This is a genomic window from Desulfotomaculum sp. 1211_IL3151, assembly GCF_036763075.1.
In the GTDB taxonomy this organism is placed as follows: domain Bacteria; phylum Bacillota; class Desulfotomaculia; order Desulfotomaculales; family Desulfotomaculaceae; genus Desulfotomaculum.
Genome location: NZ_JBAIYV010000044.1, coordinates 57,672 through 115,342, shown reverse-complemented (window position 1 = coordinate 115,342; position 57,671 = coordinate 57,672). Strand labels below are relative to the sequence as shown.

At 44.9% G+C, this 57,671-nt stretch carries 56 protein-coding genes, 2 riboswitches and 1 other annotated feature (2 of these 59 cut by a window edge); of the genes, 7 read left to right on the top strand and 49 right to left on the bottom strand.

The window, feature by feature from the left end:
* The 9 genes from V6C11_RS12725 to V6C11_RS12685 all read right to left on the bottom strand — a co-directional run.
* A protein-coding gene (locus tag V6C11_RS12725) for an aminotransferase class I/II-fold pyridoxal phosphate-dependent enzyme (protein WP_333531644.1) crosses the window boundary here: on the bottom strand, positions 1-948 show its 5' portion. 207 nt of this gene lie to the left of the window's left edge; only the first 948 of its 1,155 coding nucleotides appear in the window; its start codon is at positions 946-948; the stop codon falls past the left edge of the window.
* Between the two features lie 38 nt (positions 949-986).
* Complete coding sequence (locus V6C11_RS12720) at positions 987-1,466, bottom strand: Lrp/AsnC family transcriptional regulator (RefSeq protein ID WP_333531549.1); 480 nt, start codon at positions 1,464-1,466, stop codon at positions 987-989.
* A 40-nt stretch (positions 1,467-1,506) separates the two neighbouring features.
* Positions 1,507-1,728: a binding site (T-box leader), on the bottom strand.
* A gap of 44 nt (positions 1,729-1,772) precedes the next feature.
* Positions 1,773-3,128: a germination protein YpeB gene (ypeB, locus tag V6C11_RS12715; protein WP_333531548.1), complete on the bottom strand. Its 1,356-nt coding sequence runs from the start codon at positions 3,126-3,128 to the stop codon at positions 1,773-1,775.
* Positions 3,129-3,142: 14 nt separating this feature from the next.
* Positions 3,143-3,847 carry a spore cortex-lytic enzyme gene (gene sleB / locus V6C11_RS12710; protein WP_333531547.1) on the bottom strand — a complete coding sequence of 235 codons (705 nt, stop codon included), beginning with the start codon at positions 3,845-3,847 and terminating at the stop codon, positions 3,143-3,145.
* Positions 3,848-3,982: 135 nt separating this feature from the next.
* Complete coding sequence (locus V6C11_RS12705) at positions 3,983-5,401, bottom strand: cobyrinate a,c-diamide synthase (protein WP_333531545.1); 1,419 nt, start codon at positions 5,399-5,401, stop codon at positions 3,983-3,985.
* A gap of 347 nt (positions 5,402-5,748) precedes the next feature.
* Positions 5,749-6,066, bottom strand: a complete 318-nt coding sequence (locus V6C11_RS12700) for a TusE/DsrC/DsvC family sulfur relay protein (RefSeq protein WP_333531544.1) — start codon at positions 6,064-6,066, stop codon at positions 5,749-5,751.
* A gap of 153 nt (positions 6,067-6,219) precedes the next feature.
* Positions 6,220-7,611, bottom strand: a complete 1,392-nt coding sequence (locus tag V6C11_RS12695; protein WP_333531543.1) for a (Fe-S)-binding protein — start codon at positions 7,609-7,611, stop codon at positions 6,220-6,222.
* Positions 7,612-8,430, bottom strand: coding sequence for a respiratory nitrate reductase subunit gamma (locus V6C11_RS12690; RefSeq protein ID WP_333531542.1), 819 nt, complete (start codon positions 8,428-8,430; stop codon positions 7,612-7,614).
* Between the two features lie 141 nt (positions 8,431-8,571).
* Positions 8,572-8,760, bottom strand: coding sequence for a 4Fe-4S dicluster domain-containing protein (locus tag V6C11_RS12685; protein WP_333531541.1), 189 nt, complete (start codon positions 8,758-8,760; stop codon positions 8,572-8,574).
* Between the two features lie 428 nt (positions 8,761-9,188).
* Between V6C11_RS12685 and V6C11_RS12680 the strand changes: the two genes are divergently transcribed.
* Positions 9,189-9,599: a YlbF family regulator gene (locus V6C11_RS12680; RefSeq protein WP_333531540.1), complete on the top strand. Its 411-nt coding sequence runs from the start codon at positions 9,189-9,191 to the stop codon at positions 9,597-9,599.
* 52 nt (positions 9,600-9,651) lie between these two features.
* Here V6C11_RS12680 and V6C11_RS12675 read toward each other — a convergent pair whose 3' ends face one another.
* From V6C11_RS12675 to V6C11_RS12640, 8 genes are all read right to left on the bottom strand, one after another.
* Positions 9,652-10,293, bottom strand: a complete 642-nt coding sequence (locus V6C11_RS12675) for a thiamine diphosphokinase (RefSeq protein ID WP_333531539.1) — start codon at positions 10,291-10,293, stop codon at positions 9,652-9,654.
* A 65-nt stretch (positions 10,294-10,358) separates the two neighbouring features.
* Positions 10,359-11,120: an ABC transporter ATP-binding protein gene (locus V6C11_RS12670; RefSeq protein WP_333531538.1), complete on the bottom strand. Its 762-nt coding sequence runs from the start codon at positions 11,118-11,120 to the stop codon at positions 10,359-10,361.
* A gap of 32 nt (positions 11,121-11,152) precedes the next feature.
* A complete protein-coding gene (locus tag V6C11_RS12665; protein ID WP_333531537.1) occupies positions 11,153-12,163 on the bottom strand; it encodes an ABC transporter substrate-binding protein in 1,011 nt (336 codons plus the stop codon).
* Positions 12,164-12,248: 85 nt separating this feature from the next.
* Positions 12,249-13,037 (bottom strand): ABC transporter permease, encoded by a 789-nt coding sequence (locus tag V6C11_RS12660; RefSeq protein WP_333531643.1) that lies wholly within the window; start codon positions 13,035-13,037, stop codon positions 12,249-12,251.
* Positions 13,012-13,302 (bottom strand): thiamine-binding protein, encoded by a 291-nt coding sequence (locus tag V6C11_RS12655; RefSeq protein WP_333531536.1) that lies wholly within the window; start codon positions 13,300-13,302, stop codon positions 13,012-13,014. The genes V6C11_RS12660 and V6C11_RS12655 overlap by 26 nt, the downstream gene beginning before the upstream one ends.
* Positions 13,303-13,451: 149 nt before the next feature.
* Positions 13,452-13,560: riboswitch (TPP riboswitch) on the bottom strand.
* Between the two features lie 187 nt (positions 13,561-13,747).
* Positions 13,748-14,638, bottom strand: a complete 891-nt coding sequence (locus tag V6C11_RS12650) for a glycine betaine ABC transporter substrate-binding protein (RefSeq protein ID WP_333531535.1) — start codon at positions 14,636-14,638, stop codon at positions 13,748-13,750.
* 12 nt (positions 14,639-14,650) lie between these two features.
* Positions 14,651-15,487 carry an ABC transporter permease gene (locus V6C11_RS12645; protein WP_333531534.1) on the bottom strand — a complete coding sequence of 279 codons (837 nt, stop codon included), beginning with the start codon at positions 15,485-15,487 and terminating at the stop codon, positions 14,651-14,653.
* On the bottom strand, positions 15,468-16,709 hold the full coding sequence (locus tag V6C11_RS12640) for a quaternary amine ABC transporter ATP-binding protein (RefSeq protein ID WP_333531533.1): 1,242 nt from the start codon (positions 16,707-16,709) through the stop codon (positions 15,468-15,470). Before V6C11_RS12640 ends, V6C11_RS12645 begins: the two co-directional genes overlap by 20 nt.
* Before the next feature lie 240 nt (positions 16,710-16,949).
* Between V6C11_RS12640 and V6C11_RS12635 the strand changes: the two genes are divergently transcribed.
* The gene (locus tag V6C11_RS12635) at positions 16,950-17,522 is read left to right on the top strand and encodes a GbsR/MarR family transcriptional regulator (RefSeq protein ID WP_333531531.1); all 573 of its coding nucleotides are present in this window, start codon (positions 16,950-16,952) and stop codon (positions 17,520-17,522) included.
* A gap of 82 nt (positions 17,523-17,604) precedes the next feature.
* Here V6C11_RS12635 and V6C11_RS12630 read toward each other — a convergent pair whose 3' ends face one another.
* The 7 genes from V6C11_RS12630 to V6C11_RS12600 all read right to left on the bottom strand — a co-directional run bounded on the left by V6C11_RS12630 (position 17,605) and on the right by V6C11_RS12600 (position 25,743).
* Positions 17,605-19,554, bottom strand: coding sequence for a TRAP transporter permease (locus V6C11_RS12630; RefSeq protein ID WP_333531530.1), 1,950 nt, complete (start codon positions 19,552-19,554; stop codon positions 17,605-17,607).
* Positions 19,551-20,072 (bottom strand): DUF1850 domain-containing protein, encoded by a 522-nt coding sequence (locus tag V6C11_RS12625; RefSeq protein ID WP_333531529.1) that lies wholly within the window; start codon positions 20,070-20,072, stop codon positions 19,551-19,553. The genes V6C11_RS12630 and V6C11_RS12625 overlap by 4 nt, the downstream gene beginning before the upstream one ends.
* A gap of 18 nt (positions 20,073-20,090) precedes the next feature.
* The gene (locus V6C11_RS12620; RefSeq protein ID WP_333531528.1) at positions 20,091-21,062 is read right to left on the bottom strand and encodes a TAXI family TRAP transporter solute-binding subunit; all 972 of its coding nucleotides are present in this window, start codon (positions 21,060-21,062) and stop codon (positions 20,091-20,093) included.
* A 345-nt stretch (positions 21,063-21,407) separates the two neighbouring features.
* On the bottom strand, positions 21,408-22,523 hold the full coding sequence (locus V6C11_RS12615; RefSeq protein WP_333531527.1) for an aminopeptidase: 1,116 nt from the start codon (positions 22,521-22,523) through the stop codon (positions 21,408-21,410).
* Between the two features lie 60 nt (positions 22,524-22,583).
* Entirely contained in the window at positions 22,584-23,594 is a 1,011-nt protein-coding gene (locus V6C11_RS12610) for an aldo/keto reductase (RefSeq protein ID WP_333531526.1), read from the bottom strand.
* A gap of 120 nt (positions 23,595-23,714) precedes the next feature.
* A complete protein-coding gene (locus V6C11_RS12605) occupies positions 23,715-24,398 on the bottom strand; it encodes a hypothetical protein (protein ID WP_333531642.1) in 684 nt (227 codons plus the stop codon).
* Positions 24,399-24,510: 112 nt separating this feature from the next.
* On the bottom strand, positions 24,511-25,743 hold the full coding sequence (locus V6C11_RS12600) for a M48 family metallopeptidase (protein WP_333531524.1): 1,233 nt from the start codon (positions 25,741-25,743) through the stop codon (positions 24,511-24,513).
* Between the two features lie 174 nt (positions 25,744-25,917).
* Here V6C11_RS12600 and V6C11_RS12595 point away from each other — a divergent pair, with 174 nt between their 5' ends.
* Both V6C11_RS12595 and V6C11_RS12590 read left to right on the top strand, forming a co-directional pair.
* Positions 25,918-27,300, top strand: coding sequence for an RsmB/NOP family class I SAM-dependent RNA methyltransferase (locus V6C11_RS12595; RefSeq protein WP_333531523.1), 1,383 nt, complete (start codon positions 25,918-25,920; stop codon positions 27,298-27,300).
* Positions 27,301-27,334: 34 nt separating this feature from the next.
* A complete protein-coding gene (locus V6C11_RS12590; RefSeq protein ID WP_442886072.1) occupies positions 27,335-28,039 on the top strand; it encodes a pseudouridine synthase in 705 nt (234 codons plus the stop codon).
* A 122-nt stretch (positions 28,040-28,161) separates the two neighbouring features.
* On the opposite strand, the gene V6C11_RS12585 is transcribed toward V6C11_RS12590, so the two are convergent.
* The 17 genes from V6C11_RS12585 to V6C11_RS12505 all read right to left on the bottom strand — a co-directional run bounded on the left by V6C11_RS12585 (position 28,162) and on the right by V6C11_RS12505 (position 46,302).
* Positions 28,162-28,407 carry a hypothetical protein gene (locus V6C11_RS12585; protein WP_333531520.1) on the bottom strand — a complete coding sequence of 82 codons (246 nt, stop codon included), beginning with the start codon at positions 28,405-28,407 and terminating at the stop codon, positions 28,162-28,164.
* 122 nt (positions 28,408-28,529) lie between these two features.
* Positions 28,530-29,177 carry a deoxyribose-phosphate aldolase gene (gene deoC / locus V6C11_RS12580; RefSeq protein WP_333531640.1) on the bottom strand — a complete coding sequence of 216 codons (648 nt, stop codon included), beginning with the start codon at positions 29,175-29,177 and terminating at the stop codon, positions 28,530-28,532.
* 49 nt (positions 29,178-29,226) lie between these two features.
* Positions 29,227-29,715: a Cys-tRNA(Pro) deacylase gene (ybaK, locus tag V6C11_RS12575; protein ID WP_333531519.1), complete on the bottom strand. Its 489-nt coding sequence runs from the start codon at positions 29,713-29,715 to the stop codon at positions 29,227-29,229.
* A gap of 66 nt (positions 29,716-29,781) precedes the next feature.
* A complete protein-coding gene (locus V6C11_RS12570) occupies positions 29,782-31,968 on the bottom strand; it encodes a DNA topoisomerase III (protein WP_333531518.1) in 2,187 nt (728 codons plus the stop codon).
* A 14-nt stretch (positions 31,969-31,982) separates the two neighbouring features.
* On the bottom strand, positions 31,983-32,678 hold the full coding sequence (locus V6C11_RS12565) for a hypothetical protein (RefSeq protein WP_333531517.1): 696 nt from the start codon (positions 32,676-32,678) through the stop codon (positions 31,983-31,985).
* Between the two features lie 36 nt (positions 32,679-32,714).
* The gene (locus V6C11_RS12560; RefSeq protein WP_333531516.1) at positions 32,715-33,995 is read right to left on the bottom strand and encodes a 4Fe-4S dicluster domain-containing protein; all 1,281 of its coding nucleotides are present in this window, start codon (positions 33,993-33,995) and stop codon (positions 32,715-32,717) included.
* Between the two features lie 121 nt (positions 33,996-34,116).
* A complete protein-coding gene (locus V6C11_RS12555) occupies positions 34,117-35,109 on the bottom strand; it encodes a diaminopimelate dehydrogenase (RefSeq protein ID WP_333531515.1) in 993 nt (330 codons plus the stop codon).
* Positions 35,110-35,335: 226 nt separating this feature from the next.
* Positions 35,336-37,597, bottom strand: coding sequence for a sensor histidine kinase (locus V6C11_RS12550; RefSeq protein WP_333531514.1), 2,262 nt, complete (start codon positions 37,595-37,597; stop codon positions 35,336-35,338).
* A complete protein-coding gene (locus tag V6C11_RS12545) occupies positions 37,575-38,267 on the bottom strand; it encodes a response regulator transcription factor (RefSeq protein ID WP_333531513.1) in 693 nt (230 codons plus the stop codon). The genes V6C11_RS12550 and V6C11_RS12545 overlap by 23 nt, the downstream gene beginning before the upstream one ends.
* A 302-nt stretch (positions 38,268-38,569) precedes the next feature.
* On the bottom strand, positions 38,570-39,577 hold the full coding sequence (locus V6C11_RS12540; RefSeq protein WP_333531512.1) for a zinc-dependent alcohol dehydrogenase: 1,008 nt from the start codon (positions 39,575-39,577) through the stop codon (positions 38,570-38,572).
* A 21-nt stretch (positions 39,578-39,598) separates the two neighbouring features.
* Positions 39,599-40,891 carry a TRAP transporter large permease gene (locus tag V6C11_RS12535; RefSeq protein WP_333531511.1) on the bottom strand — a complete coding sequence of 431 codons (1,293 nt, stop codon included), beginning with the start codon at positions 40,889-40,891 and terminating at the stop codon, positions 39,599-39,601.
* Positions 40,892-40,901: 10 nt separating this feature from the next.
* Complete coding sequence (locus V6C11_RS12530; RefSeq protein WP_333531510.1) at positions 40,902-41,390, bottom strand: TRAP transporter small permease; 489 nt, start codon at positions 41,388-41,390, stop codon at positions 40,902-40,904.
* A gap of 73 nt (positions 41,391-41,463) precedes the next feature.
* Positions 41,464-42,522 (bottom strand): TRAP transporter substrate-binding protein, encoded by a 1,059-nt coding sequence (locus V6C11_RS12525; RefSeq protein WP_333531509.1) that lies wholly within the window; start codon positions 42,520-42,522, stop codon positions 41,464-41,466.
* A gap of 56 nt (positions 42,523-42,578) precedes the next feature.
* Positions 42,579-43,808, bottom strand: coding sequence for a diphosphate--fructose-6-phosphate 1-phosphotransferase (locus V6C11_RS12520; RefSeq protein WP_333531508.1), 1,230 nt, complete (start codon positions 43,806-43,808; stop codon positions 42,579-42,581).
* A 28-nt stretch (positions 43,809-43,836) separates the two neighbouring features.
* Positions 43,837-44,688 (bottom strand): class II fructose-bisphosphate aldolase, encoded by an 852-nt coding sequence (locus V6C11_RS12515; protein ID WP_333531507.1) that lies wholly within the window; start codon positions 44,686-44,688, stop codon positions 43,837-43,839.
* 7 nt (positions 44,689-44,695) lie between these two features.
* Positions 44,696-45,457: a GntR family transcriptional regulator gene (locus V6C11_RS12510; protein ID WP_333531505.1), complete on the bottom strand. Its 762-nt coding sequence runs from the start codon at positions 45,455-45,457 to the stop codon at positions 44,696-44,698.
* A gap of 194 nt (positions 45,458-45,651) precedes the next feature.
* The gene (locus V6C11_RS12505; protein ID WP_333531504.1) at positions 45,652-46,302 is read right to left on the bottom strand and encodes a nitroreductase family protein; all 651 of its coding nucleotides are present in this window, start codon (positions 46,300-46,302) and stop codon (positions 45,652-45,654) included.
* A gap of 276 nt (positions 46,303-46,578) precedes the next feature.
* Between V6C11_RS12505 and V6C11_RS12500 the strand changes: the two genes are divergently transcribed.
* Positions 46,579-47,472 carry an RluA family pseudouridine synthase gene (locus V6C11_RS12500; RefSeq protein ID WP_333531503.1) on the top strand — a complete coding sequence of 298 codons (894 nt, stop codon included), beginning with the start codon at positions 46,579-46,581 and terminating at the stop codon, positions 47,470-47,472.
* A 136-nt stretch (positions 47,473-47,608) separates the two neighbouring features.
* Positions 47,609-48,076 (top strand): CarD family transcriptional regulator, encoded by a 468-nt coding sequence (locus V6C11_RS12495; protein WP_333531502.1) that lies wholly within the window; start codon positions 47,609-47,611, stop codon positions 48,074-48,076.
* Positions 48,077-48,184: 108 nt separating this feature from the next.
* Here V6C11_RS12495 and V6C11_RS12490 read toward each other — a convergent pair whose 3' ends face one another.
* The 4 genes from V6C11_RS12490 to V6C11_RS12475 all read right to left on the bottom strand — a co-directional run bounded on the left by V6C11_RS12490 (position 48,185) and on the right by V6C11_RS12475 (position 51,185).
* Positions 48,185-49,390 (bottom strand): NADP-dependent isocitrate dehydrogenase, encoded by a 1,206-nt coding sequence (locus V6C11_RS12490; protein ID WP_333531501.1) that lies wholly within the window; start codon positions 49,388-49,390, stop codon positions 48,185-48,187.
* A 120-nt stretch (positions 49,391-49,510) separates the two neighbouring features.
* Positions 49,511-49,969 carry a YbaK/EbsC family protein gene (locus V6C11_RS12485; protein WP_333531500.1) on the bottom strand — a complete coding sequence of 153 codons (459 nt, stop codon included), beginning with the start codon at positions 49,967-49,969 and terminating at the stop codon, positions 49,511-49,513.
* 152 nt (positions 49,970-50,121) lie between these two features.
* Positions 50,122-50,523, bottom strand: a complete 402-nt coding sequence (locus tag V6C11_RS12480) for a secondary thiamine-phosphate synthase enzyme YjbQ (protein WP_333531499.1) — start codon at positions 50,521-50,523, stop codon at positions 50,122-50,124.
* A gap of 125 nt (positions 50,524-50,648) precedes the next feature.
* Positions 50,649-51,185, bottom strand: a complete 537-nt coding sequence (locus tag V6C11_RS12475) for a 2'-5' RNA ligase family protein (RefSeq protein WP_333531498.1) — start codon at positions 51,183-51,185, stop codon at positions 50,649-50,651.
* Between the two features lie 258 nt (positions 51,186-51,443).
* Positions 51,444-51,541, top strand: a riboswitch (TPP riboswitch).
* Between the two features lie 114 nt (positions 51,542-51,655).
* Between V6C11_RS12475 and V6C11_RS12470 the strand changes: the two genes are divergently transcribed.
* Positions 51,656-52,921, top strand: coding sequence for an HAD-IIA family hydrolase (locus V6C11_RS12470; RefSeq protein WP_333531497.1), 1,266 nt, complete (start codon positions 51,656-51,658; stop codon positions 52,919-52,921).
* A gap of 136 nt (positions 52,922-53,057) precedes the next feature.
* On the opposite strand, the gene V6C11_RS12465 is transcribed toward V6C11_RS12470, so the two are convergent.
* From V6C11_RS12465 to ppsA, 4 genes are all read right to left on the bottom strand, one after another.
* Complete coding sequence (locus V6C11_RS12465) at positions 53,058-53,516, bottom strand: GyrI-like domain-containing protein (RefSeq protein WP_333531496.1); 459 nt, start codon at positions 53,514-53,516, stop codon at positions 53,058-53,060.
* 58 nt (positions 53,517-53,574) lie between these two features.
* A complete protein-coding gene (locus V6C11_RS12460; RefSeq protein ID WP_333531494.1) occupies positions 53,575-54,516 on the bottom strand; it encodes a helix-turn-helix transcriptional regulator in 942 nt (313 codons plus the stop codon).
* A gap of 4 nt (positions 54,517-54,520) precedes the next feature.
* A complete protein-coding gene (locus V6C11_RS12455) occupies positions 54,521-54,880 on the bottom strand; it encodes a hypothetical protein (protein WP_333531493.1) in 360 nt (119 codons plus the stop codon).
* Positions 54,881-55,116: 236 nt separating this feature from the next.
* On the bottom strand, positions 55,117-57,671 hold the 3' portion of the coding sequence (ppsA, locus tag V6C11_RS12450; protein WP_333531492.1) for a phosphoenolpyruvate synthase. 70 nt of this gene lie beyond the right edge of the window; 2,555 of the gene's 2,625 nt are visible here — the last part of the coding sequence; its start codon lies off the right edge, out of view; the stop codon is at positions 55,117-55,119.

Here is a 57,671-nt window from a genome sequence, read left to right as displayed (position 1 = left end):
CGTATCACCTATATAAGGGAAGGCATAGAAGGCGCCCCCTGGCTCAAAGCAGGGTAAGCCAATTTCCTTAAAGCCATGCACCACCAAACGACGGCGGCGGTTGTATTGGTCCACCATATTATCCACAGCAGTTTTTCCATTACGCAGTGCCTCTAGGGCGGCATATTGCGCTGTAACAGGTGCACAAAGCATGGTATATTGGTGAATCTTCGTCATGGCGGCAATGAAGTCTTCATGGCCTACCGCATAACCTAACCGCCAGCCAGTCATGGCATAGGCCTTGGAAAAACCGTTTAGGATAATGGTACGGTCCCTCATACCAGGCAGTGAGGCAAAGCAGGTATGTTGGCCATGATAGGTGAGCCTTTCGTATATTTCATCGGCTATTACCAAGAGGTCGTGTTTTTCTACCAACTGGGCAATTTGCAGCAGGGTTTCTTTATCCATAATGGCCCCAGTGGGATTGTTTGGGAAGCACAGAAGCAATACCTTGGATTTAGGTGTAATGGCCGCCTCCAATTTATCGGCAGTTAGTCGGAAGTTATCCTCCATACTGGTGGCCACGGTAACAGGCACTCCACCCGCCAGGGTTGTGCAGGGTATATAGGATACATAGCAGGGTGTGGGTATAATCACTTCATCTCCGGGGCTAATCAAGGTGCGTAAGGCAATATCCAATGCCTCACTAACGCCCACTGTAACCAAAACTTCTTTCCTGGGGTCATAGTGGACCCCCTGACTCCCCATATATTGGACAATTTCTTCCCTTAGCTCCAACAGACCGTGGTTGCTGGTGTAACTGGTTCTGCCCCTGTTTAAAGAGTAGACACAGGATTCCCGGATATGCCAGGGTGTAACAAAGTCCGGTTCACCCACGCCTAGGGATATTACTCCCTCCATCTCCGCAGCTAGATCAAAAAATCTTCTAATGCCGGAGGGTGGTATCATTTTTACCGCTGGGTTAATATAGTCGCTCCACTTGTTACTCAAGGTTGAATCACCAGCCTTTGATCCGTCTCACGATCTTCAAAAATAAAGCCATCCTGCTTGTAGGTTTTTAAGACAAAGTGAGTTGCCGTGCTGAGTACATTTTCGATGGTGGCTAATTTTGTTGCTACGAAAAGGGCTACCTCTTTCATGGTTTTCCCTTCAATAAATACTGCCAAATCATAGGCTCCGGACATGAGATAAACATTTTTAACTTCCGGGAAGCGGTAAATGCGTTCGGCTACGGAGTTAAAGCCAACATCCCGTTGGGGTGTCATTCTTACTTCGATCAGGGCATTTACTCTTTCAACTCCCGCCTTTTCCCAATTGATTAGGGTAAAGTATTTAATAATTGTTTTGTCTGCTTCCAGTTTTTCAATAATCATTTTTACTTCTTCTTCTGATCTTCCCGTCATAACCGCTATTTCCTTGGCAGTTAAGCGACTGTTGCATTGTAGTAATCCTAAAATTTCTAACATTTCATGCACCTCCATGTAAAATAAAAAACCCCATCCCTAAAGAAGGGACGGAGTTTATGTTTCCGTGGTACCACCCTAATTGATTACCCCGTTTACTGGGTAACCCACTCGGTCTTCGGTAACGGCGAAGAGAACCGGCAAAGCTTACTTTGAATTTCGGCTAGCTCTCTGGGGTGGCCTAGCAACTTCATTGGCCGGGCTTGCACCTGCCCCGGCTCGCTGCAACAATTAACATTGCTTTCTTCCCCATCATCGATTTTCTTGTAATGTAGATTAAGTGTATCATTCACTTTATACTCTGTCAATTTACATTGTTAAAATTCCATTTTTTTGCTCAATTAATTTTAATACATTATCCGTTTTACCCGTGATGGCGTTTACATAGACCAAATAAGTTTCCCCGTTAATATCCCCGGTAATTTCATAGGAGAACCTTTCTTTCCCATCATCCGTTGGAATAATGGCCAATCTTGTCCTGGTAATTGCCATTCTCTTGTTTACCTTTCCTCTGGCCTCACTGTCACTAATTTTGGGTGCCGGAATATCTCTTTCCTTGTGGGCCATGAGGTACCCCCGGGCGTCAAAGCCAATAATTTGGCCATCATCCAAAGCCACACTGACTTTTAATTGATCCGGATAGAGTACAACTCCTCGTTCTTGTGGTATAAAATTAAAAATTACGCGATTGTCCTGGGTCTGATGATAAACATTAACAGTATTTTGATAACCCCTTGATTCTAGAAAGTTTAGTGCTTTATCCCTTGCTTGATCAATGGAAAGCTTGGGTGCACCAATCGTTCTACTGTCCATATACCAGACTATTTTACCGCCTTTATCACTGACATTACCTACGATACGTCCGGCTTGGCCGTTCCGGGGGATCAATTCGATGGTATAGCCGGGTATTTTTTCTTTCGTACGACCGGCTACTTGGGCCCGGTAGGATTCATCATCTGGAATATCCACAAATTTTCTGGCTATGTTTCTAGCTTCATCGGCACTTGTCGGTTCGTTTCCTAAACCAACCGGCGCAGCTCTGTCCAGGTGATCTGAAAAGGGGCCGTCATAAATGAGGGTCGGAAAGCCTTGCATTTGTTGGTCAATGCTTTGGAAGTTACTAGACCCCCCTGTGGGTGCCCCTTTATCCAACTCTTGCCTTGCTGATTGAGTAATTTCCGCAACAGTAAGTCTGCCGTCAGCTACCTGCCGCTCCATGCTTTGCAAATCCCTGTTTAATTGGGAGGCCTGTCGGTAAAGGCTGTTTAAAATATTAAATTCCTCATCGGCCAGAGACTGTCCACTGGTAATTTTCTTAACTTCCACTCTAGCAAAATCACCAGATTGGGCTAAGAATTTGGCGGTTCGTCCCACTATATCGGAAGTCAGTGGCAATTGGGTAAGATTTTCCCTCGCTCCCTCTGCCTGCAGCCAAATTTCCGAAAAGATTAAAGTGTTATCCGTATCCCCTGCAGTTGCCAATGTTTTACCAAGCAAAACCTCCATGTTTTGCACCCGGTTAATCAAGTTATAGAAAGACATTTGATATCGACTATTAAGGTAGTTCTCTAATACCACTTTATTTTGGTACTCTCTATAGCCCCAAAAACCAGCCACAGCTAAAATCAACAGCCCCACTAGGGCAGGCAAACCCCATCTCTTCATAAGCGTACCCCTTCCTATAATCCAAAGACATGATTTCCAATCTGTGTTACGATTTTACGGGACCAGATCCATTTACTCACTGGTTTATAGGGATTCCAGAAAAATGTTGCACCTCCAGTGGGGTCATACCCAGCTAAAGCGTCCTGGGCGGCCCGAATGGCATCGGCAGTTACTGCCCTATTATACTGGCCGTTAGCTACAGATTCAAAGGCCAAGGGTTGATATATTACGCCAGCCATTGTTTGGGGAAAACTGCTATGCTTCGTCCGATTGAGTATAACCGCACCCACTGCCACCTTTCCAACATAGGGTTCATCCGCAGCTTCTCCCATAATAACCCGGGCTAATAAATTGACATTATGATCATTTCCCACATAAGCAATCGTACCCGATGATTTAACGGTATAGGTAGTTTTCTTTGGGGGCGTGTATAATCCCATGGCACTGAAGGTTCTCTGTCCCACTAAACCATCCGCAGTTAAGCCATGGCGGGCCTGAAATTTCCTTACGGCTGAGGCTGTTTTTCCACTGAAATAACCGTCAACCGGTCCATCATAGTAACCCCAGTCCTTTAACCTCTGCTGCACTGCCCTTACCTTGGTACCACTGCTGCCCCAATATAATACATCATCCTGGGCAAAAGCATATCCTGCGATACTGCCTAAAAAGACAACAGTTAAAAGCCAAATTAAGTATTTTTTCCTAAGTCCCCACTGCATCTATTTCACCCCTACTTTTTTTGTTATTTTTCCTCAGGGCTTGAAAATTATGTGGAGCTCAAAAAGAAAAACTCCGAGAATTTCTAAGAGCACAAGGGGACGGTTCTTTTGTGCTCCGAGGGTTAAGGCAAAGGGCTACCTTTTCCAATCCTTTGCCAATTTTACAAAATACTGCGCCCAGTCGGTTTCAGCCACAGCGTGGATGTGATTATAAAGGGCCAGCACATTTTTATAGCGTATCCCATCGTACTCACCATTGATTCCGTGACCGCGCAATACCTTAAATGCAAAATTACAATTGGTGGTGTCCACATCAATCACCCGGGAGTTATGAAACTCATGTCCTTTAACGATTTTACCCGTGGGGTAGTAAGGGGTACCGGGCAGCACCTCTAGGTGCATATAACCGTGGCCCTGGGGTTTTTTAATCATTTCCACTTCCAATGGCAGGGCACCGACCATTTCAAAGGATTTGCCTTCCCAATGAATATGCCGACCCAAGTACATGAGCCCACCGCATTCTGCATAGACTGGCAAGCCCTGTTCAATCATTTGCTTTAAATGTTTCCGAAAGGAATGGTTAGCCTGAAGTTCTTGGGCCAAGATTTCCGGGAAGCCCCCGCCTATATAAAGAGCATCAATGGCTGGCAGCATTTGATCTGAAATAGCACTGATTTCAAGCAACTTAGCGCCAGCTTCTACCAATGCCTCAAGGTTTTCCGGATAATAAAAGGAAAAGGACCGATCACGAATTACGCCGATTATTGGTTTATCTCCCCCAGGCGAAGGCTCTAGCCGGTTTAGCCATTTTATCTCTACGGGTTTGCTAATAGGCTGTTCTTCCTCCAGCTCGGGCCAATGCCTGGTCATTTTAATAATACCGTCTATATCCAAGTATTGGGCTGCAGCGGTACCGATTTTTTGTACGGCTTCCATCAAGGCATCGTTTTCTCCCGCAGGGATTAGGCCCAGGTGTCGGTCCGGGATGGAAAATTGCTCTCCCTTCGGCATAACACCCAACACGGGCACACTACAATATTTTTCAATAGATGATTTAAGCATTTTTTCATGGCGACTCCGGGCCACTTGATTTAATATTACCCCACCCACTTTGACATCCGGATCAAAGTGAGCAAAACCATTCACCATGGCCGCCACACTACGAGTCATTCTCGTACAATTAATTACTAGCAGCACAGGTGCTTGGACAATCTTAGCGAGTTCACCTGCACTACCGCTGCCCTCAACATCAACTCCATCGAAAAGGCCCATAGCCCCCTCAATAATGGCCAAGTCGGACCCTTGGGCGTGCTTTATAAAATTTCGCCGGATGGCATTTCTCTCCATCAAGTAGCTATCTAAATTACGGCAGGTAGAACCGGCAACCTTTGTTAACCAACTGGGATCAATAAAATCCGGCCCCTTTTTAAAGGGTTGCACCTTAAGACCCCTGGCGGTTAGCGCGGCAATCAAGCCCACCGTAATTGTTGTTTTCCCCGACCGTCCCTGGGGTGCCCCAACCAACAGGCGCGGAATTTTGTATATATGAGACAACGTATCACCTCGTTTTAGCTGTTAGCCTGTAGCTATTATACTTTCATCGTTTAATGAACGACACCAGCAAAGAACGAAAATCTTAGGGTGGACTGCCCCTGTCTCTCGTGCTATCCCTCTTAGAGGGGGATAGCAGCAAAACTTAGGGAGAAGCTTGGTTCTGTCTGGTATAGTTATAGAGTTTCTCTATCCATGTTTTTTATTCTCTATTTGCCGCCAATAACCTACAAGATATTTTAAAAATTTAATAGCCACCGGCTAATAGCTAATGGCTAAAGACTAATCGCTAAAAGGAAACACCCCCACCTGGGGAGATCCAAGTGAGGGCGTATACATTTTGCTTATTCTTATACGCAACCGGTGGGCTTGGGAAGGCCAGCCAGTTTACAAGCACCCTTAGCAGGGCCGGTGGGGAACAGTTCGTAAAGACCTTTTAGGCTGTAGCCGGTGTCTTTACACAGCTTACGAACCATGGGAGCAATACCGAATTGGAAGAAGTAGTCACGCAGGTACTTGATTACTTTCCAGTGATCTTCGGTTAGCTCATCGATACCTTCTTCTTTGCAAAAGTATCTAGCAACGTCTTCTGCCCAGGTGTCGGGGTTTAATAAGAAACCATCCTCATCAACTTCATATTGCTGGCCGTTTACTTCGATAAATGCCATCTAAAAGCGCACCTCCAGGAGTTTTTTTTATTAGCACCGCTTATGCGGAACTTTTATACCAGTTTATATTATATACTCTTTATGATATTTTTTGTAGTAGTACAAGCACATATTTTTTAGAAAAAACATATTGTAATATTTTAATATGTTTTTTTACTCATTAATAGGCGGATATAACGCTAATCCTACCAAGTCAATCAGACCTTTAACTTCTACACCTAGCTTGTGTTCTTTAACCATGGGGTAAAGTTGTGCTTTACAAATGGAGCAGGGAGCACATAGAATGCCGTCGCCATCTTTATCAACGCCAGTTTCACGTACTTGCTCTGCTTTCTTGGCAGAGAACTTGATACGCAGATCGTACATTTCTGGATCGTCGAACAGAATGGCAGAACCACCGCCGCAGCAGAAGTTGCGCTCACGGTTTGGCGTCATTTCAACAAAGTTAGAAACAGAAGCATTCATAACCACACGCAAGGTATCACTCATATTACAAGCTCTACCAAAGTTACAGGGGTCGTGTAAAGTAACCGGCCTGGTAACAACATCTTTATTCAGCTTAAGGGCACCCTTTTCGATGTAGTAACGTACTTCATCATGCAGGTGCACAATGGGAATACGACCAGGACGATCTAACATGCCGGGGAGATACATTTTGCCGGCACGCCAGCCGTGACCGCACTCACCCCAAACAACCTTTTTGCAACCATACTTTAAAGCTTCATCAATGATGCGCATAGAGTTTGCACGCAAGGTATGGCGCTGGTCAAACAGCAAACCAAAGTTACCTGCCTCGGCAATCTCACTGCTGATGGTCCAGTTAGCGCCCAGGTAATGGAAGAACTTGGCTACGCCTGTCATCGTGTTAGGATTCAACATAAAGTCCGCAGATGAAGGAATATACAGAATGTCTGCATTCTGATCTATGGGCATCTTCATGTCCACACCCGTTTCATCCACTATGTCTTCACACAGGAACTCACAAGTATCAACCAACCCACCCTTAGGTATGCCCGTATGGTTGCCAGTCTTCTTCATAGCCGCACCAACCGATGCCTGGAGTTTGGGTACCATACCCAGCCAGTGCAGAAGCTGACGACCAGCCATGGTTACTTCACAGGTATCTAAACCAAAGGGACAAACTAGAGCACAACGACGGCACTCATTGCACTGGTAGTAGTAAGAGTACATTTTCTCTAGATCTTCCAGTTCCAAGTCCTTAGCACCGATGAACTTAGGAAAAAACTTACCCTCCGGAGTAAAATAGCGCTTATAAACTTTGCGCATTAAATCTGCACGGTTGGTCGGAATGTTGTAAGGATCCCTCGTACCAAGGTATGTGTGGCAGTTCTCTGCACAGGCACCACACTTGGTACAGGATTCAAAAGTAATCATTAGAGACCGAAACTTTTGACCTAATTCATTTAGGTGCTTAATGGCTTCTTCAACCTTTCGGTCATCCGGCACGGGATTGATATCAATCTTCAACATGTCCGCTGCGCTGGCTTTGACCGGTTGCTTTAAACCAGTTTCAGTTAATGGCATTTACTGCACCCCCCCTGAAGTGGATTGACCGCTGGAAGCGGCATGACCGGAACCACCTACTGGAATGCCGGGTAAACCAGGTGCTGGTTCAACAAGGGGACGGGTAAGAATCCACCGATGAGCAAACATGCCTGGAATATGCAAAAGTTTGCTAAAGGGAAGAATCATCGCTAAAATTTGAACCAAAAGCAAGTGAATTGTAAATAGTGGTTTATGCATAACTTCCATGTCAGCGGTAACTGCAGAAAAGGTTAATAATTGCACTACATAGTCACGAACCGGCTCATAGTGCAGTCCCCATTCAGGAACAAAGCGCATTGTGTTACCAACTGTTACAATGGCAATCAGCAATATCAAATGTAAATAGTCACTTGGTGCAGAAATCTGTTTTACTTCGTTAATGGCCATTCTGCGATACAACAGGTAGAACAAACCTAGTAACACAAGGATACCCATGGATGTACCAAGTAAATCAGATAGATAGGTACTGAGTTCTGCAGATGTAAGCCCGATGTAGTAGAATTGCAGGCCTAAAGTACCAAAACCAACAACGTGTCCGCCCAAAACTGAAAAAAGAGCAACGTGCATAATCCATGCACCACTCCATAGAGCCTTATCGGCCTGAAACAGACTGCGGAAAAATACTGCTTCCGTAGCAATGTTTACCACAGCACCCGTTTGAGTAGTTGGTGCAGGGGTAGTCAGGGTAATGTTGTGAACAATGCGGCCATTGGCCCATCTGCCAATTCTGTAAAGAAGCCCAATTACTAATACCGCAATAGAAATATAAGGAAGAATCTGTAGGATGAAATAGGTCACTGCTACACCTCCTTTAAAATTTAAAACAAAGCATAATATTTTCTAATTAGTCAGCTCAACAAAAAAAAATTTAGTATTATGTCTCCACGTCCATAACGCCAGTTCCCTGCCCAGAACAAGCACCCCTATTAACGATCATGCTTACAACTCTTGAAGTAAACAAGCTTCGTTCGGACAAGTAACAACACAGGTTTCACAACCCATGCAATCGGTTTCTGCCCCAGTTACTTCTGCTTTACCATCAACCATGCCCAGAATACCTGCAGGACAAGCATCAATGCATTCGCCACAACCTTCACACTTGTCGGAATTAATTGAAATTACATACATTCCACAACCCTCCTTCAGTAAATATTTAAGTCCATTGGGAGTGGGCTAGGGTATGGCATATATACCTTATGAGGGCATAACTCCCCTCAATATGAGGGTAATAATAAGCCTATTCGGTGTAACTTAAATTATTCCTTCTTAAATTGACAGATTTTTTGTTAAAATGTCATACAAATCAGCCTGTACATATTTCCCTCATAGACTATACCATTAAAAAGACGATTACGTAAAGATGCTCTTACTGTCTCACAGCGAAAGTTTCACCACCTTTACTTATTTTACTTCAATTACTCTTCATAATCAAAGATAATATTCCTAATCACAATTTATTCCAGATTTTCCCCTGATATTTCTTGTTTTAGTTATATTTATTTTTTAGTAGGATTTTTCTTATGATTGGAGAAAATAAACATGTGGAGGTGAAAATTATGTCAGTTTATGAAATGGCCATCGAGTTGGGTAAAAAGTTATCCACCACCGAAGAATATCAGGGAGTATTGGTTACACAAAAAGCAGTGGCTATGGACAAAGAAGCTCGCGCCTTGGTTAAGGAATTTCAAAGTTTGCAGCAATCCTATCAGCGGATGCAAATGATGGGTCACCAGCTTACCGAGGAAAATATAGCAACTTTGGAAGAACTGGAGAAAAAGGCCACGGCCAATCCTTTGGTAAAAGAATATTTAGGCGCCCAAGCCCTATTCTATGAAGTGGTCAACGAAGTTAACGGAAAAATCCAAGAAGGTCTCAAGGGTATTCCGGAAGATACCCCCGCCCAAGACAGCTGCAGTTGCTCTTCGAATGAGAGCGGTGCCTGTGGCGGTTCTTGCTCCGGCTGCTAAGATGCTAATAGGGGAGTGTCGCAGACATCAACGGTGTCTGGGGACACTCCCTTTAATCTTTACTTTTTATAATCAGCAGCAGGCCCTCTTCAACTTCTATTTTGCCCCTAGCTTCCTGTAACACATTGCTAATCCCCAGGGAATGACCAAGGTTCAAGGTTGCATTTGCCAAAGGGTATTGAAACCCACTAAGGTTAATGCCTGTAACCTGCATCGTTAAAGGTAATAGCGAAACTTGTGGAAAGCCATCCTGCTGGACCGTTATCTGATCATTCATCAGCATTATTTGATTTTTTTCCCCAACAATCTGGCAGGGCACACCTTGTTGTAAACCCTTAGCCAGCAAATGCACATTGGCCAAACTGTGGTCAAAACGGTCCCCCAGCGCACCAAACAGAATGATCTCCCTGGGTTTTTGCTGTAAAGCCCAGTTAAACGCTATTTCTGTATCTGTCTCATTTTTCATTACAGGGTCACAAGACATGAAATTCTTTGACTGCTGCTTAATGCTGGCCAATTCTCTTGGGGTGACCGAATCAAAATCACCCATGGCCAAATCCGGAACAATACCATTTTGGATTAGATAATAGGCTCCTCGATCAACCCCTAAAATAAAATCCCCTGTTGCCACCTGCGCCAGTGCCCAGGCCCCAAGATTACCCCCGGAAAATATTAATATTCTGCCTTTTGTCATCATTCTCACTCCTTTTAGCGAATGGCAGGGTATGAAGAAATCATAAAGATACGGTTTTTTCCGTACTATCCCTCGAGAAAGCCGTAAATCTTTTCTTTTATTTTTGTGAAGGCACCGTCGGTGGCAATACGTGGTCGACGGGGTCTCGGTAAGTCCACGGATATTTCAGCCTGTATCCTGCCTGGCCTAGATGAAAGAAGATAAATCCGATCGGAAAGAAGAATCGCTTCATCTATATCATGGGTAACAAATAATACCGAGTGTTTAAAATGTTGCCAAATATCCAAGAGCCATTGCTGCATTTGAACTTTTGTCAGGGCATCTAATTTCCCAAAGGGTTCGTCTAACAGCATAACATCTTTATGGCATAGATAGGTTCTTAACAGGGCTGCCCGCTGCCTCATCCCCCCCGAGAGCATATCTGGGTAGCTTTGGCTAAAGTTTGCCAGCCCAAAAAGGGGCAAAAATTCCTGGGCCTGTTGACGCGCCTTCTCTGTGGGGATTCCCTGTAACTGTAAGGGAATCATCACATTATCCAAAACAGTCCGCCAGGGAAACAGCAAATCATTTTGAGGCATATAACTAACAAATCCCCGTTTCCCCAGTATCGAATGCTCTCCTAATAGAATATCCCCTTGGTCCGGTCCAATAAGACCTGCCACTAAATCCAGCAGGGTGCTTTTGCCACAACCACTGGGTCCGAGTAGACTTACAAACTCTCCAGACCGCACCGTAAGGGAAACACTTTCTAGCGCAACTATTTGCTGCTGTTTATTTTGGTTAAAACTCTTACTTATGGCTCTCACCTGCAGCACCTGGCTGGACATCCTTTTCACCCCCTTGGTACGTTTTTAGCTTTTTACTGGGGTAGAAATTCGTTCGTAAAGGCTTCCTGGGCATTTATATTCTGTTCAATTAAGCCTCGTTCAAACATCCAGTTGGCATAACGCGCCCATACCTCTTCCTTTTGCTCTCCCCAGCGCGGGGCATCTTCCTGATATCTTTGACTTAGCCAGGCCTGGCTGTCTTTTACCAATTCTGGGTTTAGTTCGGGTGCATTCTTTAACAATATCTCCGCGGCCTGGTCAGGGTTTTCGATGCTCCACTGGTAACCCTTGGCAGTAGCAGTCATAAATTCCCTTACCAAATCCTGTTGTTCGGAGATATGTTTTTCATTGGTAACAATTAATGGTGTATAGTAATCTAGGGCTGGGTCTAACTCTTTAAGCATGATTAGGTTTAATTCCATTCCTCTTCTTTTTGCTTCTATACCATCCCAACCATAATAAATCCATTCAAAATCCGCATCCCGTCCAATGGAATTAAAGAAATCCGTGGCACCCAGGGTAACGTTTTGTACCTTATCCGATGCAACCCCCGCCTTTTCCATGACAGCTTTAAGCACCGCCTCTTCCATCGGGGAACCCCAACCACCATAGCGTTTACCCACAAAATCCTGAGGGGATGATATTTGGGCTTCTTTTAATGAAGCAAAGGCCGAGGTGTTGTGTTGAATCACTGCGGCTAAAGACACCAATGGAATACCAGTTGACCTAGCCTGGGTCACACTTTCTTGGTAGCTGACCCCAAAATCCGCCTTTCCGGCAGCCACCAGTTGATCCGTCGTACTGCCCTCGCCAGGCTGAATAATTTCTACTGCCAGACCCCTTTCCTTAAAATAACCTTTGTCCTTGGCTACATAGAGACCCGTGTGGTTGGTATTGGGAAACCAGTCTAGCATAACGGTTACTTTTTTCATTTCTGCCTGCTTACCCTGCTCCGGTGCAGCCTTTTTCTCCTGCGTGCAACCAGTAAATAACAACATCAGACAGGCTAGTAAGCAGATAAGTTTTACGTTTCTACAAATCATAGCAATTTCTCCTTTCCTTAACTAAATAGCATATAGCCATCCGCTTTTTTGCATGATTTCCTTAGGGATCACTCTTGCACCACGGCTAAATGGTTTCTTTTTTCCTGTAATACCAAGGCATAGTTAAGCGGGCAACTCCTTCGATGATTAGGTAGATCGCTAAACTAAGACAGGTAATGACAAGAATGGCCGCAAAAACGCGGTCTGTTAAATAGGACTGGGAGGAGCGGGTCATAAAAATCCCTAGTCCCTTTGTAGCCCCTAGCCATTCACCAATTACAGCCCCCATGACACTATAGGTCCCAGCGATACGCAGTCCGGAAAAAAAGAAAGGTAGTGCCGCGGGGAGCTTGACCATGGTAAAAATCCTCCCTGGGCCTGCCCCCATGGCGGATAATAGGCGAATCATCTCCCGGTCTACCAGCCGATAGCCATCGGCCAAATTAATGGTGATGGGAAAGAAGCAGACCAAGGCCACCACAAGCACTTTGGGCAGCAAACCATAACCAAACCAGATAATTAACAGCGGTGCCACTGCAATAATCGGAATGGTCTGGGAGACGATTAATAGCGGGTAAATAGCCTTTCGTAAGGACTGAGACCATTCAATGGCTGTGGCCAGAGCAATACCGATCACAACCGCTATGCCCAAACCCAGAGTTGTCTCATAGATGGTCTGTATACTGTGCTGCCAAAGAAGTTCCCTCGCCTGCCATAAAGCTCCTATAATTTGACTTGGACCGGGTAAAATCCACGGCTCTACTTGGCTAAGGTGTACTGCAATTTCCCACAGGACCAACAGGGACAGCAGGGTAAACCCAGGCAAAAAAATGGCGGCAAAGTCCCTTTTATCGGTATTTAGCGATCTTCTCATCAATGGTTACTACTCCTTCGGGACGATAGTGAATCTTTATGTAGGTCATCACTTCCGAGGCCCCCGCGGTTATGCAAGCTTCCTGTGCCCTTTTAACAATCTCAATCAGTTTATCCATTTCCCCTTCCATTACGGTTTCCATCGGACCAACTTCATATTTAACCCCGGCTTGCTGCACAACCTCAATGGCCTTATCAACAATTTCATAACTGTTATCGCCTTTGGTTTGGGGAATTACCTGGAATCCTAAATTTACAATGGGCATGTTTTTACCTCCTTGACTAAATATTCTTATTAGAAAAAATTGGCTTGCGCCAAAGCGGAAGCCAATTTTTCTCTTATACATATCGGAAATTTTTATACTTTCCGATATGCCAAATAAAATAAGCTACCCCGGAAGGGTAGCTTTCATGCGCATAAGAATAGTTCCTGTCCCTCCGCTGGCATTACCCAGATCAGGTTTAACGGGTCGATACCTCTGTACCCTCTCAGCCAGTCACCCCCAGCTCCCCGAGCATATTTACTTGTGTTTTACTATATCAGTATTATCTTGATTTGTAAATGGACTTGATAGATGATAGGTCAGATAATAGCCATCAGCCTTCCGCTTTTTTGCACGCTTTACTTTGGGGTCTTTATGGCCCTAGGCCATGAGCTAAAACCCTTAAGAAAGACATGCACAAAAAGCTGACGACTGATGGCTAAAAATACTACTTATTTAGGTCTTCTATTGAATTAACATCCATATAAGACGGAACAACCAATCCGATTCTTGTTCCTTCCATATTAGGCCCCAGGTCTTCAAATTGGCCTTCGAATTCATTGTAGTAATCGGCGTGGGTAGCGGGTAGCCAAGCGGCAACAATGGCGTCTGCATCACCGGAAGCTAATCCAGCCCACATGGGACCAGCTTCCACTTGACTTAGTTCCACATCATAGCCGAGTTTTTCCAAGGCAATGGCCACAACATTGGCACTGGCAATCTCAGAGTCCCAAGCAACGTAGGCTAGGTTTATTTTGTCCCCTTGTACCGGCTCGATTCCCTCCAGCCATTGGTTTACTTTTTCTTCATTGTTTTTCATCCATTCAGCAGCTGCTTCTTGCTCAGGCTGGCCTTCCATGACAGCCACCATCACTGTTGCCATGTCCTCTGGCAGCCAATTGAATTTGTCTAATAACTGGTAGGCACTGGGATGATCCTCTTTAAATCCAGTGCGAACGATAGAATGAATAAACTCATCATCCCCATAGATCTTTTTGGGGTCTTCCAGGTATTTGAGATCATATTTGGCAAATTTCCAGTGGGGTGTCCAACCAGTTATAATAATGGGTTCTTTCTTCTCATAGGCCTTCGTTAAGGCCGCTGTCATAGCTGCGCCAGAACCCTCCACAAGTTCCCAATCCTTTAGTTCATATTCCTGCAATGCCTTTTCCGTGGCCTTCATTATCCCTGCCCCTGGGTCAATGCCGATAATTTTGTAATCTACTTGCTCTCCTACACTTCCTGACTGTTTGGTTTCCGTATTTGTACCGCCACAGCCTACCATCAGTAATGAGATCATTAAACCAACTACTAGTAAAACCCATCCTTTTCTCTTCAAATCCGTTCCTCCTTATATTTGTTTTCGGCCAATATTTTGCGTCATTCTATCAAGGATAATAGCAAGAATGACGATGGCTAAACCAGCTTCGAAACCTGCCCCAATCTTAATTTGAGTTACCGCCCGATAGACATCGGCGCCCAGTCCCTTGGCCCCAATCATTGAAGCAATAACCACCATAGACAAAGCCAACATGATACACTGATTAATGCCTGCCATTATTGTAGGCTTGGCCAACGGAAGCTGTACCTTTAACAGTTTTTGCATGGGCGTAGACCCAAAGGCATCCGCTGCCTCCACCAATTCTTTGGGTACCTGCCGGATACCCAGGTTCGTCAAACGGATGGTGGGTGGCATGGCAAAAATCACCGATGCAATGACTCCCGGTACTTTTCCTAAACCGAAGAAAAAGATAGCTGGAATCAGGTAAACAAAGGCAGGCATGGTCTGCATAAAATCGAGGGTAGGCATGACCACATCCCTCACTGTGTCCTTTCCGGCACATAAAATGCCAGTGGGAATACCGATAATAACCGATATCAGTGCCGCTGTCAGAACCAAAGCCAAGGTTATCATGGTGTTTTCCCAATAACCTAGGTTATGCACCAAAAACAATCCCAGCAGTGTAAAGAGTGCGATAGATTTCTTGCTGAATTTCCAAGCCAATAGTGTTAAACCAATAATTAAAGCCCAGGCAGGAATGACTGTAAAAATAAAAGCAAAAAAATCAACCCAACCACTTATTACTGTGGAAATCAGGTCGAAAAAACCTCCTAGGTGATCATCCAAATAGCCCACAAATTTTTCTATCCACTTGTCAACAGGTATCTTAGGAAATAAGTTTGCCAAACCGCACAACCCCTTCCTTGACCTCTAATTCATTGTCAGCAGCTTGGTTTACCTTACCCGCAAGACCGCCTAATACTGCTCCTCTCACAATCACGCCTAGTAAACGGTGTTGTTCATTTACCACCGCAAGTGGTATAGGGGTAAAGGCAATTAGGTCAAATAGTTCGTTCAAGCGATTCTCCGGCGAAACGATCGGCACTTCTTTTTGCATAGCCTGTTCTAAGGTTAGGCCTTCCTGATTCGCTTTGGCAACTGCATCTGCTGTCACAATACCCAATAGGGTCTTTTTCTTGTCTACAACATAGAGGCTGGATACGCCGCGATCCCTCATTAGTTGTAACGCAACCCGAGGTCCACGATCTAAGGTGATGGTCTCCGGTCTCTTCATCACATGCTCAGCTGTAAGGACCTTGGACATATCTACATCCTGAACGAATTTTTCCACATATTCATCGGCTGGATTCGTTAGTATTTCTTCCGGTGTGCCCACTTGGACAATCCGGCCATCCTTCATCAGGGCGATTCGATCTCCAATTTTCAAGGCTTCATCCAGGTCATGGGTAATAAAGATAATGGTTTTCTGCATGTTGGATTGCAGCTCAATTAGTTCATCCTGCATATCCTTACGAATTAAAGGGTCCAAAGCACTGAAGGCCTCATCCATCAGCAATACATCCGGATCGTTGGCCAATGCCCGAGCCAGGCCGACCCTTTGCTGCATACCCCCGCTTAACTGATCAGGATAGCTGGTTTCCCAGCCCTTCAAACCTACCATAGCCAGAGCTTGAAGTGCCTTTTGGCGACGCTTAGCCACTTCTACACCCTGTACCTCCAAGCCATATTCTACATTTTCAGCAACTGTTCGATGGGGAAAGAGGGCGAATCGCTGAAAAACCATGCTTAATTTTTTTCTCCTAACTTCACGAAGCTGTTCCATGTTCATGGTCGCAATATTTTTCCCATCAATTTCAATTGTTCCACTGGTTGGTTCTATGAGACGATTCAGCAACCGTACCAAAGTTGATTTCCCGCTGCCGGATAATCCCATAATGACGAAAATCTCTCCTGCCTGGACCTGGAAATTGGCTTGGTTTACACCCACGGTCAAACCAGTTTCCTCTAATATCTTCTGCTTGGACCAGCCTTTTTTTAAAAGTTCTATCGCCTTATCCGGTTTTGGGCCAAAAACCTTCGTCAAATTTTGCACTTTAATTTTTGCCACACTTCCACCTCAATTTACTCAATTAGTAAACTTCTAAATATATTGTATAACCCAAAACATTTTTGCACAAAAATGGTATCGCCTTGTATCTGTCTATAATTTACGTAAAGTTTAAACTTTACATTGGCATGGTTCCGTATGCTCAGTTTTTCATTTTTATTCTTATAACATTCTTTCTTTACATTTAGCAATATAAACAGTAAAATGTTTAACAGTAATTCTCAGGAGGTCTTTCCCCCCATGGAAAAAACAAGTCAGAGCAACAAAGTAATGCCTTACGAGCAAGTCATTAGTAGGGCGAGGGATCGCGTGGTTGACGCTTTAGCTCGGAATATTGATTTATATGGCATCACCCTGTCCATTGGTCATTTATATGGAACCCTCCTCTTTCAAGATAAACCCATGACCCTGGATCAGATGGGCGAAGCCTTGGGTATGAGCAAAACCAGCATGAGCACTGGTGTCAGAACCCTTTTAGACTTAAATATGGTTAACAAAGTTTGGATGAAGGGTACTCGTAAGGATCATTATGAGATTGAACCGGACTGGTATCAAAATTTTATTGACTATTTTTCCATCAGGTGGCGTAAGGGCATTGACGATAACACCCAATCTCTTCGTAAATCCTTACAGGAATTAATCTGTCTGCAAAACAAAGAGGATTTACCGGAACCCTTGCGGGAAATGGTAGAAAAGGATATTGAAAAAATCCAAAATGCCTTGGAATATTACGATTGGGTCAATCGCTTGATCGATACCTTTGAAAGTCACGAAATATTTAAGTATGTACCAAAAAACGAAGGAGCCGAATAGGCTCCTTCGTTTTTTGCTTTTAGCTTTAGTTAACAGCTAACAGGGGACAGATCCTTAAAAAGAACCTGTCCCCTTTGATTAATTAAGCACTTTCAACTGTATTATTTTTTTTAGCCTTTACCTTTTGAATAAATACCGCACATAATAATATACCAAAACCTACGATATCGGTAACAAGATTCGGATCAATCATTAGTAAACCACCAACGAAGAATAGCACCCGTTCTATGCGACCTGTACGGGTAATGAGGTAACCTGCCAGGGCTGCGGCAATGGCCGTCATGCCAGTGAGGGAGGTTACGATCATCATTAACACCTTGGGTAAAGTGGTGTCGATTAATAAAAGCGCTGGTGACATGACAAAGATATAAGGTATCAGGAACGCTGCAATGGCCAGCTTGGAGGCGTTTATCCCGGTCTTCATGGGGTCACCGCCCGCAATTCCGGCACCTGCAAAGGCAGCCAGGGCCACCGGCGGTGTAACATCAGCAATAATACCGAAATAAAAGACAAACATATGGGCCGCCAGCATTGGCACACCCAGCTGGATAAGGGCAGGTGCAGCAATGGTTGAAGTAATTACATAGTTGGCGGTGGTAGGTACACCCATGCCTAATATAATCGATGTAATCATGGTAAAGAAAAGTGTGGGTAATAATTGACCCTGGGCCAGATCAATCAGGGCAGAACCTAATTTTAGCCCCAGACCCGTCTTGGTAACCACACCAATAATAATACCAGCCGTAGCACAGGCAATAATCACACCCAAGGCAGATCTAGCACCTTCCTCCAGCCCCTTGAGTATATCTACCAGGGAGATACGGGTAGACTTGCGCAGCATGGAACAGCCAATGGATAAAACAATGGCTGCCAGGGCCGCACGCATGGGAGTATAGCCGCTTACTAGCAGACCAACAATAACCACTAAGGGTATCGCTAAATGTCCCCGCTCTTTTAGAATAAGACCTACCTTAGGCAGCTGATCCCGGGGAATGCCCTTTAGTCCGGTTTTTTTAGCTTCCAGGTGCACCCCAATCCAAATACCGGTAAAGTATAAAATAGCTGGTATGGCAGCGGCTTTTACAATTTCGATATAGGGTGTGGCGGTAAATTCCGCCATCAAGAAAGCCGCAGCACCCATAATGGGCGGCATTAATTGACCCCCAGTGGAGGCCGCTGCTTCTACGGCGCCGGCAAATTCACGCTTATAGCCAAGCTTTTTCATCATCGGAATGGTAAAACTGCCGGTTCCGGCAACGTTTCCTACGGAGCTACCTGATACCGTGCCCATTAATCCACTGGAAAGCACTGCCACCTTAGCAGGGCCACCACTGGCCCAACCGGCAATGGCGTTGGCCAGGTCAATAAAGAACTTGCCTAAACCGGTCTTTTCCAGGTAAGCACCAAATAAAATAAACAGAAAAATAAAGGTCGACGAAACCCCTAAGGGAATACCAAAGATCCCCTCCGTTGTATAGTATAAGTGACCCACCAGTCCACGGATGCTTGTTCCCTGGTGGGCAAAGGCCCCAGGAAGATATGGACCGGCAAAGGCATAGCTCAGGAACAGCAATGCCACGGTAACAATGGGCCAGCCCACGACCCGGCGGGCTGCCTCGATCACGAAAAGGATACCTAAGCCACCTATAATCATGTCGGTGGACGTCACAATGCCCGCACGCATTACCAATTCCTTGTAGTTTATCAAGATATACATGGGTGTGGCCACTGCCGCCACAGCCAACAGTGCGTCAAACCAATGTAATTTACTACGGGACCAACTTTTCCTGGCAGGATACAATAAATAGACTAGGGCTAAGCCAAAGGATAAGTGAACAGCCCTTTGCAATTGGGCATCTAAAACCCCAAAATAGGCAGTATATAATTGGAAAACCGAGAAGCTCATGGCCAGTAGCATTATCGCAATTCCCATGGGGCCCCTAAAACGCCTAAAGTCTGACTCTTTATCATACTTGGCCATAAATTCGTCTAAGTTTACATTGCTTTCTGGTTTTACATGATGATCTGTCAAGTTTTACCTCCTTCCAAATATAATGCCAAAACTTTGGCAGGTGTCAGGGTTTTTACTTTTAATGTAATCAATGAGCCGGCTTTGAAATAATCCTTAAAATTGTACCTTTCTCCCCGATAAATCAATGTCGGTTCGGTAAAGGGTACAACCCCGAAATCCAGTTGTGCAAAGCGTCGGTTCTGACCTTTAAGGATAAACAGGCCATTGCGATTTTCTAATTCACCTTCTCCCTCTAAAAACGGGGTCCCTACTCCGTAGGATTTAAATGTTGTGGATGTTAGCAACAAAGAATGGCCCGGCGCAAGAAGGAAGTTTTCTTGCACCGGGGTTTTAAGAACCGAATGAAGATATTCATAAGTAAAGGTCTTACCGAATATCATGGGCACTACGATAACAGGTTGACCCTGCTGCTGGGATACCAGCAATGTGGGCAAAGGAATGAAAAACACCGCTAGTAGAATCGATAGCAGCAGGCTAAAAATAAATATTTTGAAACGCTGCATTTTTCTTGTTTTCATGGATTAAAAAATCCTTTGTTATTCGTTATAGAATTTTTCAGCTCCGGGGTGCATCGGGATGGAAACGCCATCCTTGGCAGATTCCTTGCTAATATATTGACCCACTGCGTGGGCAGCTTTTAATTGGTCAAGGTTCGTAAAGATTGCTTTCGTAATATCATAGGCAGTTTGCTCATCCATTTTGTCGCTGACCACAAGCATAGCCTTGGCGCCAACGGTTGCAATGTCTGCACCTTGCTTATAGGCATCGGCAGGAATTACTACCTTGGTATAGAAGGGGTATTTTTTGATCATGCCTTCAACTTTATCATCTTCAATGGGTATCATGACAACTTTATGCTGGGCGGCAATGTCTTGTACCGCAGCGGTGGGTACACCGGCAACCAGAAAAGCTGCATCAATGTTGCCGTCCTTTAAGCCGTTGGCAGCTTCGGCAAAGGACAGGTATTGGGGATTGATATCCTCAAAGGTCAGACCATAGGCTTCTAATACGTGACGGGAGTTGCCGGTGACACTGCTTCCGGCAGCGCCTACAGCAACCTTTTTGCCCTTAAGGTCGGCAACACTCTTAATACCGGTTTTTTCAATGGTTACTAATTGAACCGTTTCAGGATAAATGGTGGCCAGGCATTTTAAACCATCTACTTTTTCCTGAAACATTTCAGTACCCGTGCTGGCATAATAGGCAATGTCATTTTGAATAAAGGCAATTTGTACGCTGCCTTGGGTTAACATGTTAACGTTGGCTACGGAAGCACCCGTGGATTGGGCAGTGGCGTTAGCACCGGGAATATTTTTGTTAATGATTTCGGCAAGGGTCCCACCCAGGGGATAATACACACCAGCAGTTCCACCTGTAGCGATATTAAAGAATTTTTTCTCGGCAGCTTGGTCATTGGCTTTTTTGTCATCGCTTGATCCGCCGCAGCCAGTGATCACCACTGACAGCATAGCAACTGCTGCCAGTAATGCAATAATACGTTTTTTCATCTGTATTGACGACTCCTCTCTCTTAATTAATTGATTAGCGTGTGTTTTTCAGCTTCCCTCCCTGTAATATAGTTTAAAATAATTGTTTTCAAAAAAACTCCCTCAGTTGCTGTCCTAATATGTCTAGTGATTTATACATAATATATTTTCTATTTGTATTAAAAAATCCTTCTTGAAAAATATAGTTGATTCGTCCGTCTTTATTGTAAAAATATATAAAGCCTACAGACAGATAGCATTTTTTATCTGTCTGTAGGCTTCATTGCCTTAGGCTTGTTCAATTAGTTTGATTATAAATGAAAACCCAAAAAATATCTACTGCTATATACAAAAAACTAAAGGAACTTATTTCAAGCTTTCCGGGTTTAATCCCTGCAGCTCAGGCAAGATAAAAATTCCGTCCTTGCGCACAAGTCTATCATCAAAATAGATTTCGCCGCCGCCGAACTCGGGGGTTTGAATATAGACAAGATCCCAGTGAATGGCTGATTTATTTCCATTAAAACACTGATCATAGGCACTCCCCGGTGTGAAGTGGATGGAGCCGGCAATTTTTTCATCAAACAAGGTATCCTTCATGGGTTTTGTAATATAGGGATTAACCCCCAGAGCAAATTCCCCTATATATCTGGCACCTTCATCGGTATCAAAGACTTTGTTAATTCGTTCGGTATGATTGGCCGTAGCTTTGATAATCTTACCGGCCTCAAATTCCAGCCGGATATTCTCATAGGTAACACCCTGATAAACAGCCGGGGTGTTATAGGTAATGCAGCCATTTACGGACTGCCGCTCGGGTGCCGTATAAACCTCCCCATCGGGGATATTTCTCCTGCCAGCACATTTAATACCTGGCAATGATTTAATGGAAAAACTCAAATCCGTTCCTTGACCCACAATCCTTACCCGGTCGGTTTTTTCCAAAAGCTCTACCAAGGGGTCCATGGCCCGGTCCATCCTAGAGTAATCCAGGTTACATACCTGGAAGTAAAAATCCTCAAAGGCTTCGGTACTGGTATTGGCAAGTTGGGACATGGCTGGGGAAGGATACCGCAGCACCACCCACTTTGTCTTAGCCACCCGAATATCACCATGCACTTTATTCCAATAATGTTTAAAATATAATTCCATCTTTTCTGGGGGCACATCCGCTAACTCCGAAGCATTGTCCCCGGAACGTATCCCAATATAGGCATCCATTTGCTTCATTCTAGCAGCTTCGTATTCTGCCAAGGCCTTCATTTGTTCTTCACTGGCCCCCAGCAGCAGTGCCCTTTCCACGGCATTATTCTTGATGGTTGCAAAGGGAATACCCCCTGCGGCATACACCTCCCTGATAATTTCCCTGACCAAAGGTAGTTCTAAGCCGATGTTTTCAATAAGGATTTTTTCACCGGACTGAATGGCACATGAATAATTTACAAGATTCTTAGCCAATTGGCATATTCGTGGGTCTACCATGTTTTACCTCCTATCGAACAATTAACCATACCCAGCCAGTCACAATCATTGAAATTGCCATCAGCCGTCAGCCAGTATTCCCGCTGAGTCTGACAGCATCTGCCGGATAGGCAGACTATAGGGGCATTTTTCTTCACACTGGCCACACGCAATACAGGCATCTGCCTTTGCCTCAAGGTCTTTGTATCTTTCCTTCGCCCAATCCTTTAAATCATAACGGCTGTAATAGCCCTCTAATAAAAATACGGTTGGGATATCGATTCCCTGGGGGCAGGGCTTACAGTATTCGCAGCGGCGGCAGAAGGCCTGGCCTAGTTTTTCAGTTTCTTCCTTTAAGACAACCCATTCTTCCTCCTTGAGGGGGGTCCATTCATTACCCAGCAGGGCGTTTTCCTCTATCTGTTGTAGAGAATCCATGCCGGGAATAATGGTGGTCACTGGCTGTTCCAGCAGGTAACCCAGAGCCAGTCTGGCATTGCGCAAGGCCCCCCCTGCCAGGGGCTTCATTACAATAATCGCAGTGTTTGTCTGGTGAGCCAGATCCAATAGTTCCTTGGCTTCGGTTTCCACTGCATTAAAGGGAAACTGTACGGTGGCAAATTCGCCTGTCTTTAATGCTTCCACTAAAAGCTCCTGAATATGCCCCGTTATACCAATATGACCAATGATGCCCTTACTTTGGGCTTCCTTTAAGGCCACCAGTGCTCCATTGGGGCTTACGATCTGTGCCAAGGATTCGCGGTCCTTGACATTGTGGCATTGGTAAAGATCGATATAGTCAACCCCCAGGGCCGTTAAACTTTTTTGTATATCAGCCGCCATGCCTTCTTTGGATCTGGCCATGGATTTGGTGGCTATGATGGCTTCCTGGCGCCGCTGCTTCAACACCAGGCCTAATTTAGCTTCACTATCCGTATACCCTCGGGCGGTATCAAAGAAATTTATCCCTCGATCCAAGGCTCCGTTTACCAGCGTGACGGCCTCTTGTTCAGTAATCCGCTGAATGGGAATCCCCCCAAAGCCGATCACGGAAACCTCCAGGCCTGTCCTTCCCAATACTCTATGTTGCATCTTTTGCCTCCTTGGTTCATGTTAGGTTTATTTTATCATACTAATCTGTCATGACCTAAAGCTTTGCCCTTCGCTTTTAGCCAATAAAAAAGCCCCATGCTTTTGACACAGGGCCTTTGGTTATTCATCTAATTTTTTTCGATAGGCAGCCTCCACATAGTGGGGACAGCATTTAACGTAATTCTTTTTACAACAGGCATAGTCATAAAAATCCTTGCAATTATCTTTCACTTTGATTTTTCTTAATCTGCACCAATCTCCATCTTTATAGGTGCAACTGTCATAAACTTTGCCGTAATGTTTATATTTGATCTTTCCTATCTTTTCAAGGTAGTAGGGGCAATTTTTGTGGTAATTGGAATTGATGCAGTTGTGGCGATAGAAGGTTCTATTTTTCTGATACATGTTAACGCGCCTAAGCTCACACATCTCGTTGATAAGGTAGGGACAGCGAAAGGCTGGTTTGAAATATCTGTTCGGTTTTATTCTACTGACTCTATCCGAAAAATAGGAGCATTTATCATAGTATTTTGAGGTGCAACAAGTATCGTCATAAAAGCTTTTATGTTTTTTACATACAGGATGTTTCGTTACATCACATCGCTCTTCGCAAATGTAGGGACAACTGCGTGATGATCCAATAAAGTGGTAGGTCTTGGCGGCGTACACCTTTCTGGTAAAGTTCGGACAGTTCTTTAGGTAGTCCGAATGGCTGCAGGTGTTTTGGAAAAAATCCTGATCCTCTTTTATGTTTTCCTGTGTTAACTTACACCGATCCCCTTGAATGTATGGACACTGATCCATCAATATTTTCACCCCCCAGACTTCTTTCTTCATTCTATTCCCGGGAAGTAAAAATGTTGCCACGCTATGTCTATGAGTACAGGCTTCGACAAACATTAAACATTTCTTATATTTACAAATCCGTTGCCTTTTCCTGCTGTAATAGGTGGATACGGTTTAATACAGAGGGATGAGAGTAGCTAAACCACTCGATAAAGGCTGGGGGTGATACATCGGATGAATTTTTGGCTACCAGATTCACCTGTAGGCGAACCGCCGCCGGAATATCCCCGGTTAGCTGCACCGAGACACGGTCGGCCTCCCTTTCCATGCCCCGGGAGATGCTGCTTTGTATTGGGCTGGCAATAAAGGAAACGGCTGCAAAAAACAACAGGGTAAGGGCCCAGGTATGGGGAGGGTAGCGTGTAAGGGGTGCTATGGTCGTTCGAATAAAGATAAATAGCAAACCCCATAATATAAAATTACTGAAAATTGCTAGGGTTACACCCTTTAGGATGTGCCCCTGTTGCCAGTGGGCCATTTCATGGGCCAGCACAGCCTTTACTTGATCCGGTGGATAATCCTCTAAAAGTGTATCATACAAGACAATTTGTTTTGTCTGACCCAGTCCTGCAAAGTAGGCATTGGCACGGGTGGTTCGCCTGCTGGCATCCATCACCAGTACCTCGTCAACCGGTATGCCTGCCTTGGTGGAAAGTTCACTAACCATCCTTAATACAGCGGGGTCTTTAACTGGTTCAAATCGGTTAAACATAGGAGAAACCACCAAGGGCCAAATAAAATTTTGTGCCACGAGCCAGATTGACAGCAGGGAGGCAACCACCAACCACCAGGCCCTGGGCCAATGCTTAAGAATACAAAAGAATAATAGAACTCCTAAAATTCCAAGCCCCAGTTCTAAACCAGCACTTTTTAGGGTATCAACCCACCAGGCACTGAAGGTCTGGGTGGAAAAGCCCCACTTTTTCTGTAAGAAAAAGCCGTTAAGATAACTAAATGGAAAATAAAGAACCCTAAATATCAGCCATAGGCCTAAAAAATACAGCAGAGCACTGCCATAATAACTACCTCTGGTTATTTGTTGGGTCCAGCGGGTCAGGGCGATGGCCTTGCCGCTCCAAATAAACCAGCACAATAGAATAACCTCTAATATAACAACAGCCAGCATCAAAAGCTGTTGAATTCGGCTGTGTTCCCTGCCTTGGTTTATCTGTTCCAGGGAAAAATATTGAAAGGCCTCCGGTGAAACTTTGCCGGGAAAGATGATATACCAGAGATAAAGCGAAGCAAAACCAAAGAAAATTGCCATTAATCCTAGCCAGAGATGGTTTAATCTTGGCTGCAATGTTAATCCCCCTCCCCCATAGGTAAATATTTCTATCTATATTTTACGCTGATGTTTGCCGGTTATGACTTACTGGACTATCCGGTTGGCTTATTGTATAATTTTAGCCATTGTTTATCATGTTAACCAGTTTACCCAGGGTAATTAAACGAATAGACGAAAGGAACTAAGGAAATGAAATTACCCGCTGCTTTTTTAAATAAAATGGAGAAACTTCTGGGTCAGGATTACCCCCAATTTCTCCAAAGCTATGCCGTACCGCGTACGGCGGGACTACGGGCCAATGGCTTAAAGCTCACTCCGGAGGAGCTAAAAAAACGCTTACATGTTATTGAAGAACCCATACCCTGGAGCCGGGATGGGTACTATTATAGCGAAGTCACTCGCCCGGCAAAACACCCCTATTATTATGCAGGATTGTATTATATCCAGGAACCCAGTGCCATGCTGCCAGCAGAGCTTTTACACCCGTCACCGGGGGAAAGGGTATTGGACCTGTGTGCTGCCCCGGGTGGCAAGTCCCTTCAATTGGCTGCCCGGCTGGGCAGGGAGGGACTGCTGGTGGTAAATGACCTGCAGCCCCAGAGGGCCAAGGTCTTGCTAAAAAATATTGAGCGTTTCGGTGTGGTCAATGCCATTGTTCTTAATGAATCCCCCCAACACTTGGCTCCGGTATTTGGCGAATTTTTTGATAAGATTTTAGTGGATGCACCCTGCTCCGGCGAAGGCATGTTTCGCAAGGAGCCAGATATGGCCAAGGATTGGAGCGAAGAGGCAGTTGACAAATACGTCGGCTGGCAACAGGAAATTCTGGCTACCGTTCCTTCTTTATTAAAGCCCGGCGGGGAAGTGGTTTACTCCACCTGTACTTTTTCCCCGGAGGAGAATGAACAGCAAATGGAGAATTTTTTGACCCATTACCCCCACTTTGAATTAATTGAGCAAAAAAGAATGTGGCCCCATTGGGTGAAGGGTGAAGGTCATTTTGTGGCGAAACTAAAGGATAACACTGCATCGGAAAAGGAAACCCCTCCTGCCGACAAAAGGAAGGCCTCCAAAAAACAGCCTAACCCCACCCTGGATGAAGCTACCAAACAAGCCCTCGCAGACTTTTCCCAGCAGGTTTGGGGAAATAAAAAAATCTGGCAGGAATGGATGCCCCGCGGCGGCCAGGTAATTGAACGAGCTGGCCATATTCTTTGGGAAAGTATCGCATTACCTCCCTTACGTGGTTTGAAAGTTCTCCGCTCCGGTTGGCTTTTGGGCACGGTGGAGAGAAAACGCTTTCGGCCCAGCCCAGCCTTAGCCTTGGGCCTGCCGGTAGAAGCCGCAAAAGCTGCTGTGCAAAAATTGAATTTAGCCGCAGGGAATGAAGCCGATTGTTCCTTGGCCCTGCGCTATTTGAGGGGGGAAACCCTCCAGCAGGAGGGAAGAACCTGGGCCAAGGGTTGGCATCTTGTTTGTTTGGACCATTTTCCCTTGGGTTGGGCTAAAGGGGATGGTAACTGGCTAAAAAACGGCTTTCCGCCCGGTTGGCGTTGGATTGACGGGGATTGATAAAGAGGTGATGAACTTGGCTAATCATGCAAAAATGCGTCTGGATAAACTGTTGACCCATATGGGCATGGGGACTCGAAAAGAGATTAAAAAACAAATCAAGGCAAAACAGGTGCTGGTCAATGGTGAACTGGCCCTGGACCCTGGTTTGCATGTTTATCCCAGCCGTGACACGATTGAGGTGCAGGGTGAGGTCATAGAATACCGGGAATATATCTATCTCATGCTGAATAAACCCCAGGGATTTTTATCTGCCACTGAGGACGCCTCGGAAAGGGTCGTTATCGATCTCCTTGACCCAAAATATCATTCCTTTGACCCCTTTCCGGTGGGACGTTTGGATAAGGATACCGAAGGCCTGCTCTTATTAACGAACAACGGTAAACTGGCTCATCAGCTCTTAGCCCCAAAAAAGCACGTGCCTAAAACCTATTATGCTTTAATTGAGGGTGTGGTCACCGAAGCAGATGTTGATGCCTTTGCCCGCGGTGTAACATTAGAAGATGGTTACCGAACCATGCCGGGACAGTTAAAAATACTTCGTTCCGGTCCGGAATCAGAAATTGAGCTTACTATTTATGAGGGGAAATATCACCAGGTTAAAAGGATGTTTGAAGCCGTGAGCAAAAGGGTAACTTTCTTAAAGAGGCTTACCATGGGCCCTCTGGTCCTAGATCCTCAGCTCAAACCCGGGGAATGGCGTGAACTAACCGAAGAGGAAATTGGCCAACTATATTAGGCTTAAATTGGTGTCATTCGGAGGAGCACAAGGGGACGGTTCTTTTGTGCTCTAACTTGTGCTTTAAAAATAAGCCCCCTGTTATCTCATTTAATTGGCAAGATACCAGGGGGCTACATGTATTAAAGAACTTTTTGAAGCTGTTGGGCTTCAAAGGGTTTAACAAAGGTATTTTTATTTTCATCAATGTAGAGGATTTCTACCATTTGATCCTTGACATTAAGGACTCTGCCCTTAATTTTAGTGCCTATTACATTGACCGGTGCTTTTCTAGTCAGGTCTTTAATTTTTTGAGATTGACAATAGCTGCATTCTCCGTCAAAACGAGCAATTCTTTTGCAATCAACACAATAGTTTAATTTTTTCACGCGATACCCTCCATTTTGTGATATTAAAACCTGGCAGGTATTGAATTTTACTATATTAAATTAGAGAAAATTAGCAAAATTCCTTTTTATTTGTGAAAAAATTTATTTTTTTCTGATGTTTCTTAACCAAGCATGGCAACCCCGGCACTGGTGCCAATTCTTGTGGCACCGGCTTCCAGCATCCTTTGGGCATCTTCCCTGGTTCTTATGCCACCAGAAGCCTTTATTCCGATGGTAGGGCCAACCTTCTGGCGCATCAGAGCCACATCCTGCACCGTGGCACCACCGCCGGAAAAACCAGTGGAGGTTTTAACAAAGTCTGCTCCCGCGGCAACTGCCAAGTGGCAGGCCCTCATCTTCTCTTCCTCGGTGAGCAGGCTTGTTTCAATGATAACCTTGACCAACGCTTTTCCCCTGGCCGCTTCCACCACGGCCCGAATATCCCGCTCCACCAATTGGTCCTGTCTTTCCTTTAAAGCACCCATATGGATAACCATGTCCACCTCTGTGGCCCCATGTTCGATGGCCTTTTGGGTTTCCAAGGCCTTCACTTCCGGCAAAGTAGCCCCCAGGGGAAAGCCGATGACCGTGGCTACCTTGACTTCGGGTGTGGTTTTTAATATGTTATATGCCGTTTCCACCCAAACCGGATTGACACATACCGCTGCAAAGCCATATGCCTGTGCTTCCCTGGCTAATTTTTCTATTTGCTGCTTCGTGGCATCGGGTTTTAACAGTGTATGGTCAATGGTTTTCGCTATATTATCGATGGTTTTTCATCCTTTCCTTTTAAACCCTTGGTCCTTAGCCCTTAGTGCCCTACTTAACAATATCAATAACCTGGGCCTGGGCAACATCTACCAAATCCGATAGGTTTAGTTCAACTTGTACACCAATTTTCCCGCCACTGACAATGATCCTTGCCAGGTTTTGTGCGCTGGCGTCAATGAAAGTGGGATACTGTTTTTTCATGCCGATGGGTGAGCAGCCGCCTCGGATGTACCCTGTATGTTTCTGAATATCCTTTACTGGAATCATGTCAATTTTTTTCTCTTCCGTTGCCTTGGCAGCCTTTTTTAAATCCAACTCCTCTTCTACCGGCACGATAAAGACATAAAGGTTTTTGCTGCTTCCTTGGGCAACCAGTGTTTTATAAACAGTCTTGGGGTCTTTCCCTGCTTTATGGGCCACTGAAACACCATCAATTTTACCGTCATGATGGTCGTAGGTATAGGTGTTGTAATCAATTTTCTTGCCGGTCAAGATTCGCATGGCATTTGTTTTAATCTGTGATGATATGAAATTCATCCCCTTTTTCCATCGTTTATAGGCCACCCCTTAAACCGGAGCGGCCTTCTAACGTAAACTATTTCCCTAAAGTTTAAGCTTAGACAGAGCCTCCGCCAGGGGATTGTTGTTAAAGTTATTGCTTTTCTCTTGGCTCTTCAAGTAATTGCTAACATCCCTTTTTGAAACTTTACCGCCCTTCTCTGTTTGCCTTCTTTCATTAAAGGCCGTTAGCTTTTCCCGGAAGCCGCACTTGCAGACAAAGATTTGACCTTCCCCTTCACCATGCAGATCAAGACGCTTATGACATTCGGGGCATCTGGCATTGGTTGTTTTACTAAGTCCTTTCCGGTAGCCACATTCCCGATCTTGACAAACCAGCATTTTACCCTTTTTGCCGTTCACTTCCAACATTCTTTTACCACACTCTGGGCATTTGGTACCGGTCAAGTTATCGTGTCTGAATTTGCTTTCACTTTGTTTGATCTCTTGTACCACTGCCTTGGCATAGTCTCTGATCTCGCTAAGAAAGCGATTCTTAGTTTGTACTCCTTTGGCAATGGCCTCTAGCTCTTGTTCCCAACGGGCTGTCAGGGCAGGTGAACGTAACCCCTCGGGAACCAGCTCCAAGAGTTGCTTTCCCTTGGAGGTTATATATACATGCTTTTCTTTCTTTTCGATCAGAAAGCTATTGAACAGTTTTTCTATGATATCGGCTCGGGTGGCCACGGTACCCAGTCCGCCAGTTTTGTCCAGGGTTTTTAGCAAATCCTTATGGGCCTGGGGCATGTACTTGGTTGGGTTTTCCATGGCCGATAGCAGGCTGCCCTCGGTAAAGGGCTCGGGCGGTTTGGTTTCTCCTTTGCTTTGGCTTAGAGACAAAACCCTTATCGTATCGCCTTTGTTAAGTATGGGTAAAATTTGATCCGTCAGATTCTCACTTTGGCCTGCCGTTTCAACTTCATGCTGATATACTTCCTGCCAGCCCTGGACAAGGACCGTTTTACCCTTGGCTATAAAAAGTTCTTCACCTATTGCTACTTTTATCGTTGTTTGCTGGTACTCGTGGGGCGGATATAGTACCGCTAAAAACCTCTTTATTACTAAATCATAAATCTTTCTTTCCTTATCACTAAGTGAACTTATGAGAACCGTCTGCTCGGTGGGTATGATGGCATGGTGATCAGAAACTTTACTGTCATCCACAAAGGACTTGTTGGGTTTAATGGGATTTTTCAGCAGCTTATACGCTAACTTCGTATAGGGTTGATCACTGCAGGCCCTTAGCCGATCAGGCAACGTACCCACGATATCCGATGAAAGGTAACGGGAATCCGTTCGTGGGTAGGTTAACACCTTGTGCTGTTCATAAATCCGCTGCATGATAGAAAGTGTTTCTTTAGCGGAGAAACCGAATAACCGATTGGCATCCCGCTGCAGTTCGGTTAGATCGTAGAGCTGCGGCGAGTAGCTTTTCTTGGCCACCTTGGCGATCTCTATAACCTGTGCATTTTTATTTGCCAGGGAGGCCAGTACTTTATCACAATAATCTTTATCAAAGGTCTTTATATCTTTACTCTGACGATCCTGCCAGGTAAACTTTATTTTCTCTGTAACCGCGGTGATACCAAAATATTTTTGAGGCTGAAAGTTTTTGATTTCCTCTTCCCGTTTGGCAATCATGGCCAGAGTAGGTGTTTGCACCCTGCCACAGGATAGCTGGGCATTAAACCGACAGGTTAGCGCACGGCTGGCGTTTATGCCAACCAGCCAGTCGGCCTCTGCCCGAGCCACCGCTGATGCATAGAGGTTTTGGTACTCCTTGCCGTTTCTTAGCTTTTTAAAGCCCTCTTGAATGGCCTTATCGGTGACAGAGGAAATCCACAGTCGCTTAATGGGCTTGGTTGCATGGGCCTTTTCCAGAATCCACCTGGCCACCAGTTCCCCTTCCCGGCCAGCATCGGTGGCAATGATGATCTCCTGAACATCTTTCCTATTTAGTTGCTCCCTAACAGCCTGATACTGTTTATTGCTTTGTTTGATAACCACCAGCTTCAAAGGGGAGGGCAGCATGGGTAAATCCTCTAGGCGCCAAGCTTTATATTTCTCGTCATAGGTCTCCGGGTCAGCTAAGGTCACTAAATGCCCCAGAGCCCAGGTGACGATATATTTTTCACCCTCCAAATACCCATTGCCCTTTCTGTGACAATTTAGAACGCGAGCGATATCCCTTGCCACAGAGGGTTTCTCCGCTAATACCAGACTTTTTGACATGTTTATTAATCCTTTCAAGACTTTATGTTGTTAATTCCTTGGATCCCCTTAAGGATCAGCATGACGGCAGCCAGGGTGGCTGCGATGTAATGAAGCTTTGTGGTAAAAAGTATCTGGGCACTAAGTTCCCTTGATATTAGAATAAATAAGGCAAACAGCGTACCCACGGCAAAGCCGCTGATTAAGCCAATTTTTTTTCGTTTTTCTTTATTGGCAGATAAGGAAAAACTGTTCTTTCCAATATAATTTGTGGCAAAGGTTGCCACCAAAATAATCAACAGCGCATTGACCAAAAAAGCTGCGTTCACTTGATAACTGAGCAGGATATTTTTATAATGAACCATTCTGGGTAGATGTTTAAATGCTAAATCGATCAGCCACAATAGGATCAGTGCATTTAGTCCGATTTCCACATTGGCCAGGTGTTTTTGCCATTGTTGGCGGCGGCGAGGTTGTTTTAAAGCTTCGGCTATTCGCCTATCACAAAAGGCCCGATAATCACTGCCAATGACCTGTTCAATCTTCTCACCCCTGGCCTGGGTGTCGACAAATATCTCCAGTATTTCCTGAATCATTTCTTCCACCGTAAAATCATCCAAGGCACTGGTCCGCAGGTAACACACAATATCCGTATAAATGGCTTCATTTAAAGGTGTTAATTGCCTGCTCAATTGATAATTTCTTCGAATCATTCCCTGCAAATCCTTCATCCATAACCCTCACTTTAATAATACCCACAACCCTTACTACTTTGTTGCTTTGCTAATTAGCTTTTCTAAGTAAATCGATTTCATTTGTTTCGAGGCCAGACTTCGTTTTACCGGAGGCAGTTTAAGGATTACGTTTAAGATGGCCGCCATGGCCCGGTGACTGCCAAAGACTTGGTTATCAAAGATTAGATTCTGCAGCAGGCCCTTATCGATGGCCATTAAGACCACTCGATGAACGGAGTTTACAGGGGTAATTACCCGTTCCGGCCGGGGCTCCAGGGCAATCCCTTGGTAAGCGCAGGAGCGGACACAGACACCACAACCCAGGCATATTTCCTCATCTACCTTGGCTACTTTTCTTTTGGCGTGATCCGTTCCTTGGACGGAAACCAGGGTGATGGCACCCAAGGGACATACTTTGGTGCATTTGCCACAGCCAATACACTGTTCCTCATTAATTTTAGGAATAAAGTTTGTTGTATGCACTGGCTGGAGTAGGCCAAATTTCTTTGCCGCCACCAGGCCCTCACAGCAGCAGCCGCAGCAGTTGCAGATAAAACTTACCTGTTCACGAACATTTTCACCGCATTGTACCAAATTGTTTTCGTAGGCCCTTTGCAAAAGCTCGAGCCCTTCGGATACCTCTACCCTGCGGGCGTAACCATGTTTAATCAAGGAAGCGGCGGTGTTGTTAAAGGTCATGCAGATATCCATTGGTGCATGGCAGGCCCGACCCAGATGCTGCATCTTATGACGGCAATAGCACATGCTGATACCCATGTGGGTGGCTGTCTTGATATAGTGGCTGGCCCTTTCATAGTCCAAAACATGGATCGCATTTTCATTCGTCAGCACCGATTCCTGTACAAATACCCGGCCCAGCCTGGTTTCACTGCTAAAAAACAAGTCCTTGACAAAATCCTCTTCTTCATTGAGATATTGATAAAGGAGTTCACTTAATAATTTTTGATCAATATCACCTCTGGTCCGCATGAGAGAAAATTCAAAAAAACCAGCCATGGGCGGTGGCAGCATGTACTCCAAGGTGCCGTTGTTATCAACGTCTAAAAGTATGGCCCTGGCTGCTAGGCGATTTAACATTTCCTGGGTCTCAGCTTCATCCAGCTGCCAAATCCGGCTGGCCAGCTTGGCGGAAAAAGGCTTAATCGGCAGTTGAGCCACCAGTGCGGCTTCCTTCTCGGTAAATAAAAGACTTAGGATTTTATAGAGGGTATCCGAAGGAGGTGCCCCTTGGGGAAAGCGATTCAGACGTTCTTCCAATTTCCTGTATCCTGATCTGGCGGATAAGTGTGCCATATTTTCACACCTTTGCAATTGGTATCTTATAAGTATAACATACCAAATATTTGCAGCAAAATGCGACAGTTCAAAGGGGTCAAGCTCGCCGTATTGCAAGCTTGACCCCTCATGACTCTGCCTAAAGTAATTCGCGGCGTAAATCTTCCGGTGATTTACTGGATAAATACCCCAGGGGGATATCAAACACGGTTTTAGCCCCGGTTTGTCCCTCTTGGTTTAGCCGATATACAGCCCGGGCATAGGCCACTAGGACACTGGAGGTGAATTCTGGGTTGCTATCCAGCTTTAAAGAAAACTCAATGATATGGTTATTTTCTTTGTTCCAACCTGTTTTCCCGCTGCGAATGACAAAGCCACCATGGGGCATCCGGGAGTGGTTTTGCTTTAATTCAGTCTCTGTGATAAAGGTTACCTTCGTATCATAATCTGAAAAATAGTTGGGCATGGTTTTAATTTTTTCAGCGATTTGTTCCTGATCGGCCCCTTCTTCGGCAACTACATAACAATCCCTGAGGTGTTTTTCCCTTGTGCTTAAATCTGGGTTTTCACTTTTTCTAATTCTCTCAATGGCCTCATTGACGGGAATGGTGTATTGAATGCCGCCTTTGACCCCCGGTATCCTTCTAATGGCATCTGAATGCCCCTGGCTTACCCCGGGACCCCAGAAGGTATACTCTTTGCCTTCGGGCAGGATCGCCCCAGCTAACATGCGATTCATGGAAAACAACCCCGGATCCCAGCCAATGGAAATGGCACTGGTTTTGCCGCTGGCCTTGGCCACCTGATCCACCGCGGCAAAATACTCGGGGATCTTAGCATGGGTATCGAAGCTATCCACCGTATTATACATTTTAGCAAAGAACGGGCCTTGTTCGGGCAGGTCTGTGGCGGAACCGCCACACAGGATCATGACATCAATTTTGTTGGTATATTGCCCGGCCTCAGCCACATTTAAAACCTCGACTCCTCCGGCAGCAACTTTAACCGCTGCAACGTCCCTTCTGGTGAATATGGCTACCAGTTCCATATCCGGGTTCTGCTTAATGGCTGAATGAACACCCTTGCCTAGATTTCCATAGCCCACAATGCCAACTCGGATCTTATTTGTCAAGTTGTTCCCCTCACTTTATATTTAGTGTTGTTTTCAACAAAAACTTCTACAACAAAACCTTCTACAACCTATGCCAATTTCCTATTAAGGATTAGGTGTTTTTTCAGCATGTCGAAAAGAATACATTATCTGGTATGCACAGGGTCTTTTCTATTTATTTTTTGCCACTGGTTTAACAGCTATGCAAAAAATAACAGCGAGACCTCGTCCCGCTGTCACATTTGTCTTATAGGGTATTCAATGTTAGGGTTATTTTAAACAGATCCCCGTCCACTTCAATATCTAAGTTTCCCTGATGCAGGTCGACAATTGATTTGGCAATGGCTAGACCAAGGCCTGAGCCATCTGTGTGGCGGGAGGTGTCACCGCGTTTAAACCGTTCAAACATCTCATCAATGTTTTCGCCCAACTCATACTTGGTTACGTTTTTAAATATTAAAACAGCTTTGTTGTTGCTATTTTTCATTGAAATATAAACCCGGGTATTTTCTAAGGAGTATTTTAAGATATTTCCGATTAGATTATCAAAGACCCGCCAGAGCTTTTGTCCATCCACAAGGGCGTGAAGAGGCTTATCCGGTGTTGTGACCCGCAATTGCAGGGTTGACTCACTGATTGCTTCGTTATGCTCTGCCAAGGCCTGCTGGAGGAGTTGGACCAGATCCACCTTTTCTTTGGTCAGTTCGATGCTGCCGCTGGCCATTTTGGACGCTTCAAAGAGATCATCAATTAGCACCTTTAAACGTTTGGCCTTGCGGTCGATAATTTGGATATAGGCTTCTCGATCCTCCTCCGCCAGATCCGGTGTCTTGAGCAATTCGGTATAGGTAATGATTGAGGTTAGGGGTGTGCGCAGGTCATGGCTGACATTGGTAATTAGTTCTGTTTTTAACCTTTCGCTTTTGGCCTGTTCCCTTTGGGACGACTTAACCCCCTGCTTTAACTGATTGATATTGTGGGCCAGGGTTGCTAAGACAGATTTTCCCAATACCGGCAGATCCGGTTCCAGGTTTCCCCGGGTCAACTCATTGGTATAGCAAACAATGCGGTTAAAATAGCCCATCCGCTTAAAGATCAGCATGGCCATGGGTATCCCAATGACGATTAAAAACGGCAGGTAGAGCAAAAGCATTTCTGGCTCCATCAGCACAACAATGGACCCGACACCGCAGGCAAAGACCAGTAGTAAAATAATTATTATTTGGGTACCGATGCTTCGAATCAGAAAGGCCCCCTTTATGCCACAGCAAACCCGATGGGTTAAACTATTCGTCCACTCCGCTTGGAGCTTGGTTCTGTCATTTACTCTGGCCAGGATCAATTTGCCTTGGCTAAGGGTTAAAGCAAGGAAGGGGGCTGTAACGATTACATCAACTAGCGACCTCACCACAAAGCTATAGAAATATTCATGTAAATATAGGGCATAGGGATAGGTTAACCGGATCAAGGTGATAAAACCGATGAACACAAAGATCCCTACACTGACATCAAGGGGTATGCGATTATAGTAGGCCTGCCAGTTTTCGATGGCCGCCAGCTTTACCATGGTGGTTTTTTTATAGATATAAAAACTTAGTAAAAGGGACAGCAAGGCACTCAAGGTATAAATAAGGAAGAGTTGTTGCTTTTGCTGATAATCGTGGTAATTGCTCAAAATCATACTGGTTGTGGCGGCTGCATTGGGTACCGTAATCCCCCCCTCAAGGGCCTTTTCCCGGACCATGGGTACCGCAATCTTCCCCTCAAAGGCCTTCTCCCGGACCAAAGGATTACCCAGTAGTTCCTCATTATAGCCAAAATTATAGGGTCTGCCGGTAGTCCTCAGATAACCATATTGGGCGTTGGGATAACTGCGTATAAACAGCGTGTTTTTGCTATTCATAAGTTGATTGGCTTCAGACTCATTCGCTGCAGCTAAATTGGTAAACACCTCTCCGGTGGTGTTATCCTTTAAATAATAGATAAAGCCCGTTCTTACATTGGCAAACTGTGTCCGGTGGTCCTCTAGTTTCCGGTAGTATTGGTCTATCTTTTCTTCCTTTTCTTTCACAATCTTGGCCCGTACATGATCATCACTTTTAAAGTTATTGGCAATGTCCTCTATTTTGGTGTCCCTTTCGGTAATGTAGATGTCCGCCAATTCCTTATTTTTAACATTTTCCGCCGCCAAAATTTTTTCTTCATATTGCCCTGTTATATCGGCAATTTGTGTGGCTAAATCGCCATAGCGATTACGATGTTCTTCAATTTCTTCCTGGGATACGGTAATCCCCTTTTTCATTTCTTCCGGGGTCCGATAGTTTAATTCAAATATGCTTAAGTAATCAATAAATTCATTTAACTGACCTGCAAAACCCTGTGTTTGGAAATAATCCTTTTTAAAATAGTCACTCCCCTGGGACAGGGCTGACAATATGCCGCTCAGTCCAAAGGTAACCAGTAAAATCCAGGCCAGCAATAAGGCCCTACTTTTCCATTTTGTAGCCAATTCCCCATACCACCTTTAAATATCTTGGATTTTTGGGATCAATCTCAATTTTTTCACGTATTTTTCGGATATGTACGGCCACCGTGTTTTCCGCATTGTAACCCGGTTCCTTCCAAACCCGCTCATAAATCTCATTGATCGAAAACACGCGGCCAGCATGGGTCATAAGAAGTTCCACAATCTTGTATTCGATGGGTGTTAATTTAACAACCTCGCCGTTAACCGTGACTTCTTTCGCCCCCTGCTCTAAGGTAAGACCCCTTAGATCAATAACCTTATTGATCCCTTCGTAGGTACCCAGTGTAACGTATCGCCTCAGTTGCGATTTGACCCGGGCGATCAATTCCAGTGGGTTGAAGGGCTTGGTCACATAATCGTCCGCGCCAATTTGCAGACCTAAAATCTTATCCGTATCCTCACTTTTGGCACTGAGGATGAGGATCGGAATATTTTGTTTCTCCCGGATTTTAAAGGTCGTGGCAATGCCATCCAAACGGGGCATCATGATATCTAAGATAATAAGGTGAATGGCATGCTCATTTAACTTTTCGATGGCCTCAATACCGTCCTGGGCTTTAATCACTGTAATGCCTTCATTTTTTAGATATATCTCAATGGCATCTCTGATTTCCTTGTCATCATCAACAACCAGTACAAAGTAATTTTCCATTTTTCACTCTCCCTTCTGAATAGTTTATTATTTTTCTTGCCACTAGCCAAATTATATCGTTCAATTCTTAATATCGGCTCAGCACAAATCTTAAGATTTTCTTAATTTAACAGCATTTAACAACTTGTGCGGACCAATCCGTCAGCAAATCCGAAGCTCCTTGCCTCTGGGTTGTCTCCCCGCTGCTTCGGCGTGACCGGGCTTCTTGCAAATTATTGGCTCGTCAAACATGCCAAGCCAACAAAAAAACGCCGCTGATTTCTATTCAGTGGCGTTTCTCTTTGCAGTGGGCTAAATTCTCTTTACAAGTTGACTTGAATTAATACCTTGGTACCATTCTTTGAACTTAAGGCCTCATCAAAGGCCTCCTTTGACTCTGCCAAAGAATAAATACGCTCGACCAAAATGGCTTTAAATCTGTCCTTTAAAGGGCTGGCCATGATCTCAGCCGCTTTTTCTAAGTCTTGTTTGGTATACATTTGAGAACCGATAATAAAGGTTTCCCTCTTGCACATCTCAAAAATATTTAGTCCCAGGGTTTTCTCAAAGGTACCTAGGATAACTAAAACTTCCGGGGCGGGATCATGGGTTACCAAAGAATCCAGCACCATTTTATTTCCCGTGCACTCGAAGGCCACCGTCCTTTCCCCCTGGAGAGGAAGGTCTTCGATTCTTTGGTAAACTTTAAAGCCTAAGTTCTCGGTTAATTTTTTTCGCTGGGGATTAATTTCTAAAAAGTAAACATTTAACCCCTTGGTTTCTTTTAGGAAAAGCCCAATTAAAATACCAATGGTACCTGCACCGGCAATCACCACACTTTTTGCACGGTGGGCCACACGATCCAGCAGACCTACAGAATGAACCACCACAGCCATCGGTTCCAGTAACGCACCTTCTACCAACTCACAATTCTCCGGCAATTTAATCAGATTATCCACCGGGATGGCTACCTCGTCGGCTAAACAGCCGGGCAGTTGGAATCCCACCACTTTCCGATCCTTGCAGAGGTTCGGATAACCCAACTTACAATAGTCACATTCTTGACACCCGACCAAAGGTACAATGGCTACTTGATCTCCTACCTTAAGCCCATTTGTCCCAGAGGCTATTTGCTGAATCGTTCCCACAGCCTCATGACCTGGATTGGCCGGAGGTTTTACCTTCGGGTGTTTTCCTTCATAAACATGCAGTTCAGAGCCGCAAACACCGCAATACGCCACTTGAACAATGGCAAACCCTTCCTGTAAGTTCGGTGATGGTGCTTCATGGATTTCAAAACGATAGGGTTCTACGATCACTGCTTTACGCATTGCAAGAGCCTCCTTTGATGTTTACCCGGCATAGCCACCCAGTATCCTTGGCAGGAAAAGAACCACGTCCGGTAAGAAAATGAATGCAATAACCACCGCCACAAGTACCAGCATAAAGGGCAGTGCACCTTTGGTGGCATCCTCCAGAGACAATTTGGCAATGGTCATGGCAATAAAGACGTTGGCCCCCAAGGGTGGCGACAGCAGGGCTACCTCATTGGTTAAGACCCAGAGAATACCAAAGTAGACCGGGTCAATCCCAAGCTGGGTAATAACCGGCAGTAAAATTGGCACCAAAATAACGATGGTGGACAGGGTCTCCATGAACATCCCCAGAAAAAACAGCATGAAACAAATAAGGAATAGAATAATCTGTGGATTGGAGCTAATGGAAAGCATGGCTCCTGCTACAGATTGAGGGACTTCATAGATGGTTAAGAAGCGGCCAAAAAGCACCGAGACCCCAACGATAATCATGGAGGTACCGGACGTTATGTTGGTCAGCTTAATGCTTTCCCAGATGTCTACCAAAGTCAATTTCTTGATAATGAATTTTCCTACAAACAATGCATAGAAGCAGGCAATGGCGGAGGCTTCCACCGGTGTAAAGACCCCGGCATAGATACCGCCTAGGATAATCACTGGGGCTAACAAAGACCAAATGTTATTTTTAAAAATTACAAAAACTTCTTTAGTGGTGTAGGTTTTCTCCATACCCCGGTAGCCACGCTTCTTCGCGATGATATAGCAAGTTAGCATCAGTATTGCGCCAACAATAAAGCCTGGCAACATTCCTGCCATAAACATGGTACCTACCGAAACGTTGGCCATTACACCGTAGATAATCATGGGGTTGCTGGGGGGAATAAGAATACCCAACGTGCCGCCCGTGGCACAAACACCAGCCCCAAACTTTTTATCATAGCCCGCCCGCACCATGGCTGGCAGCATTAAGGTTCCCATTGCTGCCACGGTCCCAGGACCGGAGCCAATCATGGCCGCAAAGAACATACAGCCTAAAATGGTGACCAGAGCTAAGCCGCCTTTAATGCGCCCCACAAAAATGGAGGCTACATCAATAATTTGATCGGCCATGCCACCCCGCTCCATAATGGCACCGGCAAAAATAAAAGCGGGAATCGCCAGCAGGGGAAACATATCCCCTACCTTCGCCATGTCTAAGGGCACAATATCTAAAGGAATGTAACTAAAAAAGAGTACCACGATGGTAGAGATGCCCAAAGAAATATAAATAGGAACACCCAACAACAATGTTGCAAAAAGAATGATCCATATACCCCAGGTTTCAAACATGTCAATCCCCCTAAGCTGAAGGTTCGCCCTTAATGAACCCGAAATCGCTAAACATTCTTATTAGTAGGCGTATGTTAACAAAGATAAAAGCAATGGGAATCATGGCATAAACATATCTCATATCCCAGCTCAGAATCTGAGATATTTGCGGGAATTCTTCCATATCAACGACCACTTTGGTCCCCAAATAGATAATAAAGCTGTTAAAGACAAAGGAAATGATGTACTGGATAAATTCTAAGCATCTTTTTAGTTTAGCGGGTAAGATGTTAACTAACACGGTTACCCGGAAATGGGCCCCCCGCTTGGCACCCAGCGCAGCGGCAAAATAAACCATGGTCAGGAAGGCAAAGCGCAATAGTTCCTCAGACCAGGCTAAGCCTTGGCCAAAAATATACCGGGCAATCACCTGAGCCATGAGAAGAGAGATAACCGTACAAAATAATATGGAGGCAATGATTTCTTCAATGTTGTCAATAACCCACTTCAGCTTTTTCATTTAATTCCCTCACCTGCCAGTCAGTATATCTGAGAGAACCTTCCGCAGAAGGTTCTCTCAGATAAATTTTCATTTAAGCCTGGGGCTTTTCCCTGCCTAATACTTTCATCGCTTTGTCTAAGATGGTGGGATCCGGCAGTTCACCATAAAACTTGGGCCAGGTAGACATCGCATTGGTCATCCACTTATCTTCATCGGCCGGAGCGGGACTAATTTTTAGACCCTTCTCAGTTAACTGCTTCTTCAGGTCTTCCTCTTGCTTCGCCATTAATTGACGGTTTTCTTGGGCAACTTCTTGGCCAGCCTTCACGATGGCTTCTTGTACATCAGCGGGCAGTCCCTGGAACCACTTGTCGCTGACAATAATGGTACCTAACCAAAGTTTATAGTGCAGTTCGGTTACATAATCCTGTACTTCGTACATCTTTGATTGATAAATACTGGAATAGGGGTTTTCTTGCCCGTCTACCACCCTTTGCTGTACCGCGTTAAAGGTTTCATCCCAGGCCATCGGCACCGGTTCAACCCCCCAGGACCGGAAAGCCTCCACCACATATTTGTTGTTAGGTATACGAATCTTTAAGCCCTTTAAGTCTTCTATACTGTTAATGGGTCTTTTGCTGTTGGTGATGTGGCGGAAGCCTTGCTCCAACCAAGCAACCGTTCTGGTACCGCTTTCTTTAATCTGCAGTGCATTGAGATCGTCGTTCAGGGTATCAATAACCTGATAAGCCTCTTCTCTGCTTTTGAATAAGTAAGGAAAGTCATAAACACCAATGGAGGGGGAGAAAGCTGTCATATTGCCTGCCGTAATCATCGCCATCTCAATAACACCCTTTTGTACGTCAGGAACGTTTTTCTGTTCGCTGCCTAACTGACCACCGGGAAACAATTTTACTTCTGCTTGCCCGTTAGAATACTTTTCAATCTTCTCTTTCATGGACTTGGCTGCCTCATAGGCTGGCACCCCATCAATGGCGGCATCCGGCAGACTGTATTTGATGACGATTTTTTTGTCACCGCCAGCTGGGGTTCCCTTTTTCTCCTCTTGGGAGCTGCCGCAGCCAGCTAACAGGATGGCTGATGTTAAAACGAAAGTCATCAATAAAACCAGTTTCTTTGCTTTTAACATGTCTACTCCTCCATTCAATAAAAGTAATCGGTTCTTTTTGCCCTGGTGGAAAGCCATTACCCTTCCGCTTTCACCCCCTGCCCGTGAATATCCTGGGGCTTAGGGAAATCATGTAAGTGCAGGTATTGCAAATGCCATTGACCCAGTAACGGTTTTAACCATGCCTTAAATTCTGCCGTTACGTGTTTGGCTTGTTTATTGTAAAACTTTTCGGGAACTTCTTTTTCCTTGCCACCAATCCTGGCTAAGGGAAGCGTCTGGTATGGTAATAATTCCCTCGCTGCCAGCTTCTCTACATAGACCATGTTGCCCCCTTGTCCGGCCACTGCCGCCCGTACGGCGGCCCGGCCCACCCAATAGGCCTCTTGTTCATCCAGTTCGGAACGAACCGGTGTAAAGCATCGTTGTACCATACCCAAATCCTGTGCTCTGGCCCGAATCTTTAGCTCTTGGGTTACTTTCGCGGCCAAATAACTGGCTGCCCCGCCAAAAACCTGGCTGCCCTTGTTGACATCGGTAAAGGGATTATTGCCAATGGAGTTTCCCTGTTCATCTCGAATCCCTTCACCCACCACCACCACGGCATAACCAAGCTCCTGCACAACGGCCTGTACATCTTTGATAAATTCATCTTCATGAAAGGGTATTTCGGGTAAATAAATCAGGTGGGGAGCTTCTTTTTCATTCCTTTGAGCAAAACCACTGGCCGCTGCCAGCCAACCAACATTCCTGCCCATCACCTCAAGGATTCTAACTTGCTCAAAGTGACGCATGGACCAAAGGTCTATGCCATTATCCAGGGTTGCCTGAATTACATAGCGGGCTGCACTGGCGAAACCCGGTGTGTGATCCATTAAAATGATGTCATTATCGACGGTTTTAGGAACGCCAATAACTTGCATGTCTTTACCGGCTTGCTTGATTTCTTCTGCAATGAGGTTAGCTGCATACATCGTTCCGTTGCCGCCAATTTGCAAATAATAGCCGGCTTTTAAGTCATCCAGTAAGGCGGGAATTTGAGCAAAATGGTTGTCCGTCAGCGGTAAACGACTGGAGCCTAAAAAAGCACCGGGCGTATTCCTTAATCTTTTTAATAAATCATCATCAAACCCCGAAAGACTTATATAATTTTGGCCGAATAAACCGTGATACCCATGGACACAGCCAATAACGTCTTTTATTTCAGGCCAGGACCGGGCTTCTTCGATGATGCCTGCCAAGGTACTATTGATAACAGCACTGGGCCCCCCGGTCTGTGCCACTACCAATGTTTGTGAACCGGTCACATGGCTACCTCCTTTGAAATATTTGTAATCAGATGCTGCTTGCCCAGCCTGTTGCAAAAAATCTCAATTTTTCGGCGGCTACACCAGTCACTGCCTCCTTGCAAGCCTGGGGAATACCAATCAGGTCATAGGCGGCGGGCTTTTGTTCCTGGGCAGCGATAAAGGCTTCGATGTAGGCTTTTTTTATCTCGGTGCCGATATTAATTTTCTTGATGCCATATTGAACAGCCGAGGCAAACTGTTGCTGGGTTAAGCCGGTACCCCCGTGTAAAACTAGCGGTACCGGACTATTCTGTTCACACTGCTGTAAAATCTCAAAATTCAGGTTGGGTTCCCCTTTATAAAGGCCATGTGCATTGCCAATGGAAACTGCCAAGGCGTCAATGCCTGTATTTTCCACAAATTGACGAACCTTTGTGGGATCCGTCATTTTGGCATTCTTCACTTCTTCCCCATCTTCGATGCCGGACAAAGCCCCCAATTCCCCCTCTACGGAAATTCCCAGATGCTGGGCAGCCTCAACAACTTTGGCGGTTAATTGAATGTTTCCTTCTAAAGAAAGGTGTGAACCATCAATCATGACCGCACTAAAACCTAGCTGCATGGCTTTTAAGCAGGTGGCATAGTCTTTGGCATGATCCAGAAATACCACCACGGGAACCTTTGCCTTCTCTGCCAGACAAATAAGGTTTTTTGCTATGTAGTCATTGCCGGTTTTCGCTAATACAGGTGCTCCCAGCATAGCAATAACCGGCAAGCCTTCTTTTTCCGCTCCTTGAATGATGCCCTGGGCAGAAAATAAATCGTAGGTACTAAAGGCTCCCACTGCCCGACACTCTTTTCGATTTGCCAATACGTCCTTTAGCGTTGCTAATGCCATCTTTTAATCACTCCTGATTTTCCACTACAATGATTCCGTTGCCATCCTGAATCATTTCGTTTTTTAAATTGACCCGATATCTGTATTTATCAGCCTGGTAAAAGTTTATGGAAAACTCAATCGGCTTTCTTTGGGAAAGGACCAGCCGTTTCATCACTAGAATGGCAGCACCTTCATTGACCTTCAGATGTTGGTATTCAGCCTCCGTGGCCAAAGAGGCATAAATATCCTGCTGGGCTTCTTCCAGTGCAATCCCTAATTCCTGTTGTGCAATTTCATAGGTACCCTGCTCCATCAAATTGTATTTCGCCAATTCCCGGCCAATCTCAATGGGCCAAAAGCTCTTGACCAGCACCGTGGGCTCATCATCCAGCATTTGCACCTTCTCAATCAAAAACAGCCTTTCGCTTTCAAATACATCCAATTCATATTCTTCGAATTCCGTAATGTCCACTTCGGCAACCCGTAATAACCGGGAACTGGGGTGGTAACCCTTTGCCCGGACTTGGTCAAAGAAGCCCGTTAGCTTACCAAGGGTCTCCACATACTGTTTCTTCACAAAGGTGCCTTTACCAGGTCTGCGATCCAACCAGCCCTCCCGAACAAGCTCATCCAAGGCCCGACGGACCGTCGTGCTGCTAACGCCGTAGACTTGCATCAATTCTTTATCCCCGGGGAAAATGTCACCTACGTTCCATTCTCCATTTTCTAATCGCTTACGTAGATCATTGGTAATCTGATAGTGCAATGGAAGGGGGATGTTTTTCACCGATATCCCTCCAAATCTTGTAAACTTGTATTCTTGCAATATTACATATTTGTTAACTTAATTATAAAGTTACAAATGTTAGTTCGTCAATTGAAAAACAACATTATTCTTAATTTTCCCTAATGGGAATAAATCCCTAAACATGCCCGGCAAAAGCAAAAAGGAGTGTCGCAAGTAGCGACACTCCTTTTTGCTTATTGTTTAAAGAAAATGACTTCACTTTCTGGTTTTCTTGGGTTGACCGGTGTCTCCTTGGCCGTGTGGCCAAGGATAATGGCAGCGGTTATAACCTCTGTCTCACCAATATGGAAATACGATTTTACTTCGTTATACTTTGGATCATTTACTGCCACCAATTCATTGGCCAGTTCACCCACGACACATGCCCCTAGTCCTTGATTCATGGCTTCTAAGATCATGAAGGCATAGGCTATGCCAATGTTCTCAAAGGTACGAGCCATCAATGAGGCAGGATTTGCAGCGAGGGACTTGGCCATTTCATGATCCAGGTATCTCTTGTTAATATCCTCATCGCTCATATTGGCCCCGGAAGCAGCGAATAATTCTTTGAGTTGCCCAAGCTGATGTTCCTTCACCCAAGCCTGCAGTTTACCTACGCAGACAATAACAGCCGGTGCCTTTTTTATTAATACCCCCATGGAAAAGGCCTCTGCCAGCTTATTCCGATCTTCCTCCTTGGTTACGGCGATAAATTTCCAGGGCTGAATGTTTTTCCAAGAAGGGGCCCGTCGCCCAGCCTCCATTACACTTAATAACTGTTCCTTACTCACAGGGTCACTGGTAAATTTCCGAACACTTTTCCACCCAGCAATCTCTTTTAACATGGCTTTTTACCCCTCTTTCTATTTATAATCCTTTTGAGAATATGCCTGTTGTTCTTAATGTATATTTTTCTTCGCTACATTTCAAAAAAGTCCTTTTAGATTTTATTTAATATTTTAATTATTTCCGTTATTCTGAATATGACTTTAAATTAACCAACTTTGGTTATATTGTCATTTATGCTGCCTTGCCATACTGATTCGTTTTACTAGGTTATGTTAAAATTGTAATAATAAGAAGCAACATCTGAAACTATTATTGAAAAGGATGGCCGAAAATTGAAATCATATACTACTTACAAGGTAACAGAGGAACATGCTGGTTTAACGGTGGAAAAATATTTAAAGGACATTTTACAATATTCCGGCAGAAAGATTCAGAAACTAACCCACCGTAAGGGCATTCGATTAAATGGTAAAACAGCCTTCCTACAGAAAAAGGTTAAGGCGGCTGATACCTTAAGCGTCGTTCTTTTGGAGGACACGACTTACGGTGTCCAGCCAGAAAAAGGTATTATTGAAATGCTCTATGAGGATGAACATTTAATCATCCTGAATAAACCGCCCCAACAACTTGTTCATCCCACTGGCCGGACCACGGGTGGTACCTTGGCAAACTATTTAGCCTACTACCTAAAAGAACGGGGCCAGTTAAATACCATCCGCCCTGTTCATAGGCTGGATCGGGAAACCACCGGCTGTGTGATTTTTGCCAAGGATTCCCGCAGCCAGTTTATTCTTGAACAACAATTAAAGGAAGGCAGCCTCAAACGTACCTATTGGGCCCTGGTGAAGGGGGTAATCTCTCCGCCCTCCGGTACGATTGATGCCCCCATTGGGCCACACCCAACCCTGCCCAATCGTCGGGCTGTCACGCCGCAGGGTGAGCAGGCCATCACACATTACCGGATCCTTCGCACCTCCGAGGATGCTTCTTTATTAGAACTATCCCTGGAAACCGGCAGAACCCACCAAATTCGCCTGCATCTAGCCCATCGGGGCTGCCCCATCCTTGGTGACCATATGTATGGTGTGCGTTCACCTTTGATTAACAGACAAGCTTTACATGCCACCTCTGTAAGCTTTATTAACCCCCAAGACAACCGTCCCTTGACGGTCAATGCACCCTTACCCAAGGATTTTGCTCAGGCCTTGGATAATTATAGCAAATAGAAACAGCTGTTCATAGAGGGGTAATTTCTTTCCGATATTTTTATTGACTTGCAATAAATTGTTATGGTAAAATATATGTTTGATATTCACTCTCCCGTGTGGTATACTGATTGTAGTACGCAAGGGGGTGGGTTTTATGTTCCAGGTTGGTGACAAGGTTTTTTACCCCATGCATGGGGCTAGTGTTATCGAAGCGATCGAGGAAAAGGAAATACTTGGGATTAAGCGGCCTTATTATGTCATGACGATCCGAGGTATGCAAGTAATGTTTCCTATCGAATCTAAACTAGGAATTCGGCCAGTTGTGGACTTAGATATACTTGAAGATGTCATTACCACTTTAAATCAGGGAGAATCCGATCTAAACCTTAACCCAAATCAAAGATACCGCAATAATATGAGCAAAATGAAGAGTGGCGATATCTACCAAGGGGCCCAGGTTATCCGTGACCTAATACGCCTGGGTAAAAAAAAGACACTGGCCGTAGGAGATAAAGCGATGTTGGATAATGCTCAACAAATATTGCTTAGCGAACTAGCCCTTGTAAAAGGCATCGCCCAAGAGCAAGCCATTGATTTACTGAATGAGGTTATTGATAGTTGATCTTAAAATCCTTTATACCAAAAAACTGTCCCTAACAAAGGTTAAGGACAGTTTTTTTATTACCGTTTAACAATATTCCCGGCTTGGGGTCCGCGCTTGCCTTTGCTCTTAGATCATTTTGATCAAGCGTGCGTTAATTTCCTCAAGGAACTGTCTGGTATTGACAACCACCTTTTCCCCCTCGGCAAGTAGGGCTAAATCCTTCGTCATGACGCCTTGTTCGATTGTATCTGTGGCCGCCTTTTCCAGGGTGTTGGCAAACCTTACCAAGTCCTTCAGCTTATCTAATTCGCCCCTTTTTCTTAGGGCTCCTGTCCAGGCAAATAAAGTTGCCACTGGGTTGGTTGAGGTTTCTTGCCCCTTGAGGTGTTGATAATAGTGTCTGGTTACGGTTCCATGGGCTGCTTCATATTCATAATGCCCCTGGGGTGAGACTAAGACCGATGTCATCATGGCTAAGCTGCCAAAGGCAGTGGCCACCATATCCGACATGACATCTCCATCATAGTTTTTACAGGCCCAGATAAAGCCCCCGGAACTACGGATCACCCTGGCCACAGCATCATCAATTAAGGTATAGAAATACTCGATTCCCTTTGCGTCAAACTGATCTTTATATTCCCTGTCATAAACCTCCTGGAAGATATCCTTGAAGGTATGGTCATATTTTTTGGAAATGGTATCTTTCGTGGAAAACCACAGATCCTGACTTTGATCCAACGCATAGCTAAAGCAAGCCCTGGCAAAACTTTCCACCGAACCATCTAGGTTATGCATACCCATGAGAATACCAGGGCCGCCAAAATTGTGGATGACTTCTTTTACCACTTGGCCATCTTCCCCGGTAAAAACCAATTCTGCTTTACCCTTTTGTTCAACCTTTAATTCGACATTTCGATAAATATCACCGTAAGCGTGCCTGGCAATGGTAATGGGCCTTTCCCAGGTTTTAACGAAGGGTTTAACATTCTTAACAATAATGGGTGCCCGAAAAACGGTCCCATCTAAAATGGCCCGAATGGTTCCATTGGGGCTTTTCCACATTTGTTTTAGGTTATATTCCTCCACCCGTTGGGCGTTGGGAGTAATCGTTGCGCATTTAACCGCTACGCCATATTTTTTAGTTGCCTCTGCGGCCTCTACGGTGATTCTATCTTCCGTTTCATCACGTTTTTTGAGACCCAAATCAAAGTACACCGTTTTTAAATCTATGTATGGAACTAAGAGAATATCTTTAATCTGTTGCCAGATTACCCTCGTCATCTCGTCGCCGTCCATCTCCACCAACGGGACATTCATTTGAATTTTTTCCATGACTGCATCCCCCTAACCTTATTCTATGTCTAAGGTATTATACACCATCTATAACTATAAATGAACGGCTCCCAGGCATGCATGCATAATACATGGGGTCAGGCTTGCAGTATTGCACCACTAAGCCTGGGCCACATCCACCCACTTTGCTTCGGTAAGCTCTGCCAATTCATCAACTTTTATTTTTACCGCAGCATTTGTTGCCCCCGCCGCCGGAAAAACATGCTCATAGGCCCGGAGGGATTGATCCAAGTAAATGGGTAACGGCTGCTTTAGACCAAAGGGACAAACCCCGCCAACCGGATGCCCTGTTACTGCTAACACTTCATCAATCTCCGGCATTTTGGCTTTGGCTTGGAAAGCATCCTTAAATTTCCGGTTATCCAACCGCTTGTCCCCAGCCATCAGCACCATCATAAAATCGTCCCTAATCTTGAAAAGTAATGACTTGGCAATCTCACCCGGGGTTACCCCTAAAGAAGCCGCAGCCTTGGCCACGGTACTGGTATCCTCAAAGGTGAGTATTTCCACGCCTCCTCCTCTCTGCTGAAAAAACTCCACCACAGCTTGTACAGACATAGTCACTTCAACTCCCGTTTTATTCCTTTAAACTACTATACTAGCAAGGTCTAACTGCGTCAATTTTTGCCGGAATTTACTGGCCTTCTTTTAAAAAAACCAGAAAGGGGTCCGGCCTGCCGTGCTGCGAGCCTGACCCCAAATGCCTTCGGTTAATCCCTTTGTACCTTTACATAAAAGGTCCGCCTCCTAGGGCCATCAAACTCACAGAAATAAATCCCTTGCCATGTCCCCAACAGGAGCTGTCCATCTGCCACCGGAATTGTTTGGGAGGCCCCCAGGGTACTTGCCTTTAAGTGGGCAGCCGAATTCCCTTCGGCGTGACGGTATTGAGGATGCTCCCAAGGGTAGACCTCAGCCAATCGCAGCAACAGATCCCTTACTACATCCGGATCGGCATTTTCGTTAATGGTGATACCAGCTGTCGTATGGGGACAGTAGACCGTCACAACCCCATCCCTAATCTTTTCTTGCTGGATCACTGCTTTAACTTGATTGGTAATATCAATCATTTGGTCACGACTGACGGATTGCGTATGAATTTTATGAAGCATAAAAACATCCCCCTTACGCCACTATTTACCAGGCCGTTTACCAGTTAAAGGCTTTTATATTTCTGTACACTATAATAAGGACTTAATTAAAACAGGGAAAAAATAAGATTAAAAATAATTCTGCCCTACTTTTCCCGTAAATCGATTTGAAACAAATAATTAATCGGATCTAATGATACGATACCGATGGATCGAATCGAAACATCAATGGGGCGAAAAATCTTTAGGATTTGCTCAAGTACACTTGGTATGTGCTCCGTAGGAGTTTCCAGCGAGAGCGTGCAGTGGGGATACCAAGACTGAGGCTTATAATAATCCCACCCTTGCTCTTCAAACTCCTTAAACAACTGGTGAAAATGCCGGTGTATTTGAAATAAACGATCTGTTAGGTTCGGTGTTAAAAAAATAGCCCCTTTATTATGAGGAAAAATACCAATCTGAAGCAGCTTTAAATCAAAGGAATAAACACTGCTACTAAGGGTCTCCAATCGCTTTTTGGCTACTTCCAAATCGAGATCATCATAGATAGCCAATGTAATGTGGGGTCTGCCGTTGGCGCAAGTGAGACACTTGCCCTTTTCCAACCTTTCCAAACTCCTCCAAATACTCGTTATATAAGTCTCCGCTTCCTTATTAAAGTATAGATTTATGGCGTATGTCATTCATTACCTCCGGTTGATCATTGCTTTCTCTTTAATTTCTTGAAAGGACTATGCTTTCTCCTTCTAGGTATAAAAAAATACGCCCACACTTACGATATTTTAACCGTTACGGTGGTACGGCTCATCCTATTAAAGATAGCGGTGAATTTATTAATATAGTAGCATCCGCTCCATCTGGGAAATGGCTGCGGACCCCATCACATCCATAATTTGTCTTTACAAACAATTGATCTATGAATTACAATTTACATAGCATAAATACTTGGCTAGGGGTGCCGAACGGCTGAGAGGAGATAACTCCAACCCTCGAACCTGATGTGGCTAATACCACCGTAGGGAAGCTTACCGTTTTCAGTTGAGAAGCTTACTTTCGGTAAGCTTCTTTTTTGAGCTTTGCCCGCACAAGCTTAGTTAAGCCCCTACTATTCTGATAGGAAGGGGAAAACGAATGATTTATACTACCCAAATGGATGCTGCTAAAAAAGGAGGGGATTTCCCTGTTAGCAGAAAAATTTGATGTTTTCTTATTTGATTTGGATGGCGTTATCTATATCGGCGGTAAACTGCTCCCCGGTGTAAAGGAAACCCTGGTACAACTGCGCAAGCTAAATAAACGTATCTATTTCTTAACCAATGACCCGATCCCCACACGACAGCAATTCGTCGAACGATTACAAAGTCTTGGTCTAGAAGCTCACTTGGACGAGGTAATTTCCAGCGGTTGGACCACAGCCAAAAATCTCAGCTTAATGAATATACGTTCTGTCTATGTATTGGGAAGTGAAGGTCTAAAAACGGAGATCCGGCAGTTTGGAATAGAGCTGGTGGAAAATGGTCCCTGCCAAGCTGTGGTTGTGGGGCATGATGATCAACTTTCCTTCGGTCATATAAGCCAAGCCATTCGGTTGATTAACCTGGGTGCCAACTTTATTGCCACCAACGTCGACGCAACCTTTCCCGGCCCCGAAGGCCCTTGCCCAGGAACCGGTGCCATCGTTCGTGCCATTCAGACCTCCTCTGGTAAACGTCCGCTCGTCATTGGGAAGCCCTATCCCCCAATGTTTCGCACAGTCCTTGATCATCTAGATCCCAAGCTAGGGGTGGCCATGGTAGGGGACAATCCCTATACCGATATCCTAGGGGCTCACCAGCAGGGAATCACGGCGATTTTCTGCTCGGACAAGGCCATCGCTTTCCCTTCCCCTAAGGATTTCCGCCTTCCGGATGCCAGAATCTCAAACCTCAGAGGAATTTTTAACCCTACAATAACGGCTCGTCCCTGGGACAAGCCCACCTATGCCTGGCCAGAAACCGTTGAACCTGCTGTGGCAGCCGTGATTTTTGACGAGACTGACAGGATTCTTTTAATTAAAAGAATGGACTTTAATGTGTGGGGCTTGCCCATCGGACACATCGAACCCGGCGAGACCGTGCAGGAAGCTATTATCCGGGAAGTCAACGAAGAAACCGGCCTACAGGTAACAGTGAGCCGGTTCATCGGAGTTTACTCAGACCCACGGTTCCTCGTGGTGTCTCATCCTTCGGGTAAGGTAAGTCATTACATTACATCCTGTATGGAATGCAAGATCGTTGGGGGGCATTTGAGAGCAGACGGTGTGGAGACTGCGGAGGTTGCCTTCTTTAAGCTGGATAACCTACCGACCAACTGCCTATCCCTACACGGTGAATGGCTAAGGGATTTACTGGGTCGGAACAACACCGTGGCGATAAGATAATGTGGTCCCTATTATGATAGAGGGGTAGAAATTCAACTGTTAAAAACAAAAGGACCGAACAGTTCGATTTTCACTGCTGCCGGTCTTTTTGTAACAAATCATGCTAATTCTTTACCTCTCCTTTAAGGTATTGTTCTTATTTAAGGGGAAACACAATTTTTGTTAAAAGTTCGCTTTCGGGCACATCCATCGGAGAATTATAGTAAAACTCGTAAGCCACTCCCGTGGGTGTATAACCATTTTCATCGATCCACTGCATCATTGCGTTATAAACTGGCTCCGTTTGATCGTATGGGCCCTTATAAAGACAGGATACCCTCTTCCCTGCCGGGATTTCATTTGGCTTAATTTCACCTTGCCCTGCAAGGGGTTTTGCAACCGGGAAGCCCATCTCCACATCAAGATCTTGCATATCCATGTTGTAATACCCTGCAAAGGGCGCGTCTAACGGTTTCTCCCCTACTTCGGACAAATATTGAAAGATCGCCTGATATGCTTTGCCTAACTCCTGTGGCAGGTTCCCAACAGCAGTCCTTGTACGCATAGAAAGTACCGGTTGGGCCGGTTGCTCCGTTAATTCAAATTTGTAATTCATAAAATTGCCCCCTTTAGCTTTTTGTAGATTATACCATTGGGAACATGACAACTGTATGTCATGTTTCGGTTGTATATTTTTTATAAATTTCTTTCGATGTTTCTGCAAGAATCGTTCGAATGCGGGGCGGGCTGACAACCTCCACGCCGGTCCCAAAGCTTAAAAGAAACCCATACAGCCAATTGTTTTCAGGGAGCAAGACATTAACCATCATCCTGCCGTCCTCATGCATCCGAGTATCTTCACCGAACCACTCCTCGACAATGCTTTCCATCTCTTTCTCAAAAACCAACTCCAGGGATACCAAATTTTCTGGTTTTTGCCATTCACTTTCCCAGGGAAACTGCTCCAGGGATATTTCCCTCGATTTATAGGCGGTTTCCAAAACAACCAGTTCTTTTATCCTTGCCAGCTTAAAAAGCCGAAAGTCCCGTCTTAGTTGACACCACGCATAGAGGTACAATTTTTGTCCTTTTAAAACCAGCGAATAGGGTTCTACTCGGCGGCTTGTCCTCTTCCCTGTTGAATCTGTATAGATAAACTCAATCTCTCGCAAGCTTTCTATGGCCTTGCGTACAGCTACTACTTTTTCTTTAAGGAGACTGTTTCCTCCCCAGGGGGACAAGTCAATTACAAGCTGGTTTACCTTTGTATTGAGCATCTCAAGCTGGGTTGGGGATAACGTATTCTTGAACTTCTCTAATAAAACTTGATGCTTGTGATCCGGTATGGTTTCGGCTACTCCTTTTAACGTCGTTATAATTGCAGCCATTTCGTCTTCAGTCAGTATACTCCTGTCTAAACGGTAGCCTTCTGCTATTCCTATCCCGCCGTTCACTCCCTGATAGGTCACAATCGGTATCCCTGCCAGGTTTATTGCATCTATATCCCGAAGAATTGTCCTCACGGAAACTTCAAACATTTCAGCAAGTTCTTTTGCCTGAACACGTTCCCTTCTAAGTAGTATGACTAAAATAGAAATCAGTCTGTCGATTTTCAATCAATCACACCCTTTTAACTAACCGATTACTAGGTACCAAGCCTTGATCCGTATCCGGTTTTTGATGTTTTTTTATTTTGTCATCGGCTATCAAAAGACGGATGCCTGCCCAAGGTGTTTTGTTATCATTCATCTGCTCATAGTTTTCAGCTTCGATATCCTGCTTTATTATATCGATAGCTTCTTTAATATCCCCCGCCTTCAGGATAACAACTTCTTTATCCTCCCTGACTCTAAGTTGGAACGGCTGATCATTTTTTCGATATCCGAATGCATCCACGCTGAAAACCCCGTAACGGTGCTTTTTATATTCTTTCGATTCATAAATGGATTTCAAAATACTTGTTGTAGTTATCATAATCAATCGTATAACTCCTAGTTAGCTGACTATCCTCTTCTAAATGATATACTAAAACCATCTCTCTTACTGATTTTTTATCACTTTATTTTGTGCTCTATCAGCGGGCTTTGCATTATAGATGGAAGCCAGACTCCTTTACTTTTGCTTGCTTTTTCATCTAATTCATCGTGGGGTCAGGCTTACCGCATTGTATTTTTATTTTACAATCCTGCAAGCCTGACCCCTTCTAGTTCTTCTGGTTAAAGTATCTCTACATACCCCTCCGTTCCATTTACCCGAATGATCTGTCCATCTTTAATTAATTTAGTGGCGTTTTCCACACTTACCACCGCTGGGAGTCCATATTCCCTAGCAATTACAGCCCCATGGGTCATTAGACCGCCCACTTCCGTTACCAAGCCTTTAACTGATACAAATAGCGGCGTCCAACTGGGATCGGTAAATGCCGTGACCAAAATATCGCCCTCGTTTATAGTTGCGTCCGCCATCTTTAAAACCACCCGTGCACGGCCTTCGACGATACCGGCTGAGACAGGCATGCCGGGCAAAGCACCCGGAGGAATATTGCCAATGGTGTATTGACCGGATATGATCTCACCATCAGATGTCATTACCCGGGGCGGTGTCATTTTCTCATATGCCTGGTAATCCTCTTTTCTCTTAGTAATGATGCTATAATCCAGTAAATTCGTACGAACCACCTCTCGGAGTTCATCAAAATATAGATAATAGATGTCCTCCTTCTCCCGGATGATTCCCTTTTGCACAAGTACAGCGGCCTCTTTTAGCAAGGCTTGTTTATAAATGAAGTAACGTTGAATAAAGGCATATTTAGGATATTCCCGATAACCAATAAAATTCCGTAATAGACGGATCATCTTCTTTGTCTTTTTGGCTTTACTTTTACCCCCGGGCAATTTTTCCAAGTGATTCATAAGCTCGCGTTTCTTCTGCTCTGCTTCCTGCAGCCCTTGCTGAAATTTAAGGCCACTGGCATGGGGGTCAAAGTTTTTTATATTGCCTAGAATCATGGGAATAAGTGCTGTGGGTTGTTCGCTCCAACGGGTTCTGGTGATATCAATTTCACCGGAACAACGCATGCCATACTTTTTTAGATAGGCCTGGATGGATTTGCTGACAGCATCCCCGCCAGGAATCATGGCCAAGTCCTCAAAAAAGGTCTTATCATCGGCATGATGAAAATATTCAATTACCGCTGGAAACGGACGGACAACATCCGATACATCTAACAGGGCAAGCCCCATTTCCGATGTGATGTTGTTGGCTACTGATTGGGAAAGTGTGTCTGCTGCACTCTTTTTGCCCAGCCACTTCTCCATTTTCTTGTTAAGCCAATCTGCCGCATATACACCAACAAGAATAATACCCATACTGTGAGGGCTATACATGATTTCTTTTAGTTCCTTATGGTCCTCTAAAATGAATGCAAATAGCTCATCGCCACTTAGGTTGGCAATCCTCTGCTGTAGATTTCTGATTGATGCCTCATTGTTCGAAATAAGCTTTTGAACAATCGTGGCATCATTTTTAAAGTAAATCCTCAGGGCCTCAACAGGAAGTGCCCAGGATAGCTGCTCTGTACCCAGCCTAAAGGCTCTTTTACCTTTCGGTAGCGATTGCATAAATGCCTTTCGCTTCGTTAACCTCGAGAGCGCGTTATTCATCAATGGGTCACTCTTGTTCATGGTACGGAGCAGTATCTTTCGTCCAATGGGCGAGGCCAAGTCGTGTGTTAGGTCCATAAATAGCCTGCCGCCGGCTTTGTAGAATGGAAAATCCGATGATAAAATCTGAAAGAAGGACATACCCAATGGTTTGATGGCATCTGTCATCATTTGCCCATGGCCTATGGATAGATACACATGGTTCCTTCCATCGTTAACTTGCGGTATCGGGTATAAGGTAGTGATGGGACGGCTCTGAACGATAAAAAAGTCATCTTTCAAAAGACACCATTCAATGTCTTGGGGACAGCCAAAATAGGCCTCGATCTTTCTACCCATAAGCTCCAGTTGTAAAATTTGCCGGTCTGTCAATGTCGGCTTATTTTGCTGTTCGGGCTCAATCTCCCGTTCCGCCGTGCCACCTTCTCTTAAGGCATAACTGGCCAATTTCTTGGTGGAGATCTTCTTATCAATGATGGTGCCGCCCCTCACCTTATAGATATCAGCATTTACCCGGCCAGAGACCAAGGCTTCACCCAGACCAAAGCTGGCATCAATGGACAGCACCTTCCGATTGGCGGTGACAGGATCGGCCGTAAACATAATCCCGGATGCTTGGGGAAAAACCATTCGTTGGATAACCACGGACAGATAGACCTTACGATGGTCAAACCCGTTCTGCATACGGTATATCACCGCTCTGTCTGTAAACAGGGAAGCCCAGCATTTGCTAATATGCTGCAGGATAGCATCCTTTCCGATAACGTTCAAATACGTATCCTGCTGACCCGCAAAGGAAGCCGACGGCAGATCCTCAGCGGTAGCACTGGAACGCACGGCATAGGTATTTTCCTCACCAAACTTTGAAAGATAGCGAAGGGTTACTCCCGCGATGTCCTTTGGGATCCCTCTCCCTTCGATATACCTACGTATTTTTCCACTGATATCCCCGATTCTTTCCCTGTCATCCACCTTTAAATAGGATAGTTGATTCAGCAATTTATTAAACTCCCCATTATGACCGATAATTCTTTGATATGCCTCGGTGGTGACACAAAAACCTTCCGGCACCCGTATTCCCTCAATCCTTGAAAGTTCACCCAAGTTTA

What these genes read in the sequence shown, in the direction of transcription:
- V6C11_RS12720 (WP_333531549.1), bottom strand. Translation starts at nt 1,466, where the DNA reads ATGTTAGAAATTTTAGGATTACTACAATGCAACAGTCGCTTAACTGCC.
- ypeB (WP_333531548.1), bottom strand. Translation starts at nt 3,128, where the DNA reads ATGAAGAGATGGGGTTTGCCTGCCCTAGTGGGGCTGTTGATTTTAGCT.
- sleB (WP_333531547.1), bottom strand. Translation starts at nt 3,847, where the DNA reads ATGCAGTGGGGACTTAGGAAAAAATACTTAATTTGGCTTTTAACTGTT.
- V6C11_RS12700 (WP_333531544.1), bottom strand. Translation starts at nt 6,066, where the DNA reads ATGGCATTTATCGAAGTAAACGGCCAGCAATATGAAGTTGATGAGGAT.
- V6C11_RS12695 (WP_333531543.1), bottom strand. Translation starts at nt 7,611, where the DNA reads ATGCCATTAACTGAAACTGGTTTAAAGCAACCGGTCAAAGCCAGCGCA.
- V6C11_RS12685 (WP_333531541.1), bottom strand. Translation starts at nt 8,760, where the DNA reads ATGTATGTAATTTCAATTAATTCCGACAAGTGTGAAGGTTGTGGCGAA.
- V6C11_RS12680 (WP_333531540.1), top strand. Translation starts at nt 9,189, where the DNA reads ATGTCAGTTTATGAAATGGCCATCGAGTTGGGTAAAAAGTTATCCACC.
- V6C11_RS12675 (WP_333531539.1), bottom strand. Translation starts at nt 10,293, where the DNA reads ATGACAAAAGGCAGAATATTAATATTTTCCGGGGGTAATCTTGGGGCC.
- V6C11_RS12670 (WP_333531538.1), bottom strand. Translation starts at nt 11,120, where the DNA reads ATGTCCAGCCAGGTGCTGCAGGTGAGAGCCATAAGTAAGAGTTTTAAC.
- V6C11_RS12665 (WP_333531537.1), bottom strand. Translation starts at nt 12,163, where the DNA reads ATGATTTGTAGAAACGTAAAACTTATCTGCTTACTAGCCTGTCTGATG.
- V6C11_RS12660 (WP_333531643.1), bottom strand. Translation starts at nt 13,037, where the DNA reads ATGAGAAGATCGCTAAATACCGATAAAAGGGACTTTGCCGCCATTTTT.
- V6C11_RS12655 (WP_333531536.1), bottom strand. Translation starts at nt 13,302, where the DNA reads ATGCCCATTGTAAATTTAGGATTCCAGGTAATTCCCCAAACCAAAGGC.
- V6C11_RS12635 (WP_333531531.1), top strand. Translation starts at nt 16,950, where the DNA reads ATGGAAAAAACAAGTCAGAGCAACAAAGTAATGCCTTACGAGCAAGTC.
- V6C11_RS12625 (WP_333531529.1), bottom strand. Translation starts at nt 20,072, where the DNA reads ATGAAAACAAGAAAAATGCAGCGTTTCAAAATATTTATTTTTAGCCTG.
- V6C11_RS12620 (WP_333531528.1), bottom strand. Translation starts at nt 21,062, where the DNA reads ATGAAAAAACGTATTATTGCATTACTGGCAGCAGTTGCTATGCTGTCA.
- V6C11_RS12615 (WP_333531527.1), bottom strand. Translation starts at nt 22,523, where the DNA reads ATGGTAGACCCACGAATATGCCAATTGGCTAAGAATCTTGTAAATTAT.
- V6C11_RS12610 (WP_333531526.1), bottom strand. Translation starts at nt 23,594, where the DNA reads ATGCAACATAGAGTATTGGGAAGGACAGGCCTGGAGGTTTCCGTGATC.
- V6C11_RS12605 (WP_333531642.1), bottom strand. Translation starts at nt 24,398, where the DNA reads ATGGATCAGTGTCCATACATTCAAGGGGATCGGTGTAAGTTAACACAG.
- V6C11_RS12595 (WP_333531523.1), top strand. Translation starts at nt 25,918, where the DNA reads ATGAAATTACCCGCTGCTTTTTTAAATAAAATGGAGAAACTTCTGGGT.
- V6C11_RS12590 (WP_442886072.1), top strand. Translation starts at nt 27,335, where the DNA reads ATGCGTCTGGATAAACTGTTGACCCATATGGGCATGGGGACTCGAAAA.
- ybaK (WP_333531519.1), bottom strand. Translation starts at nt 29,715, where the DNA reads ATGAATTTCATATCATCACAGATTAAAACAAATGCCATGCGAATCTTG.
- V6C11_RS12570 (WP_333531518.1), bottom strand. Translation starts at nt 31,968, where the DNA reads ATGTCAAAAAGTCTGGTATTAGCGGAGAAACCCTCTGTGGCAAGGGAT.
- V6C11_RS12565 (WP_333531517.1), bottom strand. Translation starts at nt 32,678, where the DNA reads ATGAAGGATTTGCAGGGAATGATTCGAAGAAATTATCAATTGAGCAGG.
- V6C11_RS12560 (WP_333531516.1), bottom strand. Translation starts at nt 33,995, where the DNA reads ATGGCACACTTATCCGCCAGATCAGGATACAGGAAATTGGAAGAACGT.
- V6C11_RS12545 (WP_333531513.1), bottom strand. Translation starts at nt 38,267, where the DNA reads ATGGAAAATTACTTTGTACTGGTTGTTGATGATGACAAGGAAATCAGA.
- V6C11_RS12540 (WP_333531512.1), bottom strand. Translation starts at nt 39,577, where the DNA reads ATGCGTAAAGCAGTGATCGTAGAACCCTATCGTTTTGAAATCCATGAA.
- V6C11_RS12535 (WP_333531511.1), bottom strand. Translation starts at nt 40,891, where the DNA reads ATGTTTGAAACCTGGGGTATATGGATCATTCTTTTTGCAACATTGTTG.
- V6C11_RS12530 (WP_333531510.1), bottom strand. Translation starts at nt 41,390, where the DNA reads ATGAAAAAGCTGAAGTGGGTTATTGACAACATTGAAGAAATCATTGCC.
- V6C11_RS12525 (WP_333531509.1), bottom strand. Translation starts at nt 42,522, where the DNA reads ATGTTAAAAGCAAAGAAACTGGTTTTATTGATGACTTTCGTTTTAACA.
- V6C11_RS12515 (WP_333531507.1), bottom strand. Translation starts at nt 44,688, where the DNA reads ATGGCATTAGCAACGCTAAAGGACGTATTGGCAAATCGAAAAGAGTGT.
- V6C11_RS12505 (WP_333531504.1), bottom strand. Translation starts at nt 46,302, where the DNA reads ATGTTAAAAGAGATTGCTGGGTGGAAAAGTGTTCGGAAATTTACCAGT.
- V6C11_RS12495 (WP_333531502.1), top strand. Translation starts at nt 47,609, where the DNA reads ATGTTCCAGGTTGGTGACAAGGTTTTTTACCCCATGCATGGGGCTAGT.
- V6C11_RS12490 (WP_333531501.1), bottom strand. Translation starts at nt 49,390, where the DNA reads ATGGAAAAAATTCAAATGAATGTCCCGTTGGTGGAGATGGACGGCGAC.
- V6C11_RS12485 (WP_333531500.1), bottom strand. Translation starts at nt 49,969, where the DNA reads ATGTCTGTACAAGCTGTGGTGGAGTTTTTTCAGCAGAGAGGAGGAGGC.
- V6C11_RS12480 (WP_333531499.1), bottom strand. Translation starts at nt 50,523, where the DNA reads ATGCTTCATAAAATTCATACGCAATCCGTCAGTCGTGACCAAATGATT.
- V6C11_RS12475 (WP_333531498.1), bottom strand. Translation starts at nt 51,185, where the DNA reads ATGACATACGCCATAAATCTATACTTTAATAAGGAAGCGGAGACTTAT.
- V6C11_RS12470 (WP_333531497.1), top strand. Translation starts at nt 51,656, where the DNA reads ATGCTGCTAAAAAAGGAGGGGATTTCCCTGTTAGCAGAAAAATTTGAT.
- V6C11_RS12465 (WP_333531496.1), bottom strand. Translation starts at nt 53,516, where the DNA reads ATGAATTACAAATTTGAATTAACGGAGCAACCGGCCCAACCGGTACTT.